Source organism: Alphaproteobacteria bacterium, assembly GCA_019695395.1.
GTDB lineage: Bacteria > Pseudomonadota > Alphaproteobacteria > JAEUKQ01 > JAIBAD01 > JAIBAD01.
Genome location: JAIBAD010000008.1, coordinates 1 through 51,235 on the forward strand (window position 1 = coordinate 1; position 51,235 = coordinate 51,235).

Sequence of the window (51,235 nt, forward strand, 5' to 3'; positions counted from 1 at the left end):
GTGGTGGCCGTGATGAAGATCTTGTTGCCGGACGTGATGGTGGTGATAGATTAGAAATTGGCACGGGTGAAGGTTATGCCTCAGCCAGAGATGGAAATGATGTGTATCCAGGTGGTAAAGATTATGATGTTTTGAACCTAGTTGCTGAAAATCCAGGATTTGCAAATACTAAATTCAATGATTTTACTATTACAGTTTCTGCAGATGGAACTTATTTAACACTTACTCATACCAATGATGGTGGTGGTGATAAGATGAGTTTAGGAACTGATATTGTGTATCGTGATATTGAAACACTTCGTTTTGCGGATGGTGATGTATCAACCGCAAGTTTATTTGGTACGGCATCAGATACCAATTTGGACTATACAGCCGCTGCCCAATTAAAATATGCTATGAGTGCGTTTGCCGCTGATACATCAAGCGAAAGTTTGTCTAGTGGGTTAGTTGATCATAAAGATCACAGCAGCTTTTTGGTTGCCAGTAACAGCTAATATCTCATGATCTAATTAATAATAAAGGCCACGCTAAAAATGTGGCCTTTGTTATGAGTAAAATATTATGTTTCTTCTTGGATAAACCCACCAACTTGTTTATTCCACATACGGGCATAGTACCCATTTAATTCTAACAATTCTTGGTGGCTACCGCGTTCAATAATTTGCCCCTTCTTCAAATACAAGATTTGATCCATATGGGTGATGGTTGATAAACGGTGGGCAATAGCAATGACTGTACGTTTGGCCATTAATTGGTTCAAAGCTTGTTGAATGAAATGTTCGGATTCGGAATCTAACGCACTGGTTGCTTCATCAAGAATAAGGATGGGGGCATTTTTCAAAAATGCTCGGGCTATTGCAATGCGTTGGCGTTCGCCACCTGATAATTTAATACCTTGTTCACCTACGATTGTTTGGTATCCCTGGGGTCGTTGCATAATAAAGTCATGGCAGTAAGCTTGACATGCTGCATGTTCTACCTCATCTGCGGTGGCATTCAAATTACCAAATTGAATGTTTTCAAAAACTGGTCTATGAAAAATACCAGGATTTTGGGAAACCTCGGCAATATTTTCATTGACGGAATCCCAATTGACCTTGGCAACATTTTGACCATCGATATAAATTGACCCTGATGACGGTTCAAAATGACGGCGCAATAGTTTAACTAATGTACTTTTACCTGCACCTGACGGGCCAACCAAACCTATCTTTTGGCCTGCATCAATCTTTAGGTTTAATTGGTCAAATAAAATACTGCCATCTGGATGTTGATAGGTTATATTATCAAAAATAATTTCGCCTTGGGTTACTTTTAATAAAGGCGCATTTTTAACATTGGTAATGGCATGGGGTTTGGTAATTAAATTTAATGATTCTTTTAACGTACCAACATGTTCAAAGAAGCTAAGCATATCGTTGGATAAATTCCACACGTTAAAGGTTACAATATTGGCCAATGAAAAAACCATGCTAAATCCACCTAAATCCATAATACCTTGGCGCACATGAACGATTGCCAAATAGGTAATCCCGGATAGCATGGAAAGAATAAGAACAGCTTGAAAAACTTTCATGTAAATTAAAAACCATCGAAAATTCATGGACCGCCGGCGTTCTTCGCCTAGGACATCTTGAATTTTGTGGCGTTCGTGGCGCCATCGTGCAAAACTGCGTACACTTTCGGCATTGGCGATGGAATCAATTATTTTGCCTGAAGTTAAACTTACTTGGGCAAAAAGGGATTCTGAACGAACAATGCATCCTTTGGCCCAATAAACGCAGCATCCCAAATAGGCAACCATCCATGTCCCTAATATAATGGCGTAAAGTGAATGTTCCGTTGCCATTAATATCAGGGTAACAATTGTCATGAAAATAATTCTGGTTCCTGTGATCAGAAGTTCCAAGATTTCAATACTGGATCGTCCGGCTTCTTTAACCTTTTGTCCTAATTTGCCGGCAAAATTATCTTGGAAAAACTGGGGGGAATGACCCAATAAATAGCCAAACATTTGGTTTTGAATTTGCTCTCTTAATTTGGGGCTGGTATATAGGTCAATCCAATCATAAACCCGGAACCCAAGAGTTGAGGCAAACCAAACAACAACACACATCCAAAACCAATAAACTGTAGTGGAAATAAAATTGGGATCTTTTAAAAGTTGCGTTAAGCTGTTAATAAGCTCTTTAAAAATATAGGCATCTATCGTTTGAAAGAATTGCGCGATCAAAACAACCACAACAAGCGACAAACAGCGCCATGCATAAAATTTGCGCAACATCAACCACAAAAGAGATGTGGGTGTTGTTGGGATGTAATCAACTGGTTGAAGATTTTGGGCGGACATTTGATTTTCTTATCGCATAATATTTTATTGAAATAACCGTTCAGAATACATAATTTATTCTATATAGCAAGAATTATTTTTTACTTTAAGGTTCAATTAAAAATTTAATACACTATTAAATATGCCTTATGTAATATGTAAGTGAATTAATGCTTGGATTAATAGGTTGAAATTTATGTCTTTATCTTACCCACCATCTTATTATGCGGCAACGGCGATACCATTTGCGGATCAATCTATATTGGAAGGACAGCATCAGGTTGATGTATGTATTATTGGCGGTGGTTATACAGGATTACATACAGCGCTTGAACTTAGAAAGCATAATCTTTCTGTCATTTTGTTAGAAGAAGTGAAAGTGGGTTGGGGTGCATCAGGCCGCAATGGCGGGCAGCTTCATTCGGGGTTTCGTATGGGACCGGCTGATCTTATTAAAAATTTTGGGATTCAGACAGCCAAAGATTTATGGTTAATGGCAGAAGAATCTAAAACCATTATTCATGAACGAATTGCCCAATATAACATACCATGTGATTATAAAAATGGGTTGCTGGTCACAGCGTCAAGACCAGCGGATATGACATGGATGCAACAAGATGTTGAAGCGTTAAAGACAATTTTTAATTATTCAAAATGCGCCATCTTATCCAAAGAACAAGTTAATGATGAAGTTGCCTCAACGCTTTATTATGGAGGTATAGTGGACCAAGGTGGTGGGCATTTGCATCCCTTAAATTTGGCCCTTGGTCTGGCCCAGGCAGCGGCGGCAGAAGGTGTCAAAATTTATGAAAAGTCAAAGGTTTTAAATATTCAGGGAAATGGCCCTGTCACCGTTGTTACAGCCCAGGGAACGGTGAAAGCAAATAAAGCGGTTATTTGCTGTGATGGGTATTTAAGACGTTTGGAGAAAAGAATAGCATCTAAAATTATGCCAATTGCCAATTATATTTTGGCAACAGAACCTTTGGGTGAAAAAATGGCCCGGGAAATTATTGCTCACGATTGGGCTATTTGCGACAGCAAATATGTTGTGAATTACTATCGTTTTTCATCAGACCATCGTCTGCTTTATGGGGGTGGAGAAACCTATTCATCCCGTGAACCCAAAGATATGAAAACCTTTGTTAAAAAACATATGGTTAAAACGTTCCCACAATTATCTGATGTAAAGATTGATTATGCCTGGGGTGGCTGGCTTGGCATTAGTATGAGCCGATTGCCTGATATAGGTTGTTTTACCCCCGGATTGTATTATGCCCAAGGTTATTCAGGCCAGGGTGTTGCCTTGTCTTCACTAGTGGGACGTGTCATTGCCGAATCCATAACCGGTTTTAATGATCGATTTGATCTTCTATCCCGCTTTCCGAACAGATCATTTCCTGGTGGCACCTTATTACGTTGGCCGGGTCAAGTTGCTGCCATGTTATGGTACAGCATGCTTGATCGGTTTAGATAAGTTTAATCAAGAGAATGCGCAATACCTAAAAGGCTCCAATCCATGTGGCTTGGGCAATGTTCAATAATCTTTTCATAAAATTTTCGTATTTCTTCGGTGTTAATAACTGTTTGGCCAGTTAATATTTTGTTATAATTATAAATATAATTAACTAACAAAAAATCTTCTTGATTGCTAAAACTTCCGGGCTTGGTATTGGTTTTTGTTTTTGCATAAACTTTTATTAAATAAGTACATGTTATTTTCTTAACATCAGTTGTATAATCTTGAGCAATTGCCGGCTTAAAGATTATTGAATTTACAAATAAAACTAAAAAAATAGATCGATAAATCATACTATTACTTTCATGTGTAAAAATTTATTTATTTTAAAGGCAAGCCAATTTGTAACAGATTTGTTTTCATATTACTAAGACATGATTGTTTTATGTATTCTATAAAATGTTCAAACTCTTCTATATTAAATTCCTTTTGTTGAGTTTTTAATTTATTATAAGTATAACTATACATAATCATGTTTATGGGCTTTATTGCTGCTTCTTTTGTTATGGGTTCTGCAATAGATTCTTTTGTGCTTATAAATCTTGTTTGATAAAATGCCAATCCCAAATCTTCGCAAGTGGCTGTTTTCATGTCTATTGTTTCAGCTAAAGAGAAATTAAGGGTGAGGAAACAAAAAATAAAAGATGTAATAAAAAATTTTATCAAAATACCCCCACTGATTTTTCTAAGAAAAGAATAAATAATTTTTTTTCAAGAAATCAAATAAATTTAATTTTTATCATATCAGTTTCATAATATCAACTAACCGCCAGTTGTCACGGGATCTGCAATGAAATCCTATTTTTATGCCTATATTATTCAATCGGTCGGTATCAAACTCAGGTCGTTGTGTGATAGCATGATAGGAACCGATGACATAAACTATTATGAAACCTTTTTTTACTTGGGCACTTTCTTGAAATAAATTAGCAAAATGTTTTTTGCAGGTGATCGATAGCACATCCAGACCTTGATCTTTAATTCTTATTGATGAAACTGCATCGAGCAGAGTGTTATTATGATGTATTTGGCAATATTGATCTGTTTGTTCTAGTAAATCACTGACGTTAGCAAAATCAGGCGGTGTTATATGATGAAGAGTATGATAGTAGCTAGTGATATAAGTTAATATTATAAAAGATTCTGATGAATCAGTATTTGCAAGATCATAATAATTTTGACACGAGAAAGTATTGGCATCAAATTCAATGGCTTTTGCTTCCTTTATTTGGCTAATGACTAAAATTGTACTTAATCCCAAAATTAATAATATTTTATGCATAATATTAATATTCTTTTAACAATTGGTGTTTCTTATATTTAATAAGCTTAATCTTTTCAAATCAAAATTTAACCATAAAAGAATGGTGAAGGTTAAAAGGGCATTAGCCTGATGAATGAGGGCAACGGAGATTGGTACAACATAAAGCACAGTTAATATGCCCAACATAACTTGAAATAAAGTTAAAAAAACTAAACTATTGATTAGCTTTAAAGATGAAATAGAAAGATCATATTTTAAACTTATGATTTTAAAGATCATAACATTGATAAAAAAGAATAGGGCAATCCAACGATGAAAAAATTGGGCACTTGCTGGGCTTTCAAAGGGGGCACGCCACATAGGATGATAATACCAAAATTCTTCGGGCACAAATTTGGGTCCCATATAAGGAAAACTGTTATAGACCAATCCGCCATTTAACCCTGCAGTAAACCCACCCATAAGAATGGTGAGTGCAATAAGAAAAATTAAAACATAGCTATAGGTTAAAAGTTTTGTGGGTTGATGGGGTTGGTTGATAGGGTATGTAGGTTGTGTTGGCGATAAAGACAAAAATGAAAGAGCTTGTCTGAAAATTAATCCAAAAAGTAAAAGAGCACATAAAAGATGAAGGGTAAGCCTATATTGGCTGACATCGGTGCGAATGCTAAGTCCACTTTTGACCATATACCATCCAATAAATCCTTGAAGACCGCCCAGAAGAAAAATGAAAAATAATGTTATGAATTGGGATGGTGAAAAACGTCGTTGAATTGCAAACAAGATGAAAGGGATAAAAAATACTAATCCAATTAACCTTCCCCAAAATCGGTGAATATATTCCCACCAAAAAATGGATTTAAATTCATCAAGCGTCATGCCTTGGTTAATTTTTATATATTCTGGTGTTTGTTGATAAAGGTTAAATAATTTTTCCCAATCCAATTGATTTAGGGGTGGTATCATTCCCATAATCGGTTTCCATTCGGTTATGGAAAGACCAGATTCAGTTAACCTTGTGATACCCCCAATCATAATCATGATAAAAATCATGAAACAACAAAGAAGAAGCCATATTCCTACGGAATGATTTTTATTATGTATCTTTATTTGTGGGGTCAATTTAATTTCTTTAAATTTAATTTAGGAAAATTATTTTAGATTTTAATGCAGCTAAAGTTTTTTACCAAATTAAATTTTGATTTAAATAGCTTTATGTAGAATAAATTTATTCTTTATCTTGTCTTTCTATTTTTTCAAGATTTTGTGTCCATTTTAAAACTGATCGGTACCATTTCTGTTTTTGGGGAATAAGAAGCGCACTCTCTTCAATACAGCCAACACGTAAGCCATATAAATTTGGATTATCAGCATCATAGACATAAAGAGATGAACCACAGGTGGGGCAAAATGCTTGGGCACGTCTGGCACCACTATCTCCAATTTTTATGTAAATCGTAGGTGTACCTTTGAGCAAATGAAAAGAACCTTTTTCTGCAGGTACTGAAACACGATAAGCACTACCGGTAAGTTTTTGACAATCTGTACAATGACAAATTGTGGTTTTGTCTGGGTTAACTATGGCCTCATAGTGAATGGTGCCACAATGGCAACTTCCATGGATTTGCATATTGATTATCCTATCCTAATAATAAAGAGTCTGAATTTAACCAATTCAGACTCTTTGTTCTATCTATTATTTATTCTGATTATTTTATTGTATTAATGGAGAGTTATATACGCATCGGCAAAATTAATGGTGGTTGGTTTAATTAATTTTGCGGAAGATACACAAACGGAATGCAATTTCCCATCCAAAGTTTTATTCCAGAATTCAAGGAATTTTTTCAACACAGGGAAATGAGGGGCAATATCAAATTCTTGCCATACATAGCTTTGAAGAATCTTGGGATGATCTGGCATATGATAAAGAATTTCAGCAGTGGTTAATCTGTAATCTTTTAATTGTCTTTCAAAGCTGCTCATGATCCGGTCTCCTTTATACTATTTTTATTTTATAAGCAATTTCCTTTATGTTACTTAAATTCTTTTTTTTACTTAAAACTATAATAAAATATCACCAGTTAATTTTCTATTAAGAGTAAGACATAATTTCTAAAAAAACCTTGACATTCGACCTTTGAAATCATAAATATTAAGCAGGTTTGGCACTCACCTTTTATGAGTGCTAACAATTTTGGCTTTAAAATCGTTTAATTGCCAAAATAATTTATACAATTTGGACATTTATCACTATTTTATGGAGGATTATCAATGAAATTCCGGCCGCTTCATGATCGCGTTCTTGTTCGTCGTTTAGAACAGGATGAAAAAACAGCAGGTGGTATCATTATTCCAGATACAGCCAAAGAAAAACCAATGGAAGGTGAAGTATTAGCTGTTGGCGATGGTATCAGAGGAGAAGACGGTAAATTACAACCTATGGCAGTTAAAGCTGGCGACCAAATTTTATTTGGTAAATGGTCAGGCACCGAAGTGCGTATTGATGGTGAAGATCTTTTGATTATGAAAGAGTCTGACATTATGGGTATTGTTGAAGGTAGCGTTAAATCTAAGAAAAAAGCTGCTTAATCATTTTAATTTCAAGGAGAAATAATAACTATGGCTGCTAAAGATGTAAAATTTAGTTCAGATGCCCGTGAACGTATGTTACGTGGCGTTGATATTCTTGCCAATGCAGTAAAGGTAACATTAGGTCCAAAAGGTCGTAATGTTGTTATTGACAAAACTTTTGGTGCCCCACGTATTACTAAGGATGGTGTCACCGTTGCTAAAGAAATCGAACTCACAGATAAATTCGAAAATATGGGTGCCCAAATGGTACGTGAAGTTGCATCCAAAACCAACGATTTAACTGGTGATGGTACAACCACAGCCACCGTTTTGGCCCAAGCTATTGTTCGTGAAGGTATTAAAGCTGTTGCAGCTGGCATGAACCCAATGGATTTAAAACGTGGTATTAACATGGCTGTTGATACTGTTGTTGAAGATGTAAAAAAACGTTCAAAAAAAGTTTCTACATCCGAAGAAATTGCCCAGGTTGGTACAATTTCCGCCAATGGCGAAAAAGAAATTGGTGAAATGATTGCCCGTGCCATGCAAAAAGTTGGCAATGAAGGTGTTATCACCGTTGAAGAAGCCAAAGGTATGGAAACAGAATTAGAAGTGGTTGAAGGTATGCAATTCGATCGTGGATATCTTTCCCCATATTTCGTAACTAATGCCGAAAAAATGCAAGTTGAATTAGACAATCCTTATATTCTTTTACATGAAAAGAAATTAAGTGGTCTTCAAGCAATGTTACCAGTTCTTGAAGCTGTTGTTCAATCAGGCCGCCCATTATTAGTTATTGCCGAAGATGTTGAAGGTGAAGCCTTGGCAACCTTGGTTGTAAATAAACTTCGTGGTGGTTTAAAAGTTGCTGCTGTGAAAGCCCCAGGTTTTGGTGATCGTCGCAAAGCCATGTTAGAAGACATTGCCATTTTAACAGGTGGCCAAGTTATTTCCGAAGAACTCGGCATTAAACTTGAAGGTGTAACTTTGGACATGCTTGGTAAAGCCAAAAAAGTTGTCATTACCAAAGAAGAAACAACTGTTGTTGATGGTTCTGGTAAGAAAAAAGACATTGAAGCACGTTGTAACCAAATCCGTGCCCAAGTTGAAGAAACAACATCTGACTATGACAAAGAAAAATTGTCCGAACGTTTGGCTAAATTAGCTGGTGGTGTTGCTGTTATTCGCGTTGGTGGTGCAACCGAGGTCGAAGTGAAAGAACGCAAAGACCGCGTTGATGATGCCATGCATGCAACCCGTGCAGCAGTTGAAGAAGGTATCGTTGCCGGTGGTGGTGTTGCCCTTCTTTATGCACATAAAAGCTTGGAAAAATTAAAACCAGAAAATGACGACCAAAAAGTTGGTATTGATATTGTTCGTCGTGCGTTAACATCTCCAGCCCGTCAAATTGCAGAAAATGCAGGGACAGATGGATCCATTGTTGTAGGTAAATTGTTGGAAAGCAAAAACAACAATTGGGGTTACGATGCACAGAATGATACATACACCGATTTGGTCAAATCAGGTATTATTGATCCAACCAAAGTTGTCCGTGTGGCTTTACAAGATGCAGCATCAGTTGCAGCTTTATTGATCACAACCGAAGCTATGGTTGCTGAACGCCCAGAAAGAAAATCACCAGCTGGTGGTGGCGCCCCAGATATGGGTGGCATGGGCGGTATGGGTGGTATGGGCGGCGGTATGGATTTCTAATCCATAGACAAGATGGATTATTTCTAATCCGATCTACGTTCAGTCATCTGAATCAAATATGTTACAAAAAGGACCGTGGTTTCCACGGTCCTTTTTTATAGTTAAATGATTTATTTGAAGATATTTTGATTTACTAGTGATATAATGCTTTAGCTTTTTATTAAGTAAGACCTTCATTTCCTTCTGTATAGGCAAAAGCAGAGGTAGAAAAAGCAATGGGGGCTATACCTATAGTTAGGAATAAAGATATAAATAAAATAGATAAAATTTTTTTCATATTATCTCCTTAAAAAAATATAATGTATATTTTAATAATTATAAGAATAATATAAATTTTTTAATATCTGAATCAATCACTTTATTTAATAAAAAATATTATACTAATAACTATGTATATTATTTTTTTTAAGTTTTTGGTAAACAAAACCCTTAGATTTAATTCTAAGGGTTTTATTTTAAGAGAGGTAGTTATAAATAATTAGGGACGGACATTTATGTCACGATTAGGTTCAGCTTGGGTTGAATGTTCTTTGGTTTCTTTATCGTTTACTGAGTCAAACCCACGACCACCAGATTTGCCCTGGTCCCAAGGAAACGGAGCGTAACAACCACCATCTCCCCCAGTACTGGAACCAATGGGACAACCACCTTGACTTGGATTGGAAGGTTTAATTGTTTTCTTTCCACATGCTGTGAAGCTTACAAGTGCTACAAATAAAGTAGATATTAAAATAATTTTTTATTAACCATTACATTATTCCTTTCTAAAAATAAATTTAATAAAAAATACTTAATTATTAATTCCATTTAAGGTATTAAAGGTTAACAAATAGTTAAAAATTTATGATAATTCAATTATAAATGAAATTCTATATTAGAAATTTATGAATGATAAATATTTTAATAATATATAAAGTAAAATAATTTTTATTAATCTAAAATCATATATTTAAAGAGTTTATTAATAATTTTTTATATTTATTTATAAAATTTAAAATATTTATTAATTCAATTATTACATAAGCTGTTGATAAATTTATTATATAAATTTTTATTTTTATAATATATAAAAGGCCATCCTTTTACATATTGATTAGGTATTATGGAATGTCTGGAATATGAATAGTGTTGGTATTCTAAAAATCGCTAGAGCTATATAGGATTTATAAGGAAATAGTTGTATCGTTGGCTATAAAGTGTTTAATATTCATGTCAATAATTTCTTTTCGTAAAAGGGCAAGACCAATATTCTGGATACTGGATTTCATTTCGCCAGCTTCTTGATCATTATGCATAATTATTGTTCCAATTTCTGGTGGTAGCCCCTTTAGGTGAACAGTATATAATGCCTTTTTGGTGAGTGCACGGTAATGCATGCGTGCTGTTAATTCCTGGCCTATATAACATCCTTTATTCCAGTCAATGGCGTTAAGATGATCAAAACCATAATCGAGCAAGGTTGATTTTTCTGGAATTAAATCTTTTGTCCCATCAGGAACAGCAAGATTAATGCGTAATCGTTCATAATTGGTGTCGTCATTTAATTCTGTTAATGAAAATTTTGATATGAAATCAGAATATTCACTTTTGGGAATATAAAGTCTAAATCCAAGTTTTTTATTTCTAGGATCAATTGATATAATCGAATGCTGGATATCTTTAGTATATCCAACTTGATCTTTTAAATCGAATAGCTTAGGGGATTGGCTATCATAAATATAACCTATAACCCAATTATTACTGATATCTTGGATAACAACTTGGGATCGCAATTTATAAAATCCTAATCTTTTGATTAAACTGTCTTTTTGCTGGGTATGACAATCTATATAAATTGTATCATTTTGGTACAAAAGAAAGAAATCATATAAATATTTCCCTTGGGCTGTAAGAAACGCCGCATAAAGACAATTATTATGGTTTAACTTATGAATATCGTTACTGATCAACCCTTGAAGAAAGTTAAAGTTGTCTTTACCGTTTATTGCGATCAAGGAACGGTGGGTATTTCTTAATAAATCTGTCATTTACATCATTATTTATATGAATAAATGAGATGTCAATGATTGGTTGGTTTGTAATAGGAATCACAAAAATGCAAGGTTGCTGTTATAATTTACGAAAATTAAATATTTAGAATGAGAAAATGATTCTAAAAATAGACCGCCCAAATGCTGATCATGCTGGTGCTCCAACTAATCCTGTATATATTAATACTCTGAAGAACGATCAATCTGATGATCAAAATGGTGGCGGTAAAGCTAAGGAATTATCAAAAACATCTTCTAAAGAAGCAGCTGCTCCAAATACCTAATATTAGATTATTAAAATTATAGTTAATTAATAAAACCCCAGCTTATTTTCTATAGGCTGAGGTTATTTGATAGTATTTTTAGCATTGTTATTATTTATATTTAAGGCTTATTTTAATTTTTATAAATTAATTTATAATTAATTGTTAATTATAAATTTTTATTTATAATTGAATTTTAATATTATTTTCCTCACTGTAAATTTTTTAAATTAATATTTTTTATAGGAAGGTAATTTATGTTTAGGAATTTTTTTAAAAAAATGGGATTAATCCTAATTTTAGCTTTTACTTTTGGATTAGGGGCATGCGGGGAAAAGATAGACCATTATCCATCTGAACCTCCGTTGCGTAATACAGATATACCTTTAGTACCACTAAATTCAAATGATGATAATGGTTCTGGTGCCAAATCAAAAGAAGTTGAAAAGACTTTTGAAGTAAATAAGAATTCATAATATTTATAATAATTATCTCCTTATTTTTTCTTATAAAATAAGGGGATATTTTTTTAAGGTTTCCTATTAATTGGGTTTATTTTTTAATTATTGATAACAATATCATTTGATCCTGCTTGTCTATCACGTCCAGTGACCTTGGAGATGATATATAAAATAATCAGTTTTAGCGGTTTATATGGTATATTTTTAGTGGTACGTTTGGCATATTTATTTGTGGCCATACAATTTCTTGGAGGTGGAGGTAACTGCACAAAGTCCCAACAACTTTAAATATATTGCGATCAACAATCTTAATAACTTATCCATAATAGTTGGCTTGCTGGATTACTTGTTCTTGAAGGAGGTGTACCCCAAAGCCTCAGCTAAAAGGGTTTACTTCTGCTATTTACTGACTGTGGTTTTAAATATAGGTTCAAAATAAATGTTGGGGTTGGAGTTTTAACCTCGCAAGCATCTAATACTCCAATTATTAAAGTAGTAGCATAATAAAAGCTAATTTATTAAAAATTAACCATATATACTCTTCATTTGCTTGTTATTTATAAAATTTTTATATAAATAATATTTATACTATGTTTAAAATTAGGTAGGTAAATTAAAAACCTACCACCCGGGTGGTAGGTTTTTAATATTTTGTTAATCTTTACCATGTTAATAATAGAAAATTAATATACATGTTGAAGGAATAATTAAATTAAATGCCCCACCGTATTATTCAATATCATGGTCGGCGTTATTCGTTAAAACTGGACGATGTTATTTGGGATTGTTTAGATACAATTGCCCAAACATTAAAAATAAAACTCAATGAATTAGTCCATAATATTATTAGCAAACAGAATCAGTTACCTGAAAATATTACAAATACTATAAGGCTTTTTTGTTTAGATTATCTTCATCAAGAAATTGGAATCTTAAAGAAAGAATTGAATTTTTTACAAACAACAGGGGACCGGGCTTTGCTTCCTTTTGTGATGAAAGCCTGCCCTGTTCCATGTTTTTTGATTAATAATGCCCAAGCTGTAATTGCGGCTAATTCTTTAGCTTTAACTTGGCTGGGAGCAGAAGAAAAAGGATTAATTGGTAAATTAATTACCCATTATATACAAATAAAACCAACCCAACCCTTACCATTTATTCTTGATATGTTCTCTAGGGGTTATACTGGCTCTATTGCCGCTAATATTATATATTTAAAGCCAGGAAAGCTTATCACAACAAAAGCAACCCTTGTTTTGGCTGATATTAAAGAAGATTATTTTTCTTATATGATTTATCTTGATTATCACCCAGCAACTATGCGATAATATAATATATTTTTGATAAGATTTAATTATATTAATACTTACTTAATATTTACTGGCTAAAATTATACTATATTTAAAAAATTTTTTATTTAATTAATAAATTTGGGTTAATAATATGGCAACAAAAAACATATTTACAGATTATTCACTTATTTCAAATGAAGAATCATTAATTTATCCAGAATCTATTCAACCTGCTGTTTCTGAAGTTTCATCCCAAGAACCTTTATTGACTATATCTTATCAAGATTTATTGCCTGATTCAAATGGTGAAATAGTCTTCTTAAGTGATGCAAGTCATTCTCATCTTAATATTGAAACTGATGTTAATGTTATCAATTCTGGTGTTGCTGGTTCCCATACAACAAGCGAAGGTTTAAATGTAGAGGGTTTATCTTTTTATACTTTTGAAGGTGGGACAACTCTTTATTGTTCACCTGATGTAGAATTGACAATTATTCCTTCACATTCATAATTTAGTAAAAGTAAGCTTTTAAAATTTTGCTTTGATTAATGATATTATAAAAGCATAGGCTTGGTGTGTTGTAAATCATTAAAGGTGTTTTAATGATTTAAGGTCATTTTATGATGCACATAAAGAGAGATGGGGATATAATTAAATTGATATCATTTTTTATGGAAGTAATATTATATAAACTTGATAATGACGGAATCTGAAAAAATCTCCTTAAAAAATAATTCAAAAGACATCATTAATCGGGTTGAAGATGATGATTTGATTCAATGTCTGATTTTTATAACACGATTCTGGGGCATCCCTCAAACAGCAGCAGTTATAACAGCAGGTCTGCCTTTATCAGATCAAGGAATGACCTTAGAGCTTTTAGAACAGGCCGCAGAAAAAATATCTTTTTCAGTTAAAATTTCTTCAAAAGATTTAATAGATATCAATCAAATTCATTTACCCTGTGTTCTTTTATTAGAAAATAAAAAAGCTGTTATTTTAGTTAAAATTAAAAATGATCAAGCACAGATTGTGGAACCAAGCACCTTAGATGTTTATCAACATATCAATCTGGATGATTTAAAAAAACTATATATAGGATCCCTGGTTTTAATTCGGCCTAAAATTCACCTAGACCCAAGGGCACTAGAATTTTCAACAACAGATCATCAAAAAAATTGGTTTTGGGGTCGCTTAATTAAATTTTTACCTGTTTATATTCAAGTTTTTATTGCGTCAATTTTTTTGAACATTTTTGGATTAGCAAGTCCTATATTCAGCATGGCGGTCTATGACCGCATTGTCCCTAATAGTGCGTTTGAAAGTCTATGGGTTTTAGCGCTTGGGGTTATTATGGCTTTTGGATTTGATTTTTTAATGCGCCTCTTAAGGGGTTATTTTATTGATCAAGCGGGACGTACTTTGGATCAACAAATTTCTAATCATATATTTGAGCATATTTTATCGATGCGTATGGATAAAAGACCCCAATCGTCCGGGGGGCTTGCAAATATTATACGCGAATTTGAAAATATTCGGGATTTTTTAACCTCAGCTTCATTATCAACCTTAGTTGATATCCCTTTTTTGCTTTTATTTATTGCCATTTTATATATGGTGGGTGGATCTATTGCTTTTATACCTTTGGTTATTATTCCTTTAGTTCTTATTTGTAGTTTGTTTTTACAAATTCCAATGCGGCGCAGTGTTGATCAGGCTTATAAAGAAACAGCCCAAAAACAAGCTTTATTAGTTGAAACAATTCAAGGATTGGAATCCATTAAGGTATCGCGTGCGGAAGGATATATTCAAAGAAGATGGCGGGATTTTGTAACGGTTGCTGCCCAATCTGCGACAACGTCTAAATTTTGGTCATTACTGACCATTAATTTTGCAACCTTTATGTCAAATATTACAGTAATTTTTGTTATGATATGGGGTGTGTATCATGTGGCAGACGGTCGTATGACAGTTGGTGCTTTGATAGCATCATCCATGTTAACAAGCCGTGCTATGGCACCTTTGGCCCAAATTGCTGGCATTATTTTGCGCCTTTATCAAAGTTGGGCATCTCTTAAAGGGTTAAACCAATTGATGAAAATTCCGGTTGAACGTCCCTTTGATAAGATTTTTTTAAACCAAACCCATATCAAAGAGTCTATAGAATTTCGTGATGTGGTTTTTAGTTACCCCCAACAATATGGTAAAGTTTTAAATGGGATAAATTTTAAAATTAAAGCTGGTGAAAAAATTGGTATTTTAGGTCGTATTGGATCAGGTAAAACAACAATAGGTAGGTTGCTATTGAATCTTTACGAACCAGAAAATGGGATGATTACATTGGATGGAATAGATATTCGCCAGATTGATCCTGTTGATTTGCGCAGCCGTATAGGAACAGTTTTACAAGATTCAACAATTTTTTATGGATCAATAAAAGATAATATTACGATGGGCCAACCCTATATTCAAGAAGAAACAATTTTGGAAGCTGCAAAGATTTCCGGTGTATATAATTTTATTAAAGATCATCCCCATGGATTTAATTTTCAAGTTGGGGAAGATGGGAAGAATTTATCTGGTGGACAACGTCAAGCAATTATTTTAGCACGGGCCATTTTATTAAATCCCCCAATCTTTTTATTTGATGAACCAACAAGTGCAATGGATAATTCAACAGAAAATTCATTTAAAGATAGGTTTGCACAAATTTTACCCAATAAAACTTTTATTTTAATTACACATCGGCAAGCTATGTTATCTTTGGTTGATCGATTAATTGTTTTAGATAATGGAAAGATTGTGGCGGATGGACCAAAAAAATCTGTGATTGATTCTTTAACGAAAGGTCAAATTCATGCAGCTGCTTCTTCACATAATTCTTAAAATGGAATTTATATGGCATTAAATTTGTGGACAGATCCAGATAAAAACTTAACAAAAACCAAAAAACTTGCTTATGTTTTTATATGGGTTATTTGTTTTATTGTGATTGTTTTTTTAATTTGGGCACGCTATGCCCATTTAGATGAAGTAACCCGTGGGTATGGCAAAATTATTCCATCAAGTCAGGTCCAAACTATTCAAAATTTAGAAGGTGGAATTATTGCTGAAATTCTAGTTGATGAAGGTACGATTGTTGATAAAGATCAAATATTATTACGCATAGATAATACCCAAATGGAATCCCAAGTGCGGGATTTAAAACAGCAGGCTGTAGCCCTAGAAGCAGCTGTCACCAGGCTTGAAGCAGAAGTAAGTGATAAACCAGTTGAAAATTTAAATTTCTCTGAAGAATTACAATTGGAAGCCCCAGAAGTTATAGCCACAGAAATGGCACTTTATAAAAATCGCCAATTAACCTTAGGCGCACAGGTTGATTCATTAAAAGCGGTCTTGGAGGGAAGTGAACAAGAAGTTGTTGCTGCTACAAAAAAGCTTCCTAATTTGCAAACGTCCTATAATTTAGCCCAGGAAGAATTGCAAATTTTAGAAAAAATGGAAAAAGAAAAAACAGTTTCATCGGTGGATTTGCTTCGTAAAAAGCGTGAAGTGAATGATTTGGCATCAGAAATTGATAATGTGCGTTCCATGATACCAAGGGCAGAAGCAGCAGTAAAAGAAGCAAAAGCTAGATTGGATGAAAAACTTAATAGCTTTAGAAGTGAAGCCGTACAACAATTAGGTGAATATAAGGTTAAATTACGTTCTATTCAAGAATCGTTAACTGCAGATCGCGATAAGGTGCGCCGTACCGAAGTGCGATCACCAGTTAAGGGGACTGTGAAAGAAATGAAAGTTCGAACTATTGGCGGGGTTGTAAGGCCGGGGCAAGATTTAATTGAAATTGTACCTATGGAAGATACATTATTAATTGAAGCACGAATTAAACCCACAGATATTGCTTTTATTCACCCTGAACAAAAAGCTATCGTAAGAGTAACGGCTTATGATTATAATATATATGGTGGGTTAGAGGCCGAAGTTGAACGAATAAGTGCTGATGCTATTGAAGATCCAGAAAGTAGGGAAAGTTTTTTTCGTATCTACTTAAGAACTAAGGTCAATCATTTAGGGGATAATCAAAAAAAATTACCTATTATTCCTGGAATGACCGCATCTGTTGATATTTTAACGGGACAAAAAACGCTTTTAAATTATCTTTTACAACCTATTTTACAGGCAAGTTCTAATGCTTTGCGTGAAAGATAATATTTTTTCCTAAAACTGGTGTATAATAAATAGAGGTTCTAGTTATTTGGTATAATGAGCGTGTCGATTAAATTTTATAAAATAGCCTTTGTTGGATTAATACCATTAATTCTTATATCTTGTATCGAACAGGGTATGGACCAAGGTAAACCCCCTTTGGTTGCACGGAACGAGCAAGGTTTTACAAATAGTTCTTATGGCTATCAAGACTTAAAATTGTCTGATACCTATTATCAAATATCATATCAAACACCTTTATTAAGTACAAATGATGCGATGTTTGGCTATCAAAGCAAAGTTGATCAAGAGCGTCAAAGAGCTATTGATTTTGCCTTGTGGCGCACAGCGCAATTATCTTTAGAAAAAGGATATCCTTATTTTTTAGTAGAAAATCAAACAACCGATGCAAAAACTGTTGTTGAACGTGAAGTTTATTATCGACCTATAGGCCCTGGTTATCCTGCCTCTATGATGTGGTCAAGATCCAGGGTACCACCATTTTATCGTGGATGGCCCTATCATGATCCATGGAGAGAGGATTATAATCAAAGAACACGGGTACAAATTTTAGTTCAATTTAATGCAAAATTGCTGAAGACATCAGAGGTTAATAGTATGGATGCCAAAAATACGATCGAAAAAATGCAACAGCTTTATGGATTGTTTTCTTATCCAGCCAGATAATAATATTAAGATATAGCTTTATCCACTTAGAAAATTTTTAATTACTTTATCTTTTTCAAATAGATAAAGTAAAATGCGTAAAGCTTTTCCTCGGGGTTCCAATAAATCGGGATCTTTTTCAAGATAGGTATTAATTTCGGCTTCAGCTATTTTGAAAAAATGACTATGGGCATGAAGATCAATAAAATGAAAACCTGGCATGCCACTTTGTGATGTGCCTAATATTTCGCCACCACCTCGTAATTTTAAATCTTCTTCTGCAATAAAAAAACCATCATTTGTTTGCCGCATAATGTTTAGTCTGGCTTTTGCCGTATCAGATAAAGGTTCAGCATAAAGTAAAATACAGATGGATTGTTTACTCCCACGGCCGACTCTTCCCCGTAATTGGTGCAATTGTGCCAATCCAAATCTTTCAGCATGTTCGATAATCATAACTGTTGCAGTTGGGACATCAACACCAACTTCAATCAAAGTGGTCGCAACAAGAATATCAATGGAACCTTTTCTGAATTCTTCTATGGTTTGGTCTTTAATATCAGATGTCATTTGGCCATGAAGCATGGCTATTTTAAAGGGTAGTTTTTCTTTTAATATTTTATATCTTTCTTCTGTAGTCATAAGGTTCTGTTGGTCAGATTCTTGAATAAGAGGACAGATCCAATAAATTTTATGCCCATCTTTAATGGCATTAGTGATGTTTTGAATAAGTAAACCTATTTTTTCAAATGAAATGACGCGCGTATCAATTTGTTGGCGCCCTTTAGGCTTTTGTTGCAATATGGAAATATCTAAATCTCCATATAAAGCCATAGTTAGCGTACGGGGAATGGGGGTAGCGCTCATTACCAAAAGATGCGGATTATTTCCTTTTTCGGTTAATAATAATCTTTGCTGCACACCAAAGCGGTGTTGTTCATCGATAACAACCATGGCTAATTGATTAAATGTAATTTTGCTTTGGAAAACAGCATGGGTTCCAATAATAATGCGGGCTTGTCCCTTGGCAATATGACCTAACATGGAATTTTTGATGGATGTTTTATGCTTGCTGATTAAAAGAACAATATCAATATTAAATTTTTCTGCTAGGGGTAGTAAATTTGTATGATGTTGGGTGGCCAAAATTTCTGTGGGTGCTAAAAGAACAGCCTGTTTTTGAATAAGAGCAGTTGCAAGTAAAGCAAAAAAAGCAATGATGGTTTTTCCACTTCCTACATCCCCTTGAAGAAGGCGAAGCATAGGATATGATTTGGCCATATCTTGTTCAATATCAATAATGGCGTTCATTTGATCTTGTGTCAGATTATAGGGAAGGTTTTGCAAAAACTTTTGTTTAAATTCTGGTGAAATTTTAATAGGTAGGGATGTTTTTTGCTTATGATGCCTACGTATAAGTTTCATGCTTAATTGGTTGGCAAGCATTTCATCATAGGCAAGGCGCACCCGTACAGGATGAACTGGGTTAAGGTCATCAAAATTTTGGGGAGAGTGTGCCTGTTTTATAGAATCATGCCACGATACCCAACCTTGCTTGGCTATAAAAGATGGCACAATCCATTCAGGCAAAAGAGGTATTTTTTGGAGGGCATTTTCAATTATTTTATTTAAAAAACGATTGCTTATTCCCTGAGTTAAAGGATAAATTGGTTCAACGTTTTTAATTTTATTTTTTTCTGTTAAAGGCACAATAAAATCAGGATGAATAATTTGGAATTTTTTTCCATAGTATTCTATTTTACCACTAACAATACGTTGGCTTCCTGTGGGGGCTATTTTTTCTAAATAACTTTTGGTTATATTAAAAAAAACTAAATCTAGAGGGATACCTTCTTTATCAAAAGTTTGAATTTTATAGGGCTGGCCTTTTCTTACAAAAGAAGAATGCGCATGAATAGTCAGGTTCAGAATAACAGGCTTATCTTCATTAAAATTAATTTGAGCAAGAGAAAGAAGATTACGTCGTTCAAGAATAGAAATTGGGAGATGGTTATATAAAGATAAAATATTTTGTCCTACTATTTTTTCTAATAATTTTGTATATTTTGGTCCAACACCTGATAGGGTCGAAAGTTGATTAAAAAGGGGAAAAAGAATTTCGGGACGCATACCAAAACCTATTCGTCATAAGTGTATTTATTAAGATGTTTTATCAAATAATATGTTTTGATTATACTTAATTATAAAATCATTTTCATAGGATATAATTTGAATCAGTTAGAGCACATAAAAAAACAACTGCGGTATCGAAGTTGGCATCGTGGGACAAGAGAAATGGATCTTTTACTTGGTCCATTTTTTGATCAGTATTTTTCATTATTTTCTGAATCACAATTGAATTTATATGCTAATTTTTTGGAAAATAATGATCCTGATCTTTATGATTGGATTATGGGCTATGGTGTGGTACCTGATTTGTATAAGGATATTATTGCTTTGGTTCATAAATTTTTGAAAGATAGGACGCTATAACAATTATGATGTTTTCTTGGTTAACAAGAAATATAAAGATAAAATCATGACCCAAAGTCAGGAATGGCTTAATCTTGCCAAACAACATCGTGCTGCTGGAAGGTTGGCGGCAGCTGAAATGGCGTGTAAACAGGGGTTGGAAAAACATAAAAATCAACCCCAATTGCTTCATTTTTTAAGTATGGTGCTTTATGATATGAAGCGCCCACAAGAAGCATTAGAGGCGTTAGATAAAGCTTTGGCCATCAATAATAGCGTGATTTCTTATCATAATAATCGGGCGGTTATTCTTTATGAATTGGGTCTTTTTCACGAAGCAGAATTGGCTTTACATCGGGCCATTGTTCTTGATAGCAGAAATGCCAATGCTTATAACAATTTGGGTAATGTACAAAGGGCATTAAAAAAATGGGGTGAAGCTGAAACCCATTTTCGCAAAGCTATTAGTTTTAATCCCGATTATGCCGAAGCTTATAATAATCTTGGGCTCGTTTTAAGAGAAATCGGTCAATTAGATGAAGCAGAACAAGCTTTTCGTATTGCATGTGATTTAAATGGATCTTATCTTGATGCGCTTTATAATTTATCAACAATGCTTATTTTTAAAGGTTCACAGCTAGAGGCAGAAGAAATACTTAACAGAACATTAGAACTTGATCCAACTTATGTATCAAGTTATCGATCTTTGTTCCGGCTATTTGAAGATCAGGGAAGAATTTATGATGCGTATCAAATAGTTAATCGGGGATTGGAACATGTGCCCCAAAATCACGATATGCTTTTTTTACAAAGACAATTATATAGTGCCCATTCTCCGTCCTGGGTCACAAAAGAAATCCATGATGATGAATGGACCGAATGTTTTGAAAAAGCTTTAGCTAAAGCAATTATTCCAGGGGCAAAGATTATAGAATTTGGGGCAGGGTCTGGTCTTAAATCCATGTTGGCAGCTAAATTTGGGGCAAGCCAAATTGTATCGTGTGAACCCAATATTTTTGTGGCTGAAAAAGTTTCAGAAATTGTAAAAAATAATGGGTTTGAAGGATTAATCAGTATTCATAACAAGACATTAACGGAAGTTACACTTGGTGAAGAGGTGAAAGAGTTATCGGATCTTCTTTTATGGCAACCTTCTTATTCAGGTTTAACACCACCCCAAACGTTTCTTGCGCTACGTTACGCACAAAAAAAATTATTAAAGTCAGGGGCACAAATTATCCCAAATGGCTATAATGTTTATGCCATTCTTGTTGAATGTCCGTTAAAATCACTCATATCATATCCGATTAACCGTATAGCAGGGTTCGATCTATCACCGCTTAATGCTTTTTCTGACCCACATTATGATTTTTTACATGAACAAGGTTGCACTTATTTAAGTGAACCTTTTCCTATTTTTTCATTTGATCATGAAACAATAGAATCTGTAACAGGACGGAAGAAAATTATTATTGATGGTCTTGCATCAGGAACATGTCATGGTGTTGTTTTATGGTTTGATGTTGTTTTTGATGCACAAACATATTATTCCATTTATGATGTAACCCAACGTGTCTGGCGGGAACAATTGATACAGTTTTTTGAACATCCTTTTTCTGTTACGGAAAAAGGGGAGGTATCGCTTGAAATTCGTTGGGATGAAAAAGGTTTCTACGTCAAGCACCAAGATACTTGATCTTTCTTATATAAAATATTTGATCCAATGTCATATCCATTACAATATCATAATCATTTGATTACATCATTGGGCATATCTTTTGATGTGACGCACCCCCAATCTTATCAATGTGGGGGTATACCCCAAGGTTTTGATATTTTTGTTATCAAAGATTTTTTTGAAAATTTTAAACGAACAGGTTTTTCCGATAATAATTTTTTAACCTGGCTTCATATTGTAAATGATGAGATACGATTAGCTGAATTTGAAACCAGTTTTACTTTTTTTGCCCCAGATATTGAACTTGTTGTGATACCAGCATGGGATTGCTTACCCTATGATCGATCATCGCCACATAAAGAAATTTTAGGTAAAAGGATTGAAGCTTTTATTAAAATTAAAGAATATCAAAAGTCTAAAAAATCTTTTGTGGTTGTAACATCTGTTGCGTCAATTTTACAATTTGTACCTCCTCAATCTTTTTTTGATGATAAAATTATAAAACTTGAAAAAGGTATAGATCAATCTTTAGATCAGTTAAAAAAACTTTTGATTAATCAAGGATATAGCAGGGTTGAAACAGTTATTGAATCTGGTGAATTTGCGAGCCGCGGCGATATTTTAGATATATTTCCAGCCGGAAAAGATAACCCATTTCGTATCGATTTTTTTGGTGACAAAGTAGAGAATATTCGTGAATTTGATGCACATAGCCAACGTACCATTCAAACATTAGATACAGTAGATTTAAAACCCATAGGTGAAATATTATTAGATGACCAAACAGTTGAACGTTTTCGTCAAAATTATAGACAAAAATTTGGAAGTAAGACTATAGATGATCCTTTATACGAAGCCATCAGCCAAAAACGTTCCTATCCAGGTATGGAACATTGGTTATCTTTTTTTCATGATCATCTTGATACTTTATTCGATTATATACCATCTGCTTTTATATCAACAGATTTTCAATTAGATAAAGCTTGCCAAAATCATATAGCTTTAATTGAAGAATATTATCAATCACGTTTACAATATCAACAGCAAAGTCAAGGTGCCGCTTACTATCCTTTAGAACCTAATCATTTATATTTTGATCAAAAAACTTGGGAGCAATCCTTATCTAACCGTGTGGTTTTAAATTTCTCACCTTTTGTTTCAAATGAAAAATTTAACTTTCAAGGTCAGATAGGTCTTTCATTTACAGCTCAGGCATTTACAGCTCACGATAATGATTTAACCACAATAAACCATTTTGATCGCTTACATAAATATATTCAACAGCATCAACAAAACACACATATTGTTATCTGTGGATACACAGCTGGAAGCACAGACCGACTTTTCCATATGATGCGCGATCATCATATTTCTTGTTCAGACATTCTTAATTCTTGGGATGATTTAAACAGAATATCCAAGGATCAAGTGGGTTTAATAACGTTACCTATTAAACAGGGTTTTTCTTGTCCCAATTTTATATTAATTACAGAGCAAGATATTCTTGGTGAAAAAATAATTAAACCAACCAAGCATAAAAAATCACCTGAAAAGTTTTTCAATTTACTAAACCATTTTTTGATTGATGATTATTTAGTTCATATTGACCATGGTATTGGTCAATATCAGGGTTTAGAAACATTAGATATTGGTGGGGCGCCCCACGATTGTTTAAAATTACTTTATGCAGATAATGATAAATTATTTGTGCCAGTTGAAAATATAGATGTTTTATCACGATATGGCGATGCGGATGCACTTGTCACCCTAGATCATTTGGGAAGCAGCAATTGGCAAAATAGAAAAGCCAAAGTTAAAAATAGAATTCGGGAAATTGCCCAGGATTTAATAAGAATTGCAGCTTTAAGAGAATTAAATAAAACAGACACGATCATCCCACCCGAAGGTATTTATGATGAATTTTGTGCAAAATTTCCCTATCCGGAAACAGATGATCAGCTTCGTGCAATCGAGGATGTTTTAACAGATCTGGCATCTGGTCAACCGATGGACCGGTTAATTTGTGGGGATGTTGGTTTTGGTAAAACAGAAATAGCTTTGCGCGCAGCTTTTGTTGTGGCAATGGCTGGATATCAGGTAGCTGTAACAGTGCCAACAACATTATTGGCCCGTCAACATTTTAATAATTTCACCCAACGTTTTGCACATTTGCCCATAAAAATAAAACAACTTTCCAGACTTATAACACCCAAAGAAGCAAGCCAGATTAAGAATGACTTAAAACAGGGGAGTATTGATATTATTGTGGCAACCCATGCTATACTTGGTAAATCAATAGAATTTAATAGATTAGGTTTAATGATTGTTGATGAAGAACAACATTTTGGGGTTGCCCAAAAAGAAAGGCTTAAGCAGTTACGATCTGAAATCCATGTTTTAACCTTAACAGCTACCCCTATTCCGCGTACTTTACAACTCTCCATGGCTGGTATTAAGCAGATGAGTTTGATTGCAACCCCGCCATTGGACCGTTTGGCAGTTCAAAGTTTTGTTCTTCCTTATGACCCTGTTATGATTAGGGAAGCTATTATTCGCGAATATAAACGTGGGGGGAAAATATTTTATGTGTGCCCACGCATTAAAGATATAGATAAAGTAATTGACCAAATTACAAAACTTGTGCCCGAGATAAAAATTGTTGTGGCACACGGACAAATGAGTGCAAATGAATTAGAAAATGCAATGCGCCAATTTTGTGATGGGGTTTATGATGTCTTGCTTTCAACCAATATTGTCGAATCTGGGTTGGATATTCCTCAGGCTAATACAATTATTATTCATCGTGCTGATATGTTTGGGTTGGCCCAATTATATCAATTAAAAGGACGTGTTGGACGTACCAAGATCCAAGGATATGCTTATTTTATTTTATCTGAAGAAAAAATTTTATCCAAAAATTCACAAAAAAGACTTCAGATTATAGAAGCATTAGATTACTTGGGAGCAGGTTTTTCTATTGCAAGCCACGATTTAGATATTCGGGGTGCAGGTAATCTTATTGGGGAGGAACAATCGGGTAATGTACGTGAAGTAGGGGTTGATCTTTATAACCATATGTTGGAAGAAACAGTTAATGAATTGCGTGCATCCAGTGACCCAACTGTGACTAAAGCTGCAACAAATTGGAGCCCACAAATTAATATCGGGATGCCAATTTTAATTCCTGAAACTTATATTAAGGATTTGAATTTACGTCTTAATCTTTATCGACGTATTGGGTTTTTAAATGAAAAAGAAGATGTTGTAAATTTTGAAAGCGAAATGATTGACCGTTTTGGGCCAATACCCTTGGAACTAAAAAACCTACTCCATGTTATTAGTTTGAAGCAATTATGTAAAATTGTAAATGTTGATAAAATAGATGTGGGACCCAAAGGTATCACTTTTTCTTTTAAAGATAATTATTTTTCTAATCCAACAAAACTTATTGATTTTATTCATAAAAATTCATCAACCTTGTCTTTAAGGGCAGATCATAAATTAATTTATCGTTTTACAAATACACAATCTTCTGAAATTATGGCTTCTGAAATTATGACAATCATAATTAATTTGTTGGAAGAATTAAAAACTTTATCTGGTACATAAATTTGTGTGTTTTTAATATTTTTTAAAGGGTGAATAATTATGGAAGAACTTCTTAAATTAAGAAAAAAAATTGATTTAATTGATAATCAATTGATTGCGCTACTTGGAGAAAGATTTTCTTTGGTTAATGAAGTTGTAGCAGTAAAAACCAAATTAGGGTTGCCTGCTGTTATTCCAACCCGTGTTGAAGAGGTACGTGAACGTTGCAAGGAAATAGGGGCAACCTATAATTTGGATAAAAATTTTATGCATGACCTTTATACAGTCATAATTGATCATTACTGTGAAAGGGAGGACCGTTTTTTAAAAAATAAATAAGAGGTGGTTATTTATTTTTTAACCCAGCTGCCATTTTGCCATAAATATGTTCCTGCAGGTGCTTCTTTATATATTTTTTCTGCAGCTAACGCCCCAACTTGCTCGACAGGAACGTTTTGTTTACCAGCTATATCTTGATATGCTTTTTGTCTTTTGGCATTAATAGTTTCAATAAGGCTTGTGATTTTAGCATCCGCCGGTTGTTTGACAGCACCTACGAAACCATCATTTTTTTCACCAATTAATCCTGCGGCTTTAGCATCGTCTAAAGATTGGGCATAAGAAGAATTAATTGTGAATAAACAAAATAAAAGAACTGTAAAAATTGAAAGCCAAGAAAAAGCTATCTGATTAAATTTTTTATAAAAATGTATCTTCATAATATCACCTATATAATTAGAAAAGATCTGGGTTGTTTTTCAAAAGATTATCAACATCTTTGTCAATTTTGACTCGGATTTCTTGTTCAATTTTTACATTAAGATTAATAACAATCGGTTTATCCGGTGCTTCAACCTTAACTGTAGGGCTACATCCTGAAAGAAGTGCGCTGATTAATGATAGACATATTATTTTTATCAGAAATGCTAGATTTAGTTGTGTTAAAAAACGCTTCATAGGTCTCTCTTAATTATTTGGCTTGATTAAATTCAATTAAATTTTTGCTAATAGTTTCTGGTAATTGATAGCTCATAAGTGATTTTTTTAAAATCTCGTCTAATTTCCCTTGCAATGAAAAATTAAAAACTAAAGGATAACTGTTATAAAAATTTGGTGAACTCCCATCTACTTTTAAATCAATTTGAAATTCGGCATTCTTATATCTATTTATTGTAAAAGCTAATTGTTTGTAATGCAAATCTTTTAAAGCTTCAAATACCAATTGTGTTGTCGCATTTTGATCAATAGGTATACTTGAATCTTTTGGATTATATTGAATAACACCTTCGCCAGCTGTTTTAAGAACACCATTATTAATTAAAAGATAATCTTTGCCAATAATAATTGGAATTTCACCATCTAGTATACCAGAAGCTGACAATCCTGGCAAATCAATCAGTTTTAAGAAAGGGGCAAGACCAATATTATGCACAGCTAAAATTATCTTTTGTTCAGGATCATTTAAATTAATGGACTGAGGCACAAGGTTCACTTGACCTTCGACAAGGGTAAATTGATTATGCCCGATATTAAGAATATTGCCTGGGCCAAAATCAAATGATAGTTCGCCATTTGTGATAGGCAATCCAAAGTCAATTAAAGCAACGGCAATTTTCTGATCTTTTGGGGTAAGAAAAGGGGTTAGAGCATCAAATTTAATAACACCAGTTAATCCTTGGACCGCCATTGAAGAATTTTTAAAAGAAATATTATCAAGTTTTAAAGAAAGATCAGATTTATTTTTACCTTTTTTATCCCATGTCGAATATCCTTTAAGATTAATGCGGCCACTTAAATCGTCTAAAGAATTTTTCATCACCATAAGATCATTTTTGGTGATACCACCTGGTCCCAAAATTATATCATTCATGGTAATAGTAAGTTTGGTTTGTTCGGGAGAATAAGTAGTCTTTAAATTAATAGAAATATTTTTGTCTTGGTTTTTTAAAACACCTTGCCCTGTAATTTCTTTATTATCTAGAGATGTTTGATGGGTAAAAGAAATTGGAAAATTGATTTTTTGACTTTTAACCATACCAATGGAGTTGATTAAAATTTTATTTTCATTTTGTGTGAAATCGTTTTGAATAGATGGTATAGAAATAATTTCCTTATCCCAATTAATTTCTATTTTTTTTGCCAATAATTTTATATTAAGTGGATTTAAGGATTGATAATCTAAAACCATTTGATCAAAAGATAAAATCAAAATGTTTTTTTTATTTGTGAATTCAGCAGATGATAATTTTATTGAAAAAGGTGGGATACTATTCCATTTTTTTTGATCAAGATCAAAGCTATATTCTTTATTTTCCAGAGGATTGATTGAAATCATTATAGGATTTTTGTTCACCCAATTTTTATAATTTAAGTTTATTATTTGAATAAAAGAATTAGATAAATTTTTAAATTTTACCGATGATTCATTATAAACGATATGCAAAGGTAAATTAAAATTAACTTCTTTAATTTTTGTTTTAGTTTGGGTATGAAGTAAATTATTAATTTTTAAATTATTTTCTGTAGTAAAAGTTAAGGGTTGATCCCCAAATAACAAATCACCCTGAATATTGCCAGATAAATTAAGGTAATCGAATTGAATTTTATAAGAGTCTAAAATGGAATAAAGCACACTATTTTTAGATATCTGGACAGACCATATACTATTAAAATTTGGAATTTTATTTGCATAATTTATTTTTGATGTAATTTTTATTTGGTTGTTATCTCTATCTTGAAGTAAGGCAATACTATTAAAAACGGATTGGCTTGAAGAAATATTGAGATCGAAAGTATATGTATTATTGGGTTTTATCCAATTTTCATTAATGTTTATATGTCCATCAATTTTGGTATCTGTTAAAGAAGATTTGGGTACAGAAAAATTACCAGTAAAATTAATTATTTTATTAGGATCAAAAAAATATTGACCTTGATCTATATTCAATTCGGCTTGGTAAAAATTGTTTTGAAAAAGTTGAACGTGGGCAGAGGCTGTAATTGTGAATTGTTGAATTTGGGTATTGAGAACGGTATTAATGTTTAAACTATCATTTTGTGGAAATAAAATAATTTCTTTTAAGAAAATAGTATTGGGTTGATTTTTAACATTGATTAATAAACTTGAATTATTAAAAGTAATTTTGGGTAAAGAATTGTAAGAAAATTTATTTGCTGGGGTGTCTGTGGTAATTTGCTCAATCCCTAATATCTCATAAATATTTGTACCCTTATTTAAATTTGTAAGATCAATAGCAGCATTATCTATAAGAATATTTTCAACTTTACCTTTAAATAAATCTTTTAAATTATAGTTGGCAATAATAGTGCCAATATAAATTCTTTTAGTATGACCCAAGGTTATATTTTTGAGTTGTATATTTTTGAAAGTAATTGTTTGAATGGTTAAATCTGCTTGTTTAATTCCAATTTTATCAAGCTCTTGTAAAAGAAAAAATTTTATGAATAGGGGAAGCAGAAACCAAAAAAAAGATAAAAGAATAAAAAAACCACCTAGAAAAAATAGTAATTTTTTTGACGCTTTATGAATGATAAAAATTTTTTTCATCGATCCATATGATTAAAATTCTAAGACACACAAAGTAGAAATCAAAATAATTATAATTAATCCGCTTATCCACCATAAAGGAATAAGAGTTTTACCTTCATCATTCGGTGAAATCGGTATTTCTTGCATATTTATTCCTTTTCTATGACAAGATGATAAGATGTTTATACATAAAACAAGATTATGATAAATTTATTTTTTATCAGATTATTTTATTGTTATGGAGGCCCGGGCCGGAATCGAACCGACGTCCAAGGATTTGCAGTCCTCTGCATGGCCACTCTGCCACCGGGCCTTTAATTATTTCTTTATAAAAGATAAAACACATACTTTAAAGTAACTTTTTTATGTAAATCAATTTATTTATGAAAATAAGGTTTTAAAGATAGAAATACATTAATTAAATGATTGTTTGCTTCAAGAATCTTTTGTATTTTAGCTATAAGTATTTATTATCTTTATAAAAATTGATGTATGATGGAATGATAGTATGAATGTGCCCCAAGATTCATCCGTAGAATTAAAGCGTTTTAATATGATTGAATCGCAATTAAAACCTAATAAAATTATTGATCCTAAAATTATAGATGCTTTTTCCTCTATTCCCCGCGAAATGTTTGTGCCTTCTAATTTTCGTCATGTGGCATATGTAGATAATGATATTGCTTTAGGATATAATCGTTATTTATTAGAACCTATGGTTATTGGACAAATGGTCCAAATTGCTTCTTTAAAATTAACGGATAAGGTGCTTGTTGTGGCATGTGGCTATGGATATACGGCTGCTGTTATCTCAAAATTGTGTCATAAAGTTTATGCTTTGGATTCTGAACGTATGTTTCTTAATCATGCAGAACGAAATTTTAAAGAGTTAAATCTTCATAATATTCAAACTTTTCAAGGGAAGTTGACCGAAGGATGTTCTATCTATTCCCCTTATAATGTTATTTTTATTGAAGGTTCTATAGATTATCTACCTGATTCTATACCTCAACAATTGGAAGAAAATGGAAAAATTATTTATATAAGGCGTCAAAAAAATATAGGACGCATGGTTATAGCAACAAAAATTAACCAAATTGTAACTTCTCAGGTTTATTTTGATGCAAATGTACCATCAATCCCAGAATTTAATCAGGAAAAAAGATTTATCTTTAGTTAAATCATTTTTTTGTGTTATAAACTTATAAAAAAAATATAAATTAAAGATAGTTTAATATATAATAGGCATAATAAAGCAAAGTGTTCGATTGATTAGTTTAAGTTTGTAGTGTCATGATGAAGCAGAAAAAAGAAAATAGTTGGATTTGTTTTGTAGTTTTTTTTGGGGTAATTTGGGGTTTAAATCTGGGCTTTTTTATTTCCCAAAGTTTTGGCCAAACTTTAATAGATGCATTGGCAAAAAGTTATACATCTAATCCTACTTTAGAAGCTGCAAGGGCCCAATTAAGAGCAACAGATGAAAAGGTACCACAAGCACTATCAGGATGGCGCCCCACTCTTACAGGTAATGCTTCTTATGGTCATGAACAAGAATATACAGATACTAATCAACCTTTGATTAACGCAGTTGAAGATGAACGCCAACCCAGAGATGCGACATTAGATTTTACCCAACCTATTTTTCGGGGCTTCCGTACAGTTTCAAGTACAGAGCAAGCAGATAATTTAGTTTTTGCTGCTAGGGCTAGACTTTTTGCTGTTGAACAAGATGTCTTACTTCGTTCAATTACAGCTTATGTAGATGTTGTACGTGACCAATCAGTTTTAGAATTAAATACAAATAACGAAGCGGTTCTTAAGCGTCAGCTTGAAGCAACACAAGAACGTTTTCAAGTAGGTGAGATCACCCGTACCGATGTGGCACAGGCCGAAGCAAGATTAGCCCGCAGTACAGCACAACGTATTGCATCTCAAGGAGATTTATCTTCGTCCCGAGCTATTTATAAAGAAGTTGTAGGAGATATGCCGGGGACATTAAAAACACCTCCCTTACCTACAAATTTACCCACAAGTATGGATGAAGTTGTAAGATCAGCTTTTTATAATCCAAATGTTAAAGAAGCAGAATTTTCAGAAAAAGCTGCACGCAATCAGGTTGATGTTGCTTTTGGTGAAATGTTACCATCTGTATCTTTAAGGGGATCAATTGGGGTATCTAAGGATGTAGGGCGTGATGATGTATATAATAGAGATGGTATCATTAAAGCCCAAGTTACCATACCTCTTTATCAAGCGGGGAATGTTGATGCACGTGTACGCGAAGCAAAACAATCAGTTAGCCAAAGAAGGCAAGAAATAGATGAAGAAAGAAGACGGGCTGAGCAAGGTGCCGCGAGATCTTGGTTAGCTTGGCAAACATCCCAAGCACAACTGGTATCTTTGGAATCACAAATTAGATCAGCTGAACTTGCCTTAGAAGGTGTTAAACAAGAATCAATGGTTGGAACACGAACCATCCTTGATGTTTTAGATGCAGAACAAGAGCTTTTAGATGCAAAGGTTGCTTATGTCACAGCGGAGCGGGATCGATTGGTTGCTGCCTATAGTATTTTTGCAGCGACAGGACATTTGACTGCGCGAGATTTACAATTGCCTGTTCAATATTATAATTATGAAGAACATTATGATAAGGTAAAAAATAAATTTTTTGGTGTTGGTGAGTCAATTGACCCTTAAAATAATTTTGTTATCTTTAATTAAAATTTATAAAAGTTCTTATTCCTTTAGATAATTAAATGACTAAAAACGATTCTTTAAAAGATATTATTGATTCTATTAAAGTAATGGTTGCTGAAGCTCAAATTCGGAATAAGCAAATCCAAGAAAAAAAGCAATTATCAGATGCTTCTCTCAATCAATTAGGATCTAATGTGCTTGATGAAGATGTTTTATTGTTAACTAATGAATTTAATGATGAAACGAAAAAAGATAATCAAAAATTAAATCAAGATAATATTAATAAAACTCAGGATTTACTTTCGGATTTAAGCATAAAATCATCATTGAATTCTCTTGATCGTTTAATTAACTTAGCCCAAAATTATCAATCTTTATCAGATTATTCGGCTTTAACATCTGAGCAATTTATTCACCGTGTTTTAAACCCTCTTCTGAAAGAATGGATTGATAAAAATCTATCATTACTTGTTGAAAAAATTGTTGAACGTGAAATTAAAAAATTGCTACAAAAGATTAATATTAATTAATCCAAAATCTTATCTTTATAAAGACATGTAAAATGCTTGATAAAACTTTTGTTCCCTCGTCAATTGAAAAAGAACAATACGAAATTTGGGAAAAAAGTGGTGCTTTTTCTATTCATCCAAATCTTGGTAAACAGCCTTATACAATTATGATGCCGCCCCCAAATGTTACGGGGAATCTTCATATGGGACATGCGTTAACCTTTACTTTGCAAGATATATTAATCCGTTATCATCGTATGTGTGGATATGATGTTTTATGGCAGCCAGGCACGGATCACGCTGGTATTGCAACCCAAATGGTGGTGGAAAGACAATTAGAAAAAGATGGATTAACCAGAACGTCTTTGGGTCGTCCAGCTTTTCTTGAAAAAGTCTGGGCGTGGAAAAATCATTCAGGCAATATTATTTTAAATCAATTGCGACGATTGGGTGCGTCCCCCGATTGGTCACGTGAACGTTTTACAATGGATGCAGGTTTAAGTAAAGCCGTCCGCAAATTATTTGTTCAGCTTTATCAAGATGGATTAATTTACCGAGATAAAAGATTGGTTAATTGGGATCCAAAACTTCATACAGCTATTTCTGATCTTGAAGTAGAGCAGCGTGAAATTCAGGGCCAACTTTGGTATATCAAGTATTTTTTTGAAGATAATCCAACAGAATATATTGTAGTTGCCACAACAAGACCTGAAACTTTATTTGGTGATGTTGCTGTAGCCGTTCATCCAGATGACTCACGTTATCAGCATATGATTGGTAAAAAAGTTATTATTCCTCTTGCTAACAGAATAATTTCAATTATTGCAGATACATATAGTGATCCAGAAAAAGGTTCTGGTGCGGTCAAAGTAACACCTGCCCATGATTTTAATGATTTTGATATTGGCAAAAGGCATAAATTACCAACTTTTAATATTTTTGATCAAAATGCATGTCTTAATGATCAAGTACCTGATATGTATCAAGGATTATCAAGAGAACAAGCAAGACAACAAGTGCTTAAAGATTTAGAAACTTTAGGTTATTTAGAAAAAACAGCATCCCATTCGATGACTGTTCCTTATGGGGATAGATCTGGTGTTGTTATTGAACCTTGGCTTACCGATCAATGGTATGTGGACACGTCATCTTTGGCCAAAAAAGCTATTGAGGTTGTTGAAAAATCGGAAATTAAATTTGTTCCAGATCAATGGAAAACAACGTATTTTCAATGGATGCATAATATTCAACCCTGGTGTATTTCCCGTCAATTATGGTGGGGGCATCAAATACCTGTTTGGTATAGCAAAGATGGTAAGGTTTTTGTTGCAGAAACTGAAGAAGAAGCATTAGTCCAAGCAAAAAAACATTATGGGCATGATGTAATTTTAGACCAAGATCAGGATGTTTTAGATACCTGGTTTTCATCTGCATTATGGCCTTTTTCAACCTTAGGATGGCCAGACAATACAGCTGAATTGCAGCATTATTATCCAACCGATGTATTGGTAACTGGGTTTGATATTATATTCTTTTGGGTTGCCCGCATGATCATGATGGGACTTTACACCCAAAAGAAAATTCCTTTTAAAACGGTTTATATTCATGCGCTAATTCGTGATGAATTTGGTCAAAAAATGTCAAAATCTAAGGGCAATATCATTGACCCATTAGATTTAATGGATCGTTATGGTACGGATGCTGTTCGTTTTACACTAGCCTCGTTAGCGGTACCAGGTAGGGATATAAAACTTGCGGAATCACGAATTGAAGGATATCGAAATTTTGTCACAAAACTTTGGAATGCAGCCAGATTTTGCCAAATGAATGAATGCGAATTTTCAGAAGACTTTGATCTAAAAACAATAGATGAACCTATTCATTTTTGGATCATGGCGATGCTTTTAGAAACAACGCAAAAGGTTGAGGTAGCTTTATCCACCTATCGTTTTAATGATGCAGCTTACGCTTTATACCATTTTATTTGGCATCAATTTTGTGATTGGTATATTGAATTCATAAAATTATTATTAACCGATCAGGATCAAAATAAAGCCGTAAAGACCAGAAATTTTACATCCTGGCTTTTAATGCAAATTCTTCATCTTTTGCATCCTTTTATGCCTTTCGTGACAGAAAAATTATGGAAAGATTTTAATCCTAAGGGGTCTATGCTTATGGTGTCATCTTGGCCTAATTACAAATCTTTTAAAATGGATGAAACTAAGGTACAAGAAATACAATGGGTTATTAAATTAATTGAAACTATTCGTGCTTTAAGATCTGAAATGGCACTCTTGCCTTCGGTTAAGCCTAAACTTGGGTTAAGGGATATTTCAAAAGAAACTATAGCTTATCTTCAGCAACATCAAACAACTATTACACGTCTTGCAAGATTAGATGAAATTATTTTAACGCTGCCTTACCCATCAGAGGGATGTGTTCAAATTGTTTTTGAAGGAAATATTTTCCTTTTAAATTTAACAGGTTTAATTGATTTGGAAAAAGAAAAAAATCGATTATATAATGACATCAAAAAAATAGATCAACAAATAAATATGTTAACGAATAAACTTAATAATCAGAAATTCCTTCAACATGCACAACATGATGTTATTGAAGAACAAAAACAAAGATTAAAAGATAATCAGGATATGAAAGATAAACTTGAAAAAGCATTATCTTTATATAAAAATCTTATGGTATAATAGTAAGAAGATTAATAATTTAATAAATGAATAACCCTTAAAAGAAAGGTTATTATTATGGAACATAGAGCAGATTGGACGATTGAACAAAATTGGGAAAATTATACCCCGCAAGAACATCAAACGTGGAAATTTCTTTTTTCTAGACAATCTGAAATTTTAAAAAATAGGGCGGTTCCAGAATTTTTGCAGGGTATTAAATCATTGGGTGTTGCTGAAGACGGTATTCCAGATTTCCGTCGTCTTAATGATGTCCTTATGAAAGCAACAGGATGGCAAATTGTGGCTGTGCCGTCACTTATACCAGATGATGTATTTTTTGAACATATGGCTAACCGGCGTTTTGTAGCGACATGTTTTATTAGGCGACCTGATCAGTTGGATTATTTGCAAGAACCAGATGTATTTCATGATGTTTTTGGTCATGTGCCTTTGTTGGTCAATCCTATTTTCGCCAATTATATGGAAGCATATGGTAAAGCAGGGATTAAAGCCCTAAAGGCTGGCCATCTTAAAAAAATTAGTAGACTTTATTGGTATACTGTAGAATTTGGTCTTATCCAAACAAAGGAGGGGCTTAGAATTTATGGATCGGGTATTGTTTCATCAAAAGGCGAATCAATTTATTGCCTAGAAGATCCGATGCCACGCCGTATAGAATTTGATTTGAAGCGTATTTTATGCACGGACTATTTTATTGATAAATATCAAGAAACGTATTTTGTGATTAAAAGTTTTGACCAGCTTTTTCACGAAACTAACCAAGATTTATTGTCGGTGTATGATGAAGTATCACATCTTCCTGAATTATCCGCCACAACTTTGCTACCATCAGACCATTTAATTGCCGCATGAAGCTTTACGGTTATTTTCGTTCATCTGCCGCATTTCGTGTCAGAATTGCGTTAAATATTAAAGAGCTTAATTATAATCATCTTCCTATCCATTTAACACGCCATGGGGGGGAGCAAAGACAGGAAAGTTTTTTAACTATTAATCCATCGGGACTCGTTCCTGTTTTAGAAGATAATGATAATTTTTTAAGTCAATCTTTAGCAATTATTGAATATCTTGAAGAATTATACCCAAAACCGTCTTTACTTCCTGGTACACCTATTGGTCGGGCACAAATAAGATCTATAGCCATGGCAATTGCTTGTGATATTCATCCCTTAAATAATTTACGTGTTCTAAAATATTTAGAACACGATATGGGGCATGATAAAACTAAAATTATGCAAGGATGGTATCAACATTGGCTCCAAATAGGTTTTAACGCATTAGAAAAAACCCTGAAGCAAACAAGAAAAGATAGCACTTTTTGTTTTGGTCACAAACCAACCCTTGCAGATGTGGCGTTAATTCCCCAAATGTATAATGCACGACGTTTTAATTTTGTCCTAGATGCTTTTCCAACCCTTGTATCTATTGAAAAAGCATGTCTTATGCTGCCTTCTTTTCAAAAGGCTTTACCAGAAAATCAACCGGATTACGACCAATAGCCAAATAAAAGTTTAAAGCTTTCTGGTTTCTTTTCGCATTAATTCTAAAAGAGATGGGGTGGGATAACCATCAGCTGGTATTTGTTTATTATATTGGAAATTTCTAATAGCATCTCTGGTTGCTGGCCCAACTCTACCATCAGGGGTACCAAGATTATATCCCATTGTATTAAATAAATTTTGGATTTCAATGATCTCTGCCGTGGTCATGGGTTGATCATCAACATTCGTATTTATGATACCTTGTTTACCTGCGATATAATCAGATAATATGCCTGCTGCTAAAGCATAATTAATTGATCTATTCCATTTTAATAAAATTTGATAATTAGGATATAAAAGAAATATAGGACCTTTATGCCCCATCGGTAAAGCTATTGAAACAGGGGTAGTGGGGTCTGGTACAGTATGTTTAGGATCCATAAATTTTATACCTTGGGATAACCAAAAAGATAAAGGCATGGTTTTAGAAGGCTCTGCAAGATGCCAGGGAAAATTATTTGGTACAGTAATTTGGACACCCCAAGGAAAAGAATTATTCCATCCCGCATTTTTTAAATAATTTGCAGCTGAAGCTAATGCGTCTGCCACACTGGTAAACAAATCACGTTTTCCATCCCCATCAAAATCAACGGCAAGAGTTAAATAATCATGCGGCATAAATTGTACTTGGCCTAAGGCACCTGCCCACGATCCATACATTTTATTTAAAGGAATTATATTTTGTTCGATAAGTGTTAAAGCATCAAGCAATTGATTTTCAAAAAAATCCTTTCTTGTAGAACTATATGCAAGGGTTGCCAAAGAACGTACAATTGATAATTTCCCTGTATTGGACCCAAAATTGCTTTCCAATCCCCACAAAGCAATTAAATATTGGGATGGTACTTGATATACTTCACTAATTTTATTTAATAAAGCACTATATTGGTTTTTATAATGCAATCCTTGGGTAATACGATTATGCGTGACCATTTGATCAAGATAATTATTAAAAGTTTTAACAAATTCTGGTTGATTAGTATCTTGTTCTAAAATAGATGGGTCAGGTTTTATTTGACCAAGTGCAAGATTAAAGGTTTTATCTGATATACCGTGCGCTGATGCTTTTTGGTAAAATTGATTGCGCCAAGTTTCAAAATCAGAATTGATCGTTTGACTTGTTGCATAGTACACTGTATTGAAAAACAGTGTAACGATTGAAAATACAAAAAAACTTTTACGTAAACTGGCTGATATCATTTTTATTTCGCCTTAAAAACTATTTTATTAGTTTATTAAATTCTATTCTTTTACTATATTAGAAGACAAGACAACAGTAAACCCTTTGTACATTGAAAACAAATGCGTATAGCTTTTGCTGGATTCCAGCATGAAACCAATACTTTTGCCCCAACAAAAACTGTATATCAAGAATTTGTTGATGCAGATGGTTGGCCTGCTTTAACTATTGGGCAAAATTTATTCAAGGTTATTGAAAATATTAATCTTCCGGTTACAGGATTTGTAGATAAAGCTCAAAAATTAGGATATGAATTGGTCCCATTATTATGGTGTTCTGCAACGCCGCGTTCTTATGTTGAAGATATGGCTTATGAAAAAATTGTTTCACAAATAATTGATTTACTTTTAAAAGCAGGGCCAATTGATGGTCTTTATCTTGATCTACATGGGGCCATGGTAAGTGAAAGTTTTGATGATGGAGAAGGTGAATTATTAAAACGTATTCGCCAAAAAATTGGACCAAATTTACCCATTGTAATAAGCCTTGATCTTCATGCAAATGTAACTGAAGCAATGGTTCATTATGCTAATTTTATAACAATTTTTCGAACTTACCCTCATATTGATATGGCTAAAACGGGGGAGAGAGCTGCAGAATTATTTGATAAATTAAATAGATGGAAGGCAAAGGCGTACCGCCAATTACCTTTTCTTATTCCATTGACCTCTCAATGTACAATGATAGAGCCAGCAAAAACTATTTACAATCATATCGAAGCTTTTGAATTAAATAATTCTTGTCATATAGATTTTGCTATGGGATTTCCACCAGCAGATATTAAAGATTGTGGGCCGTCACTTGTGTGTTATGCAGAAAATGCTGAAAAGGCCAATGAATTCATTGGCCAAGTTGAGAAAATTATTTTAAGCAAAGAAAATGAATTTGCTCAACATCTTTATTCACCTGAAGATGCTGTAAAAAAGGCCATGGAATTATCAACAGAAAGTACAAAACCTATTATTTTGGCTGATACGCAGGATAATCCAGGGGCTGGTACAGATTCAAATACAACGGGCATTTTAAACGCTTTAATTAAAGCAGGGGTTAAGCAAGCAGTGGTGGCTATGATTAATGATCCTGATACAGCTCTAGAAGCACACAAAATTGGCAAAGGGGGCTCATTAACCCTTGGTCTTGGGGGCAATAAAATGACCCCTGATCATAATCCACCTTTATATAATACATTTAAAGTTAAAGAATTAGGCGACGGTAACTTTATGGCAACAGGCCCTTTTTATAAAGGATCCGCCATGAAATTAGGTCCTATGGCACTTTTAGAAATCAATGGCGTTGACATTATTGTATCAAGTCGTAAACAACAAGCAGCTGATCAATCGATGTTTTACCATATGGGAATTGATCCTCGTCAACAAAAAATACTTGTCCTTAAAAGTTCTGTTCATTTTAGAGCAGATTTTCAATCAATAGCATCGCATATTTTAATTGTTATAGCACCAGGTGAAAATCCAGCCGATCATTTAAAACTACCTTATAAAAAACTTCGTCCTGGGATACGTCTTATGCCCATGGGTCCAGTTTTTAATTAAAAAGATAATAAATAATATTTTATCTTTTCACATAACTGCCAGGAGCGGGTTCAATAATTTGTATGTTTTTATTTTTTGTTGGACTGGCTTCAAGTTTACCACTAAATTTTTTTGCCCAATTAGCCCAATGGGGCCACCATGATCCTGGTGTCGATTGCGCTGTTTTTAACCATTGATCTGCTGTGGGGCAAAGTTTATTGGTCCAATATTCATATTTATTGGCATTGGGTGGATTAATAACACCTGCAATATGACCTGATGCTGCCAAAACAAATTCAATAGACCCGTTATAAAGCTTGGTTGCTTTGAAGGTTGATTGCCATGGGGCAATGTGATCTTCTTTAGTTGACAAGATGAATGTGGGTGTTTCAATTTTTCTAAGATCAATAGGTACATTATCAAGGGTTATACCGTTGGGTTGTGCAAGGAGATTTTGTAAATACATCTTTCTTAAATAAAAACTATGCATAGCAGCAGGAAGACGTGTTGAATCAGAATTCCAATATAAAAGATCAAATGGAAAAGGATCTTTACCTAAAAGATAATTATTAACAACAAAAGACCAGATTAAATCATTGGCACGCAACATATTAAATGTATAGGCCATTTTGTGACCTTCCAGATATCCCTTTTTATTCATCTGTTTTTCTAAATCTTTGATTTGCTGTTCATCAATGAAAACCCCCAATTCTCCAGGTTCTGAAAAATCGACAAGAGTAGTTAGATATGTCGCAGAAACAATTTTGGGAAATGATTCTTTGGTATTTTTTTTCTTGGATGAATTTTTATTTTCTAGATAGGCAAGTGTGCAGGCAAGTAAAGTCCCCCCCAAACAATAGCCAATAGCATTAATATTTTTTTCATCGGTAATTTTTTCAATAATATTTAATGCTGTTAATGGACCTTCGAGCATATAATTTTCAAAATTTTTATTGGCTAGTTTTTTATCTGGATTATTCCAAGAAATCATAAAAACAGTAAAACCTTGAGATACAAGCCAGCGAACAAAAGAATTTTTTTCTTGAAGATCAAGAATATAATATTTATTAATCCAGGGTGGAATAATTAATAAAGGTCTTTGATACACCTGTTTGGTTGAAGGTTGGTATTGAATAAGTTGCATAAGATCATTTTGGTACACAACTGAACCTGGGGTTAAAGCAATATTTTTACCAAGTTCAAAGGCATTTTTATCCGTCATGCTGATTTGAAGAGAATCATGGCTTTTTTCTAAATCAGATAAAAGATTTTGGAACCCTTTAATCAAATTTTGCCCTTTGGTTTCAAGGGTCGTTCGAATAACCTCAGGGTTTGTTAGCGCAAAATTACTTGGGGCAATGGCATCAATAAATTGACGCGTGAAAAAATCAATTTGTTGAGCTTTCTTTGGATCAAGACCTTTTGTTTGTTGAACACTGGAATGAATCCATTGAGATAGAATTAGGTAAGATTGTTTGATAAAATCAAAAATGATACTTTCTTGCCAGGCTTTATCTTTAAATCTTTTATCTGTTGGTATTGGAGTAATAACAGGTTCTATTGCTTGATTAATACCTAGCATTTTTTGGGTGGTAGCTTGGTAAAGTTTTGTATAGTTTTGCCATAATTCCAATTGCGCTTGAAAAGCCCCGGTTGGATTCTGCATCATTTTAGTGCTAAGATCAAAAAAAGCTTCAATCATCTTGGACGAATAGGGAAATTCTATTTGTTGTTGGGGTTTTTGCTGTAAAAAGGTACTTAAAAGGCTATGGGCTTTTTCTGTAAAATCAGCTATTATTTTTGAGAAAATTATGGGATCAAAATTTTGATTATTATTAGAAGCTTGCATTCATAATTCCTGTTATTATAGAGTGTTTATACTTTTGTACATTATAATGTATAAAGTAAAGATAACCTTAGCAATTTAGCTTTTATATTTACTATATTCAATATTTTAAACAAGAAAGAATTGATTGAAAATATGATTGGAAAGCTAAATTATATGAAAAGCCTGATAAGATAAAGGTTTGTTTTAAATTGAATATTTATATTAAATTTCTTTGCTTATTATCTATATTATTATGTCTTTTATTAAATGCTTGTTCGCTACCTGAATGGTTGGGTGGTACAGCGGAACCGGCTGAAGAAAAACTACCTGATCCCAAACCTGGCGAATTTCCAAATTTATCAAAGGTACCCTTAAAAGGTCCTAGGATCCCAAGCAAAGAACAAAGGGCAAAATTGGAAAAGGGACTTGTTTCTGATAGATCTAACGCACGTTATGTACCCAATACATCAAGATCAATTAATGCGCCATCTAATACCATTAACGATGATAGTGTGCCTTTAGCAGCTCCTGTTGAAAAAGTATCGGTAGAAAAAGTTCAACCTCAGACACCAACCCAAACTACAGCGCCAGTATCTACGTCATCGTCACCTTCTGCAACACCACAAACACCCCAACCGCAACTACCTGGACCATCTTTAGAACAAATAGGTGTGATTTATTTTACGGATAATTCAACAAAATTGTCTAAAGAAGCTAATTCACTATTAAATAAACTTGCAACTCAGTATAAAAATAATACCTCTAAAATTAGGGTGGTTGGATATGCTGGTACTACCAAAGCAAATGTAACCCAAAGTGAAATAGCAAATAATAAAATTGCTTTGGAAAGAGCACAAAGTGTTATTAATCAATTTATTAAACTTGGGATAGCTGCAGAACGAATGGAATCAGAAGCGGTAAATATTAAAACAAATAAAAATACAGAATCTGCTGGACGAAAAGCCGAGATTTTCTTGAAGATCAATTAATCAATTAGGATTTTTTATGGTAACTATGGATCGGAATTTAGCCTTAGAAGCAGTTAGGGTTACAGAAGCTGCAGCTCTAGCAGCTTCTAAATTAATGGGACGTGGAGATGAAAAAGAAGCAGACCAAGTTGCAGTTAATGCGATGAGGCATGCTTTAAATAATCTTGCCATTACAGGTGTTGTTGTAATTGGGGAAGGGGAAAGAGACGAGGCCCCCATGCTTTATATAGGTGAAAAAGTGGGGGCGGGTGGCCCCCTTATTGATATTGCTCTTGACCCTTTGGAAGGTACAACAATTACAGCAAAAGGTGGAAGTAATGCTTTATCTGTTATTGCTATGTCGGAACAAGGAGGATTTTTAAATGCTCCAGACGTTTATATGGATAAAATTGCTGTAGGCATTGATCTTAAAGAAGGTGTGATTGATTTGGATGCGTCTCCGAAAGAGAATTTAAAAAACTTTGCAAAAATTAAAAATATTGATGTCAGTGATATTGTGGTGTGTGTGTTGGATAGACCACGTCATGAAGAATTAATTGCAAAAATACGTGAAGCGGGTGCCCGTATTAGTATGATTAGTGATGGTGATGTTAGTGCAGTTATTGCAACAGCACGGCCAGAAAGTGGTGTTGATATTTATATGGGAATTGGTGGTGCGCCTGAAGGTGTGCTAGCTGCAGCTGCATTAAGATGCTTGGGCGGATTTATGCAGGGACGTTTGGTATTTCGTCATGATGATGAACGCGAACGGGCAAAAAAAATGGGAATTAGTGATTTTAATTATAAGTATTTGTTAAATGACTTGGCAAAAGGGGATGTTATGTTTGCAGCAACAGGTGTAACAGATGGCACAATGCTTCGAGGGGTTAGACGCTACCGGGAAGGGGGGCAGACCCATTCTGTTATTATGCGCTCTAAAACAGGTACGGTTCGTTATATTGAATCTTATCATGATTTTACTAGAAAAGTGCCAGCAATTTAATAAAAATAATAACGAGTATAGACCCGTGTCTTTTGAAGATAAATTTAAGCAAACTTTAAAACGTTATGATGAAGTAGCAGCTTTGTTAGCTAGTACAACGCAGCCTAATCCCCAAGAATTTGCAAAGCTTTCACGTGAATATTCGGAATTAACACCCCTTGTTGATGCGATTAAAATTTGGGATAAAACACGCCGTGAGATTGATGATCTGGAACAGATGCAAAAAGATCCCGATATGCGTTCTTTGGTAGAGGAAGAATTATTGGTATTAAAACGTAAATTGCCAGAATTTTACCGTCATATTATGCTTTTATTACTTCCCAAAGACGAAGCAGATGAACGCAATGTTATTTTAGAAGTAAGAGCAGGAACTGGTGGGGATGAGGCTGCTCTTTTTGCCTCAGATCTTTTTAAAATGTATTTAAGATATGCCGATATTCGTGGATGGAAACACGAAATTTTAAGCATTACAGAAACAGGAATTGGTGGATATAAAGAAGCAAGTGCTTCTATCACGGGACGCAGTGTATTTGCAAGATTAAAATATGAATCGGGCGTTCATAGGGTTCAACGAGTTCCTGCAACCGAAGGAAGCGGTCGTGTCCATACATCGGCAGCAACAGTAGCAATTTTACCAGAAGCAGAAGAAATTGATATCCAAATTCAAGACAAAGATTTACGTATAGAGGTCTTTCGTGCAAGTGGTCCTGGGGGACAATCAGTTAATACAACAGACAGTGCCGTGCGTATTACGCACCTTCCAACAGGGCTAGTGGTTCAACAGCAAGATGAAAAATCACAGCATAAAAATAAAGCCAAAGCTATGAAAGTTTTGCGGGCAAGACTTTATGCACGGGAAAGAGAAATTCAAGATCAAGAACGTTCTGCTAATCGAAAAAATCAGGTTGGGTCTGGGGATCGCTCGGAAAGAATTAGAACATATAATTTTCCACAAGGACGTGTAACAGAGCATAGAATAGGTTTAACAATTTATAAAATTGAAAAAGTTCTAGCTGGTGAAGCCTTGGACGAAATTGTTGAAGCATTAATAACAGATGATCAAGCAACCCAATTAGCAGAGGTTGCTCAATGACGACACTTCACGAGTCACTCCAGGAAATAACAACTATTTTAGCCAAAGCAAAAATAGAACTTCCCAAGTTGGAAGCTCGATTGATTACACAAAAAATATTAGAATTAAATTTGGCTGATATGATTTCGGTTGGTTCATTTAATATAGAAGATCATAAAAAAATTCTTATAGATCAATTGGTCAGAAGACGAATAGATTATGAGCCTTTAGCCTATATTTTAGAAGAAAAAGAATTTTGGAGTTTACCTTTTAAGGTTGACCCCAATGTATTAATTCCACGGCCTGATAGTGAAACAATCATTTCATCTGTTTTAAATTCGATAGATGATTTAAATTATTCTTATAAAATATTAGATTTAGGTACGGGCAGCGGTTGTCTTATTTTGTCTTTGCTTAAGGAATTGCCTTGTGCATTAGGTGTTGGTGTTGATTGTTCCAATGATGCATTAAAAATTGCTGCTTTTAATGCGGAACAAAATTCTTTACAAGATCGTGTAGATTTTATTTTATCAGATTGGGAAAATAATCTTCATGATACTTTTGATTTAATTATTTCTAATCCGCCTTATATTGAAACCAATCAAATTAATAATTTACAAACTGAAATCCTGTTATATGAACCAAAAATCGCTTTAGATGGGGGTGCAGATGGATTAAATGCGTATCGTCAGATATTATCTGGAATGAAAAAAATATTAAAAAAAGATGGAAAGCTATTTTTTGAAATTGGCAGTCACCAATCAAGAGATGTCGTTAAATTAGCAGCCAATATGGGACTTTTACATTGTCAAACGTTTTATGATTTGGCCGGAATAGCACGTTGTTTAGTATTTAAATGGATATAAATAAAAAAAATGCTTGGAAATATTTTTTTTTCAGTTAATTTAGTATTTAAAATAAAAAGCCTTAGCTTTTTTATTCATAACCTGTTTTTCTATTGTTTTATTAATAGAGAATTACGGCGTTATTATTAGCAACAAAATTTATATAAAACTGGGTGGAACTAATAACCATGAGACAAGGTTCTAATTCAAGACGGCAACGTAACCACAATTCACGTAAACCACATCAATCTCATCAATCATCAAAAAACCAAACTTTTGATAGTAATGCAGGCGATGTTAGGGTTCGAGGAAATGCATATCAGATACTTGAAAAATATTTGTCATTAGCACGCGATTCTACATCAACAGGTGATCGTATTACAGCAGAAAATTATCTTCAGCATGCTGAACATTATTATCGGACAATTAATATGTATAATGATCATCATGGGCAGCAAGATTTCCAAAGAGAAAAATCATATGATGTGGAAACAAATATAGCAGCACCACATAATCAAATGAATGACAATCCACAAAATTCATCTGAAAACATAGTTCAGTATGATAATAATCCATATTCTTCAGAAGATACTAATAATCGATTATCATCTTCGTCGCCCGAACACCCGGTATCAGAAATGGCTGCTATTCATAATGAAGATGTAAGAAAGATGCCTCGTCGAAAAAACTTTAAAAGTTAAATTTAAAAATTTTATGCTTAAATATTCTAATTTATAAAGACGGTATAAATGGAAAAAAAAGTTTTTCAACCCATTCAGGGACGTTCATTGGCCCATATTATGAAAAAAAAACTAGGATTACCTAAAAAGGGATCTTATGCTTTAATTAGAATGTGTAAACAAATTGCTAATCCTAGACAATTTTTTTTAAGAAAATCTTTAGCTAATAATGTTAAAAAAGGTAATCAAGTAATTAAGGAAGGTTATAAAACCTTTAAAGAAAATGATATTCCTGGTATAGCAAATATCATACATTTATGCCAAAAGATAACAGAAAATAAATTAACAAATAACAAAAATCCAAAAATTTATCAAAGAAATGTTGGAAAAGATTTTCTACTACCTATTTTAGGTGGTAAAGAATTTTTGGACTATCCAGATTTAATTCAATTTATAGTTTCAAACGACATTTTGAATCCGGTTGTTAATTATTTGGGTACTGTGCCAATTTTTGCTGGTGCCAATATATTTTGGTCTCCTGCTAATCAAACAGCTACATCAAGTCAACTTTTCCATCTTGATACAGAAGATTATACGCAGATTAAAGTTTTTATTAATATATGTGATGTTTCAGAAGAAAATGGACCATTTGCATTTTTGCCTGCAAATCTTTCTCAGAAATTTTTAAAAAAAATAAATTATTCGGAATATGATAGCCGCCGTTTTCAAGATGATGAAATATTCTCTCATATTGATTCTCAAAATGTTATTAAATTAATAGGTAAGGCTGGGTCGGGTGCATTTGTAGATACAGCGCAATGTCTTCATTACGGAAGCCGTTTAAATAAATATGACCGTATTATTTTGATGCTTCAATATCAACGTTTTGATACCCCTTTAGAATCTGTAGCTTCCATAGATATCCCATCACATGCACCATTTTTTGCATCGATGACTAATATTCAAAAATTAACTTTGGGATATATATAACAAGCTGATGGGCATTAATAAATTTTTAATATTTATTTTACTTATTTTTTCTTTTTATATGATTTTAAATTTTATAAAAAAGAATATTTATACCCAGGCACAAAAAAAATATAATTTAAAGGAAAATAAACAGAAAATTGAAGATATGGTGTTGTGTTCAATTTGTCATGATTATATACCTTTATTAAATCCCAAAACCTGCAACCGTAAAGATTGTCCCCATTAAAATTTGCCTTAACCGCCGGTCATACTCATATGTCTTGCAATACTAGGTTTTGTGTTTTGATCACCAATAATAAAATCATGTCCTTTTGGTTTTTGTTTAATTGCTTTGATAATTTCTTGTTCTAAAACATTTATATCAGAAGAATTTCTTATGATGTTTTTTAAATTTATAGAATTATCTTGCCCCAAACATAAGTAAAGTTGCCCAGTGCACGTTACTCTTACTCTATTGCAATTTTCACAAAAATTATGGGTTAAAGGTGTAATAAAACCTAATTTTATATCCTGTCCATTTATTTTCATATAGCGTGCTGGTCCGCCAGTTCGATAAGGAATGGGTTCTAAAATCCAATTTTTTTCTATAATTTGTTTTACTTCGGATAAGGGCATATATTGGTCTATTCGGTGTTGATCAATTTCACCCATAGGCATGATTTCGATAAATGTTAAATCACATTTATGATCAATACACCAGGAAACCATATTGGTAAATTCATTATCATTAATACCTTTTAAGGCAACCATATTAATTTTTATTTGTAATCCTTCTTTCTGTGCTAATTTGATACCTTCAAGAACGTTAGATAAATTTCCTTTTCGTGTAATAGATAAAAATTTATCATGATTTAAGCTATCTAAAGATACATTAATTCTTTGAATACCTGCTCTAAAAAGATCTTTGGCAAAAAAAGATAACTGACTTCCATTTGTTGTAAGGGTAATTTCTTCTAATTGGCCATTTTTTAAAAATGAAGAAAGATAGAAAATTAAATTCATAATATTACGACGCACTAAAGGTTCGCCACCTGTTAATCTAATTTTTTTTACACCTAGTTTAATAAAGGTAGCACAAATTTTTTCTAATTCTTCAAGATCTAAAATATCTTTTTTGGGTAAAAATTGCATTTTTTCTGGCATACAATAAACACATCTAAAATCACAACGATCTGTGACAGATAATCTTAGATATTGTATAGTACGGCCAAAGGGATCAACAAGATTACGCATATAATTCTAATTTTTTGAATAGTTCAATTAATATTATAGCAATTGCAATGACAATTAATATTAAAAATATTTTTTATAAATTTAATCTAAATCTTACCAATTATATTGTATATCTTCAAGATTCTTTTCAAAAAGACAGAGATAGATTGGTTTTGTGGGTACCAGTTTTATTGTCTTTTGGTATAGGTTTTTATTTCTATTTACCTTTTGCGGTTCCTTTTATTTTAGCTTTCTTTATTTCATTGATTTGTTTTGTTTGTGCTTTTTTACTAAGAAAAAAATCATTTGTTTGGTTGATTATAAGTTATGGGATACTTAATCTGGGATTTACGGTGGCCCAATATCAAGCAGAACATAAAAAAACATTTTTTTTAACGCGCTCCCTTAAAAAAGTTGAAATAACTGCAAGAATTGTGGGTTTGGATCAATTTTCTAATCGTCAACGATTGACATTGGATAAGATTAATATTGCTAATATGTCTATTCATCAATTACATAGAATTAAAATAACAGCTCATACAAAAGAAGAAATAAGAGTTGGAGATTGGATTAAAACTTTTGTTAATCTTGATCCACCAAATTCACGTTTATTGCCAAATGATTTTGATTTTCGAAGACAAGCATGGTTTGATGAAGTTGATGCTTTTGGCTATACGGTAGGTTTAGTCGACATAATAAATAAGGATTTTCATAAAAGTTTTTCTGATCAAATTTTTTTAACAATAGAAAATATACGTCACAAAATAACCCAGGATATTTTATCAATTTTACCTATAGATCAGGGATCTATTGCGGTGGCATTAATGATAGGCGATCAGTCTATCATACCTAAAAATATTCTAAATATAATGCGTGATTCTGGTCTTGCCCATTTATTATCTATATCTGGATTACACATTAGTATGGTTGCAGGATTATTGTTTTACAGTATACGTGCCTTGTTTGCAGGTATAAGTTTTATTACTTTGCGTTATTCAGTAAAAAAATGGGCTGCTATTTGTTCTATTATTGGATGCTTTTTTTATTTGATCTTATCTGGCTCAGCTGTACCAACCCAAAGATCATTTTTAATGATTATGATCGTTATGGTGGCCATTTTGTTTGATCGACAACCTATTAGTATGAGACTGGTTGTATGGGCAGCAACAATTATATTAATTATTGATCCTTATAATTTATTAAAACCAAGTTTTCAAATGAGCTTTGCTGCAGTCACGGCATTGATTGCGGTTTATGAATATTTTGATACGAAAACAAAAAATAGAATACGTGATCTCAAGAATTATAAAACACAAATAAATAAAATAATATTCTGGATAATAGGATTAATAGGTACAAGTTTAATCGCAACATTAGCGACTGCACCTTACGCTGTATTTTATTTTAATAAATTACCACTTATGGGTTTTATTTCCAATATGATTGCTGTACCAATTACAAGTTTTTGGATTATGCCTTGGATTATGGTTGCCTTTATTTTATTTCCTTTTGGCTTAGAACATTGGGCTCTTTGGCCTATGGAATGGGGTCTTACAATAGTTATTAAAATTGCAGCACAAGTTGCCCAATGGAAGGGGGCTATTTTATTTTTACCATCCCCGCCATTATTTTGTTTGGTTCTTATTACTCTTGGGGGATGTTGGGTTTGTTTATGGAAAAAATCTTGGCGTTTTCTTGGTTTTTTACCAATAATTTTAGGGTTAATTTTGACATTTACCCAAAAATTTCCTGATATAATTGTAAGCAATCAATCAAATACTTTCGCATTTAAAACAACACCACAATTTTATAATACTGTTACACAAAATAAAAATGGTTCTGAAATAAATTTGTGGTCAAAAAAAATAAATATTGATCAACGATATATCTTATTCCGTGATAAAATTAATAATAATCAATTAAAATGTGATTATTGGGCATGTCGCTATAAAATAAAAGAGAAAATTATTACGTTTATTTATCAACCAGAAGTTCTTGAAGAAGAATGTAAAAATTCTGATTTAGTAATTAATTTTACCTATAGTAGTCAAACTTGTTTAGCATCAGATAGGGCTGAATTTTTAAGTAAAAAAGATATAACCAATAAAGGGGGTTATTTTATATGGGTAACAGATGAAGAATTTAAAATAGAAAATTCAAAACAAAATCAAGAAAGCAAACCATGGGCATTTAAATAAGATTATAATTTTATATATATTTTCTTATTAAAGCTGTAACTTTACCTTGAATTTTTACACGATCTGGCGGAAAGATTTGACTTTGATAATCTGTATTAGCTGGTTCCAATGCAACCACATCTGCTTTATCTTTATGGCGAAATCTTTTTAGAGTGATTTCTTTATTATCAATAAGGGCAATGACAATTGTCCCATTATTAACATTATCGGTTCGCTCAACAATAACAATGTCGCCATCAATTATACCCGCATCTTTCATAGTATCACTTGCGACTGTAAGAGCATAATGAGATGCACCTTTCGTTAATTGATCTGCTGGAAATTCAATATTCGAAATTTGCTGGCGTATTACTTCCGCTGAACTTTGGGCTGCAATTCTGCCATATAAAGGAATAGAAATTAAATTAATGTTACTAGTAACAGGTGGTGGTATCATAGGTTTTGGAGTGGGTGCTGCGATAGGTGCTCCGGTTTTATCAACAAGATGTCTAATAACCTCGATAGCGCGTGCTCGATTAGGTAATCGATTAATAAAGCCACGCTCTGTTAATCCACTAATTAATCTGTGAACACCTGATTTAGATTTTAATGAAAGAGCTTCTTTCA

At 33.2% G+C, this 51,235-nt stretch carries 46 protein-coding genes and 1 tRNA gene; 29 read left to right on the forward strand and 18 right to left on the reverse strand.

Annotated elements, in window-relative coordinates; genetic code table 11:
* Window positions 1-494 (forward strand): hypothetical protein (locus tag K1X44_02315; GenBank protein MBX7146125.1); only part of this gene is annotated, 494 nt, incomplete at its 5' end.
* A gap of 65 nt (window positions 495-559) precedes the next feature.
* Here the strand turns inward: K1X44_02315 and K1X44_02320 are convergent.
* A complete protein-coding gene (locus K1X44_02320; protein ID MBX7146126.1) occupies window positions 560-2,350 on the reverse strand; it encodes an ABC transporter ATP-binding protein/permease in 1,791 nt (596 codons plus the stop codon).
* Between the two features lie 175 nt (window positions 2,351-2,525).
* Between K1X44_02320 and K1X44_02325 the strand changes: the two genes are divergently transcribed.
* A complete protein-coding gene (locus K1X44_02325) occupies window positions 2,526-3,806 on the forward strand; it encodes an FAD-binding oxidoreductase (protein ID MBX7146127.1) in 1,281 nt (426 codons plus the stop codon).
* A gap of 2 nt (window positions 3,807-3,808) precedes the next feature.
* Here K1X44_02325 and K1X44_02330 read toward each other — a convergent pair whose 3' ends face one another.
* The 6 genes from K1X44_02330 to K1X44_02355 form a co-directional block, all read right to left on the reverse strand.
* Entirely contained in the window at window positions 3,809-4,141 is a 333-nt protein-coding gene (locus K1X44_02330; GenBank protein MBX7146128.1) for a hypothetical protein, read from the reverse strand.
* A gap of 28 nt (window positions 4,142-4,169) precedes the next feature.
* A complete protein-coding gene (locus K1X44_02335; protein MBX7146129.1) occupies window positions 4,170-4,439 on the reverse strand; it encodes a hypothetical protein in 270 nt (89 codons plus the stop codon).
* Window positions 4,440-4,587: 148 nt separating this feature from the next.
* Window positions 4,588-5,130 (reverse strand): hypothetical protein, encoded by a 543-nt coding sequence (locus K1X44_02340; GenBank protein MBX7146130.1) that lies wholly within the window; start codon window positions 5,128-5,130, stop codon window positions 4,588-4,590.
* A gap of 15 nt (window positions 5,131-5,145) precedes the next feature.
* Window positions 5,146-6,234 (reverse strand): COX15/CtaA family protein, encoded by a 1,089-nt coding sequence (locus tag K1X44_02345; protein ID MBX7146131.1) that lies wholly within the window; start codon window positions 6,232-6,234, stop codon window positions 5,146-5,148.
* A gap of 106 nt (window positions 6,235-6,340) precedes the next feature.
* Window positions 6,341-6,742, reverse strand: coding sequence for a GFA family protein (locus tag K1X44_02350; GenBank protein ID MBX7146132.1), 402 nt, complete (start codon window positions 6,740-6,742; stop codon window positions 6,341-6,343).
* Window positions 6,743-6,834: 92 nt separating this feature from the next.
* Window positions 6,835-7,098 (reverse strand): usg protein, encoded by a 264-nt coding sequence (locus K1X44_02355; protein ID MBX7146133.1) that lies wholly within the window; start codon window positions 7,096-7,098, stop codon window positions 6,835-6,837.
* 288 nt (window positions 7,099-7,386) lie between these two features.
* Here K1X44_02355 and K1X44_02360 point away from each other — a divergent pair, with 288 nt between their 5' ends.
* Both K1X44_02360 and groL read left to right on the forward strand, forming a co-directional pair.
* Window positions 7,387-7,704, forward strand: a complete 318-nt coding sequence (locus K1X44_02360; GenBank protein ID MBX7146134.1) for a co-chaperone GroES — start codon at window positions 7,387-7,389, stop codon at window positions 7,702-7,704.
* A gap of 30 nt (window positions 7,705-7,734) precedes the next feature.
* Window positions 7,735-9,399 carry a chaperonin GroEL gene (groL, locus tag K1X44_02365; GenBank protein MBX7146135.1) on the forward strand — a complete coding sequence of 555 codons (1,665 nt, stop codon included), beginning with the start codon at window positions 7,735-7,737 and terminating at the stop codon, window positions 9,397-9,399.
* 1,163 nt (window positions 9,400-10,562) lie between these two features.
* Here groL and K1X44_02370 read toward each other — a convergent pair.
* Window positions 10,563-11,426 carry a folate-binding protein gene (locus K1X44_02370; protein ID MBX7146136.1) on the reverse strand — a complete coding sequence of 288 codons (864 nt, stop codon included), beginning with the start codon at window positions 11,424-11,426 and terminating at the stop codon, window positions 10,563-10,565.
* Window positions 11,427-11,545: 119 nt separating this feature from the next.
* Between K1X44_02370 and K1X44_02375 the strand changes: the two genes are divergently transcribed.
* Window positions 11,546-11,713 carry a hypothetical protein gene (locus tag K1X44_02375; GenBank protein MBX7146137.1) on the forward strand — a complete coding sequence of 56 codons (168 nt, stop codon included), beginning with the start codon at window positions 11,546-11,548 and terminating at the stop codon, window positions 11,711-11,713.
* A 236-nt stretch (window positions 11,714-11,949) separates the two neighbouring features.
* Complete coding sequence (locus K1X44_02380; GenBank protein ID MBX7146138.1) at window positions 11,950-12,168, forward strand: hypothetical protein; 219 nt, start codon at window positions 11,950-11,952, stop codon at window positions 12,166-12,168.
* A gap of 83 nt (window positions 12,169-12,251) precedes the next feature.
* Here K1X44_02380 and K1X44_02385 read toward each other — a convergent pair whose 3' ends face one another.
* The gene (locus K1X44_02385; protein ID MBX7146139.1) at window positions 12,252-12,422 is read right to left on the reverse strand and encodes a hypothetical protein; all 171 of its coding nucleotides are present in this window, start codon (window positions 12,420-12,422) and stop codon (window positions 12,252-12,254) included.
* A 447-nt stretch (window positions 12,423-12,869) separates the two neighbouring features.
* Between K1X44_02385 and K1X44_02390 the strand changes: the two genes are divergently transcribed.
* The 5 genes from K1X44_02390 (at window position 12,870) to K1X44_02410 (ending at window position 18,339) form a co-directional block, all read left to right on the forward strand.
* Entirely contained in the window at window positions 12,870-13,478 is a 609-nt protein-coding gene (locus K1X44_02390; GenBank protein ID MBX7146140.1) for a ribbon-helix-helix domain-containing protein, read from the forward strand.
* 115 nt (window positions 13,479-13,593) lie between these two features.
* Window positions 13,594-13,953: a hypothetical protein gene (locus K1X44_02395; GenBank protein ID MBX7146141.1), complete on the forward strand. Its 360-nt coding sequence runs from the start codon at window positions 13,594-13,596 to the stop codon at window positions 13,951-13,953.
* A 189-nt stretch (window positions 13,954-14,142) separates the two neighbouring features.
* The gene (locus K1X44_02400; GenBank protein MBX7146142.1) at window positions 14,143-16,329 is read left to right on the forward strand and encodes a type I secretion system permease/ATPase; all 2,187 of its coding nucleotides are present in this window, start codon (window positions 14,143-14,145) and stop codon (window positions 16,327-16,329) included.
* Between the two features lie 12 nt (window positions 16,330-16,341).
* Window positions 16,342-17,655, forward strand: coding sequence for an HlyD family type I secretion periplasmic adaptor subunit (locus tag K1X44_02405; GenBank protein ID MBX7146143.1), 1,314 nt, complete (start codon window positions 16,342-16,344; stop codon window positions 17,653-17,655).
* Between the two features lie 60 nt (window positions 17,656-17,715).
* A complete protein-coding gene (locus K1X44_02410; protein MBX7146144.1) occupies window positions 17,716-18,339 on the forward strand; it encodes a hypothetical protein in 624 nt (207 codons plus the stop codon).
* A gap of 18 nt (window positions 18,340-18,357) precedes the next feature.
* Here K1X44_02410 and recG read toward each other — a convergent pair whose 3' ends face one another.
* Window positions 18,358-20,448: an ATP-dependent DNA helicase RecG gene (gene recG, locus K1X44_02415; GenBank protein MBX7146145.1), complete on the reverse strand. Its 2,091-nt coding sequence runs from the start codon at window positions 20,446-20,448 to the stop codon at window positions 18,358-18,360.
* A gap of 99 nt (window positions 20,449-20,547) precedes the next feature.
* Between recG and K1X44_02420 the strand changes: the two genes are divergently transcribed.
* From K1X44_02420 to K1X44_02435, 4 genes are read left to right on the forward strand one after another with little or no spacing between them, the layout of a single operon-like run.
* Window positions 20,548-20,811: a succinate dehydrogenase assembly factor 2 gene (locus tag K1X44_02420; protein ID MBX7146146.1), complete on the forward strand. Its 264-nt coding sequence runs from the start codon at window positions 20,548-20,550 to the stop codon at window positions 20,809-20,811.
* Between the two features lie 46 nt (window positions 20,812-20,857).
* A complete protein-coding gene (locus K1X44_02425; GenBank protein MBX7146147.1) occupies window positions 20,858-22,486 on the forward strand; it encodes a tetratricopeptide repeat protein in 1,629 nt (542 codons plus the stop codon).
* 27 nt (window positions 22,487-22,513) lie between these two features.
* Window positions 22,514-26,077, forward strand: coding sequence for a transcription-repair coupling factor (mfd, locus tag K1X44_02430; GenBank protein ID MBX7146148.1), 3,564 nt, complete (start codon window positions 22,514-22,516; stop codon window positions 26,075-26,077).
* A gap of 39 nt (window positions 26,078-26,116) precedes the next feature.
* A complete protein-coding gene (locus tag K1X44_02435; GenBank protein MBX7146149.1) occupies window positions 26,117-26,395 on the forward strand; it encodes a chorismate mutase in 279 nt (92 codons plus the stop codon).
* 11 nt (window positions 26,396-26,406) lie between these two features.
* Here K1X44_02435 and K1X44_02440 read toward each other — a convergent pair whose 3' ends face one another.
* The 4 genes from K1X44_02440 to K1X44_02455 all read right to left on the reverse strand — a co-directional run bounded on the left by K1X44_02440 (window position 26,407) and on the right by K1X44_02455 (window position 29,919).
* Window positions 26,407-26,775 (reverse strand): YdbL family protein, encoded by a 369-nt coding sequence (locus K1X44_02440; GenBank protein ID MBX7146150.1) that lies wholly within the window; start codon window positions 26,773-26,775, stop codon window positions 26,407-26,409.
* Window positions 26,776-26,791: 16 nt separating this feature from the next.
* On the reverse strand, window positions 26,792-27,013 hold the full coding sequence (locus tag K1X44_02445; protein ID MBX7146151.1) for a YnbE family lipoprotein: 222 nt from the start codon (window positions 27,011-27,013) through the stop codon (window positions 26,792-26,794).
* A 13-nt stretch (window positions 27,014-27,026) separates the two neighbouring features.
* Entirely contained in the window at window positions 27,027-29,624 is a 2,598-nt protein-coding gene (locus K1X44_02450; GenBank protein MBX7146152.1) for a YdbH domain-containing protein, read from the reverse strand.
* 221 nt (window positions 29,625-29,845) lie between these two features.
* Window positions 29,846-29,919: transfer RNA gene (locus K1X44_02455), tRNA-Cys, on the reverse strand.
* Between the two features lie 195 nt (window positions 29,920-30,114).
* On the opposite strand from K1X44_02455, the gene K1X44_02460 reads away from it, so the two are divergent.
* The 6 genes from K1X44_02460 to maiA all read left to right on the forward strand — a co-directional run bounded on the left by K1X44_02460 (window position 30,115) and on the right by maiA (window position 37,022).
* Window positions 30,115-30,786 (forward strand): protein-L-isoaspartate O-methyltransferase, encoded by a 672-nt coding sequence (locus K1X44_02460; GenBank protein ID MBX7146153.1) that lies wholly within the window; start codon window positions 30,115-30,117, stop codon window positions 30,784-30,786.
* 113 nt (window positions 30,787-30,899) lie between these two features.
* Window positions 30,900-32,303: a TolC family outer membrane protein gene (locus K1X44_02465; protein MBX7146154.1), complete on the forward strand. Its 1,404-nt coding sequence runs from the start codon at window positions 30,900-30,902 to the stop codon at window positions 32,301-32,303.
* A 59-nt stretch (window positions 32,304-32,362) separates the two neighbouring features.
* A complete protein-coding gene (locus K1X44_02470) occupies window positions 32,363-32,833 on the forward strand; it encodes a DUF2497 domain-containing protein (protein ID MBX7146155.1) in 471 nt (156 codons plus the stop codon).
* A 32-nt stretch (window positions 32,834-32,865) separates the two neighbouring features.
* Window positions 32,866-35,520, forward strand: coding sequence for a valine--tRNA ligase (locus K1X44_02475; protein ID MBX7146156.1), 2,655 nt, complete (start codon window positions 32,866-32,868; stop codon window positions 35,518-35,520).
* Window positions 35,521-35,577: 57 nt separating this feature from the next.
* Window positions 35,578-36,375 (forward strand): phenylalanine 4-monooxygenase, encoded by a 798-nt coding sequence (phhA, locus tag K1X44_02480; protein ID MBX7146157.1) that lies wholly within the window; start codon window positions 35,578-35,580, stop codon window positions 36,373-36,375.
* Window positions 36,372-37,022 carry a maleylacetoacetate isomerase gene (maiA, locus tag K1X44_02485; protein ID MBX7146158.1) on the forward strand — a complete coding sequence of 217 codons (651 nt, stop codon included), beginning with the start codon at window positions 36,372-36,374 and terminating at the stop codon, window positions 37,020-37,022. The genes phhA and maiA overlap by 4 nt, the downstream gene beginning before the upstream one ends.
* Window positions 37,023-37,034: 12 nt before the next feature.
* On the opposite strand, the gene K1X44_02490 is transcribed toward maiA, so the two are convergent.
* Window positions 37,035-38,264 carry a lytic murein transglycosylase gene (locus K1X44_02490; protein MBX7146159.1) on the reverse strand — a complete coding sequence of 410 codons (1,230 nt, stop codon included), beginning with the start codon at window positions 38,262-38,264 and terminating at the stop codon, window positions 37,035-37,037.
* A gap of 102 nt (window positions 38,265-38,366) precedes the next feature.
* Between K1X44_02490 and K1X44_02495 the strand changes: the two genes are divergently transcribed.
* Entirely contained in the window at window positions 38,367-39,854 is a 1,488-nt protein-coding gene (locus K1X44_02495; GenBank protein ID MBX7146160.1) for a M81 family metallopeptidase, read from the forward strand.
* A gap of 19 nt (window positions 39,855-39,873) precedes the next feature.
* On the opposite strand, the gene phaC is transcribed toward K1X44_02495, so the two are convergent.
* Complete coding sequence (gene phaC, locus K1X44_02500) at window positions 39,874-41,682, reverse strand: class I poly(R)-hydroxyalkanoic acid synthase (protein ID MBX7146161.1); 1,809 nt, start codon at window positions 41,680-41,682, stop codon at window positions 39,874-39,876.
* A 188-nt stretch (window positions 41,683-41,870) separates the two neighbouring features.
* Here phaC and K1X44_02505 point away from each other — a divergent pair, with 188 nt between their 5' ends.
* The 6 genes from K1X44_02505 to K1X44_02530 all read left to right on the forward strand — a co-directional run bounded on the left by K1X44_02505 (window position 41,871) and on the right by K1X44_02530 (window position 47,219).
* Window positions 41,871-42,650 (forward strand): OmpA family protein, encoded by a 780-nt coding sequence (locus K1X44_02505; GenBank protein ID MBX7146162.1) that lies wholly within the window; start codon window positions 41,871-41,873, stop codon window positions 42,648-42,650.
* A gap of 25 nt (window positions 42,651-42,675) precedes the next feature.
* Window positions 42,676-43,632: a class II fructose-bisphosphatase gene (glpX, locus tag K1X44_02510; GenBank protein ID MBX7146163.1), complete on the forward strand. Its 957-nt coding sequence runs from the start codon at window positions 42,676-42,678 to the stop codon at window positions 43,630-43,632.
* A gap of 25 nt (window positions 43,633-43,657) precedes the next feature.
* Complete coding sequence (gene prfA, locus K1X44_02515; protein ID MBX7146164.1) at window positions 43,658-44,725, forward strand: peptide chain release factor 1; 1,068 nt, start codon at window positions 43,658-43,660, stop codon at window positions 44,723-44,725.
* Window positions 44,722-45,570 (forward strand): peptide chain release factor N(5)-glutamine methyltransferase, encoded by an 849-nt coding sequence (gene prmC, locus K1X44_02520; protein ID MBX7146165.1) that lies wholly within the window; start codon window positions 44,722-44,724, stop codon window positions 45,568-45,570. The genes prfA and prmC overlap by 4 nt, the downstream gene beginning before the upstream one ends.
* A gap of 167 nt (window positions 45,571-45,737) precedes the next feature.
* Window positions 45,738-46,250 (forward strand): DUF4167 domain-containing protein, encoded by a 513-nt coding sequence (locus K1X44_02525; protein MBX7146166.1) that lies wholly within the window; start codon window positions 45,738-45,740, stop codon window positions 46,248-46,250.
* 48 nt (window positions 46,251-46,298) lie between these two features.
* A complete protein-coding gene (locus K1X44_02530) occupies window positions 46,299-47,219 on the forward strand; it encodes a hypothetical protein (GenBank protein MBX7146167.1) in 921 nt (306 codons plus the stop codon).
* Between the two features lie 234 nt (window positions 47,220-47,453).
* Here the strand turns inward: K1X44_02530 and moaA are convergent, their stop codons facing one another.
* Window positions 47,454-48,452 carry a GTP 3',8-cyclase MoaA gene (gene moaA, locus K1X44_02535; protein MBX7146168.1) on the reverse strand — a complete coding sequence of 333 codons (999 nt, stop codon included), beginning with the start codon at window positions 48,450-48,452 and terminating at the stop codon, window positions 47,454-47,456.
* A gap of 47 nt (window positions 48,453-48,499) precedes the next feature.
* Here moaA and K1X44_02540 point away from each other — a divergent pair, with 47 nt between their 5' ends.
* Window positions 48,500-50,629, forward strand: a complete 2,130-nt coding sequence (locus K1X44_02540; GenBank protein MBX7146169.1) for a ComEC family competence protein — start codon at window positions 48,500-48,502, stop codon at window positions 50,627-50,629.
* A gap of 10 nt (window positions 50,630-50,639) precedes the next feature.
* On the opposite strand, the gene lexA is transcribed toward K1X44_02540, so the two are convergent.
* Window positions 50,640-51,235, reverse strand: a 596-nt coding sequence (gene lexA / locus K1X44_02545; GenBank protein ID MBX7146170.1) for a transcriptional repressor LexA, incomplete at its 5' end; no start/stop codon positions are given.

Coding starts and splice junctions, on each gene's coding strand:
- K1X44_02460 (MBX7146153.1), top strand. CDS start 30,115: ATGAATGTGCCCCAAGATTCATCCGTAGAATTAAAGCGTTTTAATATG.
- phaC (MBX7146161.1), bottom strand. CDS start 41,682: ATGCAAGCTTCTAATAATAATCAAAATTTTGATCCCATAATTTTCTCA.
- K1X44_02395 (MBX7146141.1), top strand. CDS start 13,594: ATGGCAACAAAAAACATATTTACAGATTATTCACTTATTTCAAATGAA.
- K1X44_02450 (MBX7146152.1), bottom strand. CDS start 29,624: ATGAAAAAAATTTTTATCATTCATAAAGCGTCAAAAAAATTACTATTT.
- K1X44_02495 (MBX7146160.1), top strand. CDS start 38,367: ATGCGTATAGCTTTTGCTGGATTCCAGCATGAAACCAATACTTTTGCC.
- K1X44_02465 (MBX7146154.1), top strand. CDS start 30,900: ATGATGAAGCAGAAAAAAGAAAATAGTTGGATTTGTTTTGTAGTTTTT.
- K1X44_02470 (MBX7146155.1), top strand. CDS start 32,363: ATGACTAAAAACGATTCTTTAAAAGATATTATTGATTCTATTAAAGTA.
- prmC (MBX7146165.1), top strand. CDS start 44,722: ATGACGACACTTCACGAGTCACTCCAGGAAATAACAACTATTTTAGCC.
- phhA (MBX7146157.1), top strand. CDS start 35,578: ATGGAACATAGAGCAGATTGGACGATTGAACAAAATTGGGAAAATTAT.
- maiA (MBX7146158.1), top strand. CDS start 36,372: ATGAAGCTTTACGGTTATTTTCGTTCATCTGCCGCATTTCGTGTCAGA.
- K1X44_02350 (MBX7146132.1), bottom strand. CDS start 6,742: ATGCAAATCCATGGAAGTTGCCATTGTGGCACCATTCACTATGAGGCC.
- K1X44_02390 (MBX7146140.1), top strand. CDS start 12,870: ATGCCCCACCGTATTATTCAATATCATGGTCGGCGTTATTCGTTAAAA.
- K1X44_02475 (MBX7146156.1), top strand. CDS start 32,866: ATGCTTGATAAAACTTTTGTTCCCTCGTCAATTGAAAAAGAACAATAC.
- K1X44_02330 (MBX7146128.1), bottom strand. CDS start 4,141: ATGATTTATCGATCTATTTTTTTAGTTTTATTTGTAAATTCAATAATC.
- K1X44_02425 (MBX7146147.1), top strand. CDS start 20,858: ATGACCCAAAGTCAGGAATGGCTTAATCTTGCCAAACAACATCGTGCT.
- moaA (MBX7146168.1), bottom strand. CDS start 48,452: ATGCGTAATCTTGTTGATCCCTTTGGCCGTACTATACAATATCTAAGA.
- K1X44_02375 (MBX7146137.1), top strand. CDS start 11,546: ATGATTCTAAAAATAGACCGCCCAAATGCTGATCATGCTGGTGCTCCA.
- recG (MBX7146145.1), bottom strand. CDS start 20,448: ATGCGTCCCGAAATTCTTTTTCCCCTTTTTAATCAACTTTCGACCCTA.
- K1X44_02530 (MBX7146167.1), top strand. CDS start 46,299: ATGGAAAAAAAAGTTTTTCAACCCATTCAGGGACGTTCATTGGCCCAT.
- K1X44_02490 (MBX7146159.1), bottom strand. CDS start 38,264: ATGATATCAGCCAGTTTACGTAAAAGTTTTTTTGTATTTTCAATCGTT.
- K1X44_02400 (MBX7146142.1), top strand. CDS start 14,143: ATGACGGAATCTGAAAAAATCTCCTTAAAAAATAATTCAAAAGACATC.
- mfd (MBX7146148.1), top strand. CDS start 22,514: ATGTCATATCCATTACAATATCATAATCATTTGATTACATCATTGGGC.
- K1X44_02335 (MBX7146129.1), bottom strand. CDS start 4,439: ATGAAAACAGCCACTTGCGAAGATTTGGGATTGGCATTTTATCAAACA.
- K1X44_02360 (MBX7146134.1), top strand. CDS start 7,387: ATGAAATTCCGGCCGCTTCATGATCGCGTTCTTGTTCGTCGTTTAGAA.
- K1X44_02380 (MBX7146138.1), top strand. CDS start 11,950: ATGTTTAGGAATTTTTTTAAAAAAATGGGATTAATCCTAATTTTAGCT.
- K1X44_02405 (MBX7146143.1), top strand. CDS start 16,342: ATGGCATTAAATTTGTGGACAGATCCAGATAAAAACTTAACAAAAACC.
- K1X44_02340 (MBX7146130.1), bottom strand. CDS start 5,130: ATGCATAAAATATTATTAATTTTGGGATTAAGTACAATTTTAGTCATT.
- K1X44_02355 (MBX7146133.1), bottom strand. CDS start 7,098: ATGAGCAGCTTTGAAAGACAATTAAAAGATTACAGATTAACCACTGCT.
- K1X44_02440 (MBX7146150.1), bottom strand. CDS start 26,775: ATGAAGATACATTTTTATAAAAAATTTAATCAGATAGCTTTTTCTTGG.
- K1X44_02325 (MBX7146127.1), top strand. CDS start 2,526: ATGTCTTTATCTTACCCACCATCTTATTATGCGGCAACGGCGATACCA.
- K1X44_02370 (MBX7146136.1), bottom strand. CDS start 11,426: ATGACAGATTTATTAAGAAATACCCACCGTTCCTTGATCGCAATAAAC.
- groL (MBX7146135.1), top strand. CDS start 7,735: ATGGCTGCTAAAGATGTAAAATTTAGTTCAGATGCCCGTGAACGTATG.
- K1X44_02525 (MBX7146166.1), top strand. CDS start 45,738: ATGAGACAAGGTTCTAATTCAAGACGGCAACGTAACCACAATTCACGT.
- K1X44_02435 (MBX7146149.1), top strand. CDS start 26,117: ATGGAAGAACTTCTTAAATTAAGAAAAAAAATTGATTTAATTGATAAT.
- glpX (MBX7146163.1), top strand. CDS start 42,676: ATGGATCGGAATTTAGCCTTAGAAGCAGTTAGGGTTACAGAAGCTGCA.
- K1X44_02320 (MBX7146126.1), bottom strand. CDS start 2,350: ATGTCCGCCCAAAATCTTCAACCAGTTGATTACATCCCAACAACACCC.
- K1X44_02445 (MBX7146151.1), bottom strand. CDS start 27,013: ATGAAGCGTTTTTTAACACAACTAAATCTAGCATTTCTGATAAAAATA.
- K1X44_02540 (MBX7146169.1), top strand. CDS start 48,500: ATGACAATTAATATTAAAAATATTTTTTATAAATTTAATCTAAATCTT.